Source organism: Clostridium aquiflavi, assembly GCF_031344075.1.
GTDB classification, from domain to species: domain Bacteria; phylum Bacillota; class Clostridia; order Clostridiales; family Clostridiaceae; genus Clostridium; species Clostridium aquiflavi.
Map to the genome: position 1 here is coordinate 1 of NZ_JAVJAN010000019.1, position 57671 is coordinate 57671.

Annotated in this window: 46 protein-coding genes, 1 pseudogene and 1 CRISPR repeat array (1 of these 48 running past the window's edge); of the genes and pseudogenes, 11 read left to right on the plus strand and 36 right to left on the minus strand. The window is 26.7% G+C overall.

Annotated features, from left to right (window positions below):
- The first annotated feature begins 261 nt into the window (after nucleotides 1-261).
- Nucleotides 262-624, plus strand: coding sequence for a C-GCAxxG-C-C family (seleno)protein (locus tag RGC78_RS08260; protein ID WP_252232605.1), 363 nt, complete (start codon nucleotides 262-264; stop codon nucleotides 622-624).
- A 62-nt stretch (nucleotides 625-686) separates the two neighbouring features.
- Here RGC78_RS08260 and RGC78_RS08265 read toward each other — a convergent pair whose 3' ends face one another.
- Nucleotides 687-2099 carry an APC family permease gene (locus RGC78_RS08265; protein WP_252212223.1) on the minus strand — a complete coding sequence of 471 codons (1413 nt, stop codon included), beginning with the start codon at nucleotides 2097-2099 and terminating at the stop codon, nucleotides 687-689.
- A 468-nt stretch (nucleotides 2100-2567) separates the two neighbouring features.
- On the opposite strand from RGC78_RS08265, the gene RGC78_RS08270 reads away from it, so the two are divergent.
- Nucleotides 2568-4568 (plus strand): methyl-accepting chemotaxis protein, encoded by a 2001-nt coding sequence (locus RGC78_RS08270; RefSeq protein WP_309556431.1) that lies wholly within the window; start codon nucleotides 2568-2570, stop codon nucleotides 4566-4568.
- Between the two features lie 161 nt (nucleotides 4569-4729).
- On the opposite strand, the gene RGC78_RS08275 is transcribed toward RGC78_RS08270, so the two are convergent.
- Both RGC78_RS08275 and RGC78_RS08280 read right to left on the minus strand, forming a co-directional pair.
- Nucleotides 4730-5128 carry a hemerythrin domain-containing protein gene (locus RGC78_RS08275; RefSeq protein WP_309556432.1) on the minus strand — a complete coding sequence of 133 codons (399 nt, stop codon included), beginning with the start codon at nucleotides 5126-5128 and terminating at the stop codon, nucleotides 4730-4732.
- Nucleotides 5129-5247: 119 nt separating this feature from the next.
- Complete coding sequence (locus tag RGC78_RS08280; RefSeq protein WP_205454946.1) at nucleotides 5248-5565, minus strand: nucleotide pyrophosphohydrolase; 318 nt, start codon at nucleotides 5563-5565, stop codon at nucleotides 5248-5250.
- Nucleotides 5566-5895: 330 nt separating this feature from the next.
- Between RGC78_RS08280 and RGC78_RS08285 the strand changes: the two genes are divergently transcribed.
- Entirely contained in the window at nucleotides 5896-7731 is a 1836-nt protein-coding gene (locus RGC78_RS08285) for an NAD(P)-binding protein (RefSeq protein ID WP_309556433.1), read from the plus strand.
- Nucleotides 7725-9473: an NADH-dependent [FeFe] hydrogenase, group A6 gene (locus RGC78_RS08290; protein ID WP_309556434.1), complete on the plus strand. Its 1749-nt coding sequence runs from the start codon at nucleotides 7725-7727 to the stop codon at nucleotides 9471-9473. Before RGC78_RS08285 ends, RGC78_RS08290 begins: the two co-directional genes overlap by 7 nt.
- Before the next feature lie 74 nt (nucleotides 9474-9547).
- Here the strand turns inward: RGC78_RS08290 and RGC78_RS08295 are convergent, their stop codons facing one another.
- Both RGC78_RS08295 and RGC78_RS08300 read right to left on the minus strand, forming a co-directional pair.
- Nucleotides 9548-9709 carry a TipAS antibiotic-recognition domain-containing protein gene (locus RGC78_RS08295; protein ID WP_309556464.1) on the minus strand — a complete coding sequence of 54 codons (162 nt, stop codon included), beginning with the start codon at nucleotides 9707-9709 and terminating at the stop codon, nucleotides 9548-9550.
- A complete protein-coding gene (locus RGC78_RS08300) occupies nucleotides 9696-12176 on the minus strand; it encodes a CoA-disulfide reductase (RefSeq protein WP_309556435.1) in 2481 nt (826 codons plus the stop codon). Before RGC78_RS08300 ends, RGC78_RS08295 begins: the two co-directional genes overlap by 14 nt.
- Before the next feature lie 354 nt (nucleotides 12177-12530).
- Here RGC78_RS08300 and RGC78_RS08305 point away from each other — a divergent pair, with 354 nt between their 5' ends.
- The 5 genes from RGC78_RS08305 (at nucleotide 12531) to RGC78_RS08325 (ending at nucleotide 18183) form a co-directional block, all read left to right on the plus strand.
- Nucleotides 12531-13220, plus strand: coding sequence for a response regulator transcription factor (locus RGC78_RS08305; protein ID WP_309556436.1), 690 nt, complete (start codon nucleotides 12531-12533; stop codon nucleotides 13218-13220).
- Complete coding sequence (locus RGC78_RS08310) at nucleotides 13210-14238, plus strand: sensor histidine kinase (protein ID WP_252212215.1); 1029 nt, start codon at nucleotides 13210-13212, stop codon at nucleotides 14236-14238. The genes RGC78_RS08305 and RGC78_RS08310 overlap by 11 nt, the downstream gene beginning before the upstream one ends.
- A 216-nt stretch (nucleotides 14239-14454) precedes the next feature.
- Nucleotides 14455-14916 carry a flagellar basal body-associated FliL family protein gene (locus tag RGC78_RS08315; RefSeq protein WP_252212214.1) on the plus strand — a complete coding sequence of 154 codons (462 nt, stop codon included), beginning with the start codon at nucleotides 14455-14457 and terminating at the stop codon, nucleotides 14914-14916.
- Nucleotides 14917-14945: 29 nt separating this feature from the next.
- Complete coding sequence (locus RGC78_RS08320; RefSeq protein ID WP_252212213.1) at nucleotides 14946-15611, plus strand: ABC transporter ATP-binding protein; 666 nt, start codon at nucleotides 14946-14948, stop codon at nucleotides 15609-15611.
- Between the two features lie 85 nt (nucleotides 15612-15696).
- Nucleotides 15697-18183 carry an ABC transporter permease gene (locus tag RGC78_RS08325; protein ID WP_309556437.1) on the plus strand — a complete coding sequence of 829 codons (2487 nt, stop codon included), beginning with the start codon at nucleotides 15697-15699 and terminating at the stop codon, nucleotides 18181-18183.
- A 45-nt stretch (nucleotides 18184-18228) separates the two neighbouring features.
- Here RGC78_RS08325 and RGC78_RS08330 read toward each other — a convergent pair whose 3' ends face one another.
- The 6 genes and pseudogenes from RGC78_RS08330 to RGC78_RS08355 form a co-directional block, all read right to left on the minus strand.
- On the minus strand, nucleotides 18229-19872 hold the full coding sequence (locus RGC78_RS08330) for a sensor histidine kinase (RefSeq protein ID WP_252212211.1): 1644 nt from the start codon (nucleotides 19870-19872) through the stop codon (nucleotides 18229-18231).
- A 212-nt stretch (nucleotides 19873-20084) separates the two neighbouring features.
- Nucleotides 20085-20200: pseudogene (locus tag RGC78_RS16190) on the minus strand (magnesium transporter); the annotation flags it as partial.
- A gap of 181 nt (nucleotides 20201-20381) precedes the next feature.
- The gene (locus tag RGC78_RS08340; RefSeq protein WP_252226545.1) at nucleotides 20382-22295 is read right to left on the minus strand and encodes an endonuclease MutS2; all 1914 of its coding nucleotides are present in this window, start codon (nucleotides 22293-22295) and stop codon (nucleotides 20382-20384) included.
- 413 nt (nucleotides 22296-22708) lie between these two features.
- The gene (locus tag RGC78_RS08345) at nucleotides 22709-23362 is read right to left on the minus strand and encodes an HAD family hydrolase (protein ID WP_252226543.1); all 654 of its coding nucleotides are present in this window, start codon (nucleotides 23360-23362) and stop codon (nucleotides 22709-22711) included.
- 236 nt (nucleotides 23363-23598) lie between these two features.
- A complete protein-coding gene (gene hcp, locus RGC78_RS08350) occupies nucleotides 23599-25257 on the minus strand; it encodes a hydroxylamine reductase (RefSeq protein WP_309556438.1) in 1659 nt (552 codons plus the stop codon).
- A 219-nt stretch (nucleotides 25258-25476) separates the two neighbouring features.
- A complete protein-coding gene (locus RGC78_RS08355) occupies nucleotides 25477-26211 on the minus strand; it encodes a tetratricopeptide repeat protein (protein WP_252212207.1) in 735 nt (244 codons plus the stop codon).
- 137 nt (nucleotides 26212-26348) lie between these two features.
- Here RGC78_RS08355 and RGC78_RS08360 point away from each other — a divergent pair, with 137 nt between their 5' ends.
- A complete protein-coding gene (locus RGC78_RS08360; protein ID WP_252212206.1) occupies nucleotides 26349-26849 on the plus strand; it encodes a spore coat protein in 501 nt (166 codons plus the stop codon).
- Between the two features lie 104 nt (nucleotides 26850-26953).
- Here RGC78_RS08360 and RGC78_RS08365 read toward each other — a convergent pair whose 3' ends face one another.
- The 4 genes from RGC78_RS08365 to RGC78_RS08380 form a co-directional block, all read right to left on the minus strand.
- On the minus strand, nucleotides 26954-27412 hold the full coding sequence (locus RGC78_RS08365) for a hypothetical protein (protein WP_252212205.1): 459 nt from the start codon (nucleotides 27410-27412) through the stop codon (nucleotides 26954-26956).
- A 105-nt stretch (nucleotides 27413-27517) separates the two neighbouring features.
- Nucleotides 27518-28708 (minus strand): deaminase domain-containing protein, encoded by a 1191-nt coding sequence (locus RGC78_RS08370; RefSeq protein WP_309556440.1) that lies wholly within the window; start codon nucleotides 28706-28708, stop codon nucleotides 27518-27520.
- A gap of 322 nt (nucleotides 28709-29030) precedes the next feature.
- Nucleotides 29031-30239, minus strand: a complete 1209-nt coding sequence (locus tag RGC78_RS08375; protein WP_252212203.1) for a GNAT family N-acetyltransferase — start codon at nucleotides 30237-30239, stop codon at nucleotides 29031-29033.
- A 131-nt stretch (nucleotides 30240-30370) separates the two neighbouring features.
- Nucleotides 30371-31609 carry an MFS transporter gene (locus RGC78_RS08380; RefSeq protein WP_309556442.1) on the minus strand — a complete coding sequence of 413 codons (1239 nt, stop codon included), beginning with the start codon at nucleotides 31607-31609 and terminating at the stop codon, nucleotides 30371-30373.
- A 173-nt stretch (nucleotides 31610-31782) separates the two neighbouring features.
- On the opposite strand from RGC78_RS08380, the gene RGC78_RS08385 reads away from it, so the two are divergent.
- Nucleotides 31783-32682 carry a LysR family transcriptional regulator gene (locus RGC78_RS08385; RefSeq protein WP_252212201.1) on the plus strand — a complete coding sequence of 300 codons (900 nt, stop codon included), beginning with the start codon at nucleotides 31783-31785 and terminating at the stop codon, nucleotides 32680-32682.
- A gap of 184 nt (nucleotides 32683-32866) precedes the next feature.
- Here the strand turns inward: RGC78_RS08385 and RGC78_RS08390 are convergent, their stop codons facing one another.
- The 21 genes from RGC78_RS08390 to RGC78_RS08490 all read right to left on the minus strand — a co-directional run bounded on the left by RGC78_RS08390 (nucleotide 32867) and on the right by RGC78_RS08490 (nucleotide 54439).
- Nucleotides 32867-33235 carry a hypothetical protein gene (locus RGC78_RS08390; RefSeq protein ID WP_252212200.1) on the minus strand — a complete coding sequence of 123 codons (369 nt, stop codon included), beginning with the start codon at nucleotides 33233-33235 and terminating at the stop codon, nucleotides 32867-32869.
- 893 nt (nucleotides 33236-34128) lie between these two features.
- On the minus strand, nucleotides 34129-34839 hold the full coding sequence (locus RGC78_RS08395; RefSeq protein ID WP_252212199.1) for an MIP/aquaporin family protein: 711 nt from the start codon (nucleotides 34837-34839) through the stop codon (nucleotides 34129-34131).
- Nucleotides 34840-34972: 133 nt separating this feature from the next.
- Complete coding sequence (locus RGC78_RS08400) at nucleotides 34973-36130, minus strand: iron-containing alcohol dehydrogenase (RefSeq protein ID WP_252212198.1); 1158 nt, start codon at nucleotides 36128-36130, stop codon at nucleotides 34973-34975.
- An 88-nt stretch (nucleotides 36131-36218) separates the two neighbouring features.
- On the minus strand, nucleotides 36219-36644 hold the full coding sequence (locus RGC78_RS08405) for a GlcG/HbpS family heme-binding protein (protein WP_252212197.1): 426 nt from the start codon (nucleotides 36642-36644) through the stop codon (nucleotides 36219-36221).
- Nucleotides 36645-36661: 17 nt separating this feature from the next.
- Entirely contained in the window at nucleotides 36662-37174 is a 513-nt protein-coding gene (locus tag RGC78_RS08410) for a cob(I)yrinic acid a,c-diamide adenosyltransferase (RefSeq protein WP_252212196.1), read from the minus strand.
- A gap of 21 nt (nucleotides 37175-37195) precedes the next feature.
- The gene (locus tag RGC78_RS08415; protein WP_252212195.1) at nucleotides 37196-37555 is read right to left on the minus strand and encodes a glycerol dehydratase reactivase beta/small subunit family protein; all 360 of its coding nucleotides are present in this window, start codon (nucleotides 37553-37555) and stop codon (nucleotides 37196-37198) included.
- The gene (locus tag RGC78_RS08420; protein ID WP_309556444.1) at nucleotides 37555-39393 is read right to left on the minus strand and encodes a diol dehydratase reactivase subunit alpha; all 1839 of its coding nucleotides are present in this window, start codon (nucleotides 39391-39393) and stop codon (nucleotides 37555-37557) included. Before RGC78_RS08420 ends, RGC78_RS08415 begins: the two co-directional genes overlap by 1 nt.
- A gap of 27 nt (nucleotides 39394-39420) precedes the next feature.
- Entirely contained in the window at nucleotides 39421-39843 is a 423-nt protein-coding gene (locus RGC78_RS08425) for a diol dehydratase small subunit (protein ID WP_252212193.1), read from the minus strand.
- A gap of 21 nt (nucleotides 39844-39864) precedes the next feature.
- Nucleotides 39865-40440, minus strand: a complete 576-nt coding sequence (locus tag RGC78_RS08430) for a propanediol/glycerol family dehydratase medium subunit (RefSeq protein WP_252212192.1) — start codon at nucleotides 40438-40440, stop codon at nucleotides 39865-39867.
- Nucleotides 40441-40457: 17 nt separating this feature from the next.
- On the minus strand, nucleotides 40458-42122 hold the full coding sequence (locus RGC78_RS08435) for a propanediol/glycerol family dehydratase large subunit (protein ID WP_252212191.1): 1665 nt from the start codon (nucleotides 42120-42122) through the stop codon (nucleotides 40458-40460).
- Between the two features lie 296 nt (nucleotides 42123-42418).
- Entirely contained in the window at nucleotides 42419-43168 is a 750-nt protein-coding gene (locus tag RGC78_RS08440; protein WP_252212190.1) for a response regulator transcription factor, read from the minus strand.
- Nucleotides 43169-43182: 14 nt separating this feature from the next.
- Nucleotides 43183-44421 (minus strand): sensor histidine kinase, encoded by a 1239-nt coding sequence (locus RGC78_RS08445; protein ID WP_252212423.1) that lies wholly within the window; start codon nucleotides 44419-44421, stop codon nucleotides 43183-43185.
- Between the two features lie 336 nt (nucleotides 44422-44757).
- Nucleotides 44758-45048: a CRISPR-associated endonuclease Cas2 gene (gene cas2, locus RGC78_RS08450; RefSeq protein ID WP_252212189.1), complete on the minus strand. Its 291-nt coding sequence runs from the start codon at nucleotides 45046-45048 to the stop codon at nucleotides 44758-44760.
- Nucleotides 45049-45131: 83 nt separating this feature from the next.
- A complete protein-coding gene (cas1b, locus tag RGC78_RS08455) occupies nucleotides 45132-46130 on the minus strand; it encodes a type I-B CRISPR-associated endonuclease Cas1b (RefSeq protein ID WP_309556447.1) in 999 nt (332 codons plus the stop codon).
- A 56-nt stretch (nucleotides 46131-46186) separates the two neighbouring features.
- Nucleotides 46187-46681: a CRISPR-associated protein Cas4 gene (locus tag RGC78_RS08460; RefSeq protein WP_309556449.1), complete on the minus strand. Its 495-nt coding sequence runs from the start codon at nucleotides 46679-46681 to the stop codon at nucleotides 46187-46189.
- A gap of 19 nt (nucleotides 46682-46700) precedes the next feature.
- Nucleotides 46701-49388 (minus strand): CRISPR-associated helicase Cas3', encoded by a 2688-nt coding sequence (gene cas3 / locus RGC78_RS08465; protein ID WP_309556451.1) that lies wholly within the window; start codon nucleotides 49386-49388, stop codon nucleotides 46701-46703.
- A 102-nt stretch (nucleotides 49389-49490) separates the two neighbouring features.
- Nucleotides 49491-50279, minus strand: coding sequence for a type I-B CRISPR-associated protein Cas5b (gene cas5b, locus RGC78_RS08470; RefSeq protein WP_309556453.1), 789 nt, complete (start codon nucleotides 50277-50279; stop codon nucleotides 49491-49493).
- A 3-nt stretch (nucleotides 50280-50282) separates the two neighbouring features.
- Nucleotides 50283-51224 (minus strand): type I CRISPR-associated protein Cas7, encoded by a 942-nt coding sequence (locus RGC78_RS08475; protein ID WP_309556455.1) that lies wholly within the window; start codon nucleotides 51222-51224, stop codon nucleotides 50283-50285.
- Entirely contained in the window at nucleotides 51225-52973 is a 1749-nt protein-coding gene (locus tag RGC78_RS08480; RefSeq protein ID WP_309556456.1) for a type I-B CRISPR-associated protein Cas8b/Csh1, read from the minus strand. It lies immediately after the preceding gene.
- A 15-nt stretch (nucleotides 52974-52988) separates the two neighbouring features.
- Entirely contained in the window at nucleotides 52989-53681 is a 693-nt protein-coding gene (cas6, locus tag RGC78_RS08485) for a CRISPR-associated endoribonuclease Cas6 (RefSeq protein ID WP_309556458.1), read from the minus strand.
- Between the two features lie 539 nt (nucleotides 53682-54220).
- Complete coding sequence (locus RGC78_RS08490) at nucleotides 54221-54439, minus strand: hypothetical protein (RefSeq protein WP_309556459.1); 219 nt, start codon at nucleotides 54437-54439, stop codon at nucleotides 54221-54223.
- Nucleotides 54440-54910: 471 nt separating this feature from the next.
- A CRISPR array of direct repeats spans nucleotides 54911-57671; the repeat unit is 30 nt; unit sequence ATTTAAATACATCTCATGTTAATGTTAATC (it continues 4010 nt past the right edge of the window).

Here is a 57671-nt window from a genome sequence, read left to right on the forward strand (position 1 = left end):
ACAAAATCGCTAAGGCGACTTTGGAGCCGTCGATTTTTTTAGCCATGCGCCCTTTCCAAACGCAGTGCAGGAATAATGGTGCGACATATGATTATTTTTTATTCTTTAGGGGGACTCATAATACCTTTAAAATACATTATTTTAAAAGTTATCCACAATTTTTTTAATAATATAAATTCCTAAAGAATAAAAAAACATTTTTCACTATAGAAAAATATGATAATATCAATATAGTAAAATATTTTTAGGGGGACAAAGTAAATGACGTGTGCATCAAAATATCTTAGCCAAGGTTATAATTGTGCTGAATCATTAATTAAATTTTATAATGATGAATATAATGAAAGTATTCCACTTGGATTAGGTAGTGGTATGGGGGCTGGCGCTGGAATTGGAAGTCTTTGCGGCGCTATAAATGCTGGAATTGTAATTATAGGCTTCTTAAAAGGAAGACATAATAATAACGAAATCAATATGGCTAGAGATTACTCTAGGGAGTTTGTAACAAAAATCAAAGAAAAATATTCTACAGAAATGTGTAGAGAATTGAAAGCAAATAAAATTAGTTGTGGTGAAATAGTGGATTTTTCTTATAATACATTAATTAATGTATTACAAAATTAATATTTTATCATAAAAAATGTACTATACACTAATAACTTAGTGTATAGTACATTTTTATATTTTTATAATTCTTGCCTATTATTTTTTTTAGCAATATAAGGCATTATAATACCTAATCCAATTAATATGAATGGTGTTATAATATTAAGTATTAATTTAAATATATCTGTAGAGTACATACCACTAATACATGCAAAAGCAGTAAATACAAAGCACCATGCTCCTAAAATAATACCTATAGTATTATTCTTAACAAAGTAGTACTCTCTATTAAACTTTTCTCCAGCTTTCTTTAAAGCAATATAAGCAATAAATACCCATAAATAACGAAGTGGCATACACACTGCATTTAGCTTTACTAGCCATTTAACTAGATCGTCAACATTTTTAATTCCAATAGCTGGAACTATTATTAATATAGATACTATTATTAATATAAGTTTGTGACCATTTGTATAAGCCCCATTTTTATTTTTTATGAACATTTTTTCTGGAATGAAATTCTTATCTGCACTATCAAGTAACATACGTAAAGGTGCATCAATTGATATAATTAATACTGCAAATTGTCCAATAAGATTTGTAATAGCATATATAATTACGAAGAAATTTCCTAGATGATAATATTCACCTAACTTTTGGAATGCATAATATGCACCATTTGTCATTAAATCATTAGGTACATTATTTGAATCAAACATCATACCAAGTGAAACTGTTCCTAAAATTGCACATACAGCTACCATAATTGCAAGAGCAATCATACCTTTAGAAAATCCTTTTTCTGGATCTTTCATTTCATTAACATAAGGTGAAATTTTCTCGCATCCACCAACTGCAAATACTAAGATAGCTAAATTAGTAAAAAATTTAGTATCAAAAGTAGGCATAAATGTTTTAAAAGACCAATCAATCGTATTTAGCTTTGCATCTGTAATTGCTGGTGCTGCTACCATTAACACTATAAATAAAATTGACATTACAAACATTGATGTACCAGCAAGTGCAGATAATTTTTTTAATGGATTTAATCCTTTAGATGCAATATACATTCCAACTAAAAAAACTACTAAACAAGCTAATTGTAATACTTTGGGATTCATTGCACTAATTCTATTATCTTGAAAAATAGCCCAACTTGAGGCAATTATAAATCCTGATGGCTTTTGTGAAATATAAGGCATGTGTACTACCCAGTATGTCCATCCTGCATAATATGCAAGCTTAGGTCCTATAGTTTCGTTAATCCATGAACTAACTCCGCCACCATAATCTTTAAACGCTGAACCTAATTCCCCTACCATTAAAGCATATGGTATGAAATAAATAGCAAAAATTATAATCCATGATACAATCGCTTTAAGACCATCATATTCTGAAAATCCATTAATAACATTTCCAAATCCCCATACAGCTGAGAATGCCATAAATGCTAATGTATACCACATAATCTGTTTATCTTTCTTTTCTGACATAACTTTCCCCTTACTTTTATTAATTATTTTAATATTTATATTAAAATAATAACTTAACTTTATATGTTTGTATACGTATTCGACAAAAGTAGATTTTATTTTTTTATTTCTTTTATAAAATAATATTTATATATTTTTTATATAATATTATTTTATATGAATACACTTTTAGTCTTCTTTATTTATCATTTTTAAAAATATAATGTCATTTAATAATTAAATTTGTTATATTCACCGAATATTTTTTGTAGTTTGTATGTTTTTTCTAAAGATTAATTGAAAAATAACGATAATTATAATATATTTATCTACTGTTAAGTAATATAGTCTTTAACATTATATATTAGTATAATCTCTTAATTATAAAGTAGCTTTTTCACTAATGAACGTAGTTTTTTACTAACATACAAAGAGAATCTCAATATTTCTTAGCAAATATGAAAAAATATTAGGAGGGTTAATTAAATTATGGAAACAAAATTTAAATTTACAAGTATTCGTTTTAAGCTTATTATTAGCTTTATATTGATTTGTTTAATACCTATTTTATTCCTAGGAATTTCATCTTATTCTAAATCCAAGTCAATTTTAGAAAAGAATTTCGAAGTTAATAGTGCTCAAACGCTTCAACAAGTTGATGAATCTCTTAATACTCAACTTAAAGTTTTTATAAATCCAATTGAAATGATGTCTAATAATATTAACTTTAAGGAAAGTGATTTATCCGATGAAAGAATTTCTTTTGCACAAGAAACACTTGGTAATGTAGTGCAAAGTGACAATAATATTTTTAGTGCTTACTACGGTACTGAGAATGGTAAATTCACCATTTATCCTGAAGGAGATATGGGCGAAAATTTTGATCCTAAAGAAAGATCATGGTATAAGAAAGCATTAGAAAACAAAGGTCAAGTTGTTATATCAGAACCTTTTAATGATGCACGAACTGGAAAACTAGTTGTTTCTGTTTCTAAAACAGTTGAAAGAGATTCTAATATTATTGGTGTTGTGTCTATGAATATTTCTCTTGAAAATATTTCTAAATCTTTATCAGAAATTACTATAGGAAACGCAGGATATGTATATGTTTGTGATTCTAATGGTATAATGTTATTTCATCCAAATAGTGAACTTATAGGTTCAACTGATGTTGTTCAATTAGAAATTTGGAATATGATTAATTCTAACAATAAGGGTTTTTCAAAATATTTATATAAAGGTACTAATAAATTTGCAAGTTTCACTTCTAATCATCTTACTGGATGGAAACTTATAGCCACTATGGATGATTCAGAAATAAGTGATGATGTCAGTGCAATAAGAAATTTAATCTTTATTGTTTCATTTATTGCATTTATTTTATCAATTATTGTTGCTTATATTTTAAGTAAATCTATATCAGATAATGCTAATAAATTAAATATTGCATTTAGTAAAGCATCAGATGGTGATTTAACTGCTAAGGTTAATATAAAAAGTAAAGATGAATTTGGAAGCCTTGGAGACAATTTTAATTCTATGTTAACAAATATATCAGAACTTATGCTAGAAGTAGAAAATTCATCTAAAGTTATACTTGAAACTTCTTCAAGTCTTGCAATAATGGCACAAGAAACAACATTATCAGTAGAACAAGTTTCTCATGCTATAGATGAAATAGCTCAAGGTGCTACACAAACCGCTCAAAATTCTCAAGATGGATCAGTAGAAATTCTTGATTTATCTGATGGAATAAATAAAATAACAGATGCTAATAATCATATTGTAAATATTTCTGAAGGATCTGAAAATTTAAGTTCACAAGGTTTAGATATGGTGAAAATTTTAGTTGAAAAATCTACTAAAACTAAAGATTCAACTTTACAAGTTAGTGAAATTGTTAATGATATGAATTTAAGTACTGAAAAAATTAATGCTATGTCTGATTCTATAGCTGAAATTACAGAACAAACTAATCTATTAGCTTTAAATGCTTCTATAGAAGCTGCAAGAGCTGGTGAAGCGGGGAAAGGATTTGCTGTTGTTGCAGAAGAAATAAGAAAACTTGCAGATCAATCAAAAAATTCAACAGAAGAAATAAAAAAAATAATAGATGTAATAAAAAGTAAATCTTTGACTGCTGTGTCAGCCATGAAAGAAACAGAAATTACAGTAAATGATCAAGAAAAAGTAGTAAATGATACTCATAAAATATTTATTGACATAATAGAGAATATAAAAATTCTTGCTGAAAAAATCAATGATGTTAAAGATGATACTTCAATTATTGATTCTAAAAAGGATAAAGTTGTTCTTCAAATAGAAAACATATCTTCTATTTCAGAAGAAACCGCTTCTGCCACAGAAGAAGTTTCTGCTTCTGCTGAAGAAATAACTGCAACAATGCAAGAGATGGAAAATTACGTAGATAATTTAAGAAAACTTTCTGAAAAACTTGAAGATGGTGTAAATAAATTTAAAATAAAATAAATATATTTAAAATAAACGATGTAGTTAAATTGTATATTTACTACATCGTTTATTTTTGTAATTTTCATAAATATTAAACTGATTCAAATCAAAAAAATATAATAAATTTTGTGTTTTAATTTTAACTTTAAACTAATGGACTTCATTACCACTTCTTTTTATTATATCAATTTATAAAGCTCATTTTCTTCCTTGTTCATTCTTCTTGTTATTTTTAAAAGAATACTATTTGTTTCTGAAATAATATGATTTTTGTTTTCTTTAAGTTTAATCTTAGTGTTAAACTTGTCTTTATAACTTATAAATTGTATCAATATCCCACCCATTTCATCTACATATCTTTGAGCTATATGTTTTACATTATCATCCTTTAATAAATTGGGGTATAAAAATTTATCTTCTGTGTTTAAATGAATTTGTAATTTACCAGAAAGTTTGTTTATATTACTTGCTAATTCATCAAAATAATCACTTATATCATCTTTAATTATAATTTCCTCAATTTTTTTGATTATATCGTATATTTCTATATGTTGTCTTTTAAAGTTTTTTAAATCCATGTCAATCCATCCTTTTTACATTATTAAGTATAATTTCTATATTTTAATTATACTTATTAAGTTAAAAAGTGTATGTAACAAATGTTACATACACTTTTTTATTCTAGAGATTAATTTAATTATAATTCCGTATACTTTTTGCTACTTCCTTTACACTTTTCTACTGGATATTTCTTTTCATTCTTATCCATCTTATTATTTATTATTTCTGTTAAATCAACCTTTAAACAATCACTCATATGTATGCAATAAATCATTACGTCTGCTAACTCCTCAAGGACATGTTCTTTATCATAGTTTTCTTCATCCCATAAAAAATTTTCTAGTAATTCCCCAGATTCTATTGAAATAGCTTTTGAAAGATTAGCTGGTGTATGAAACTTATCCCAGTCCCTATCACTTCTAAATTTTTTTATTCTGTTTAATGTACTTTTCATAAAAAATCACTCTTTTCTTATTAGTTGTTTTTATTCTATTTATATAATTTTAATATTATATTTTTTCAGTCTTTATCATCATTAATTGCTAAATTTTTAACAATTATATTTGATTTTGATATTTAATTTTTCAGTATATTCTATATTACTTTTTATTATAACTTATAATAAGAAATTATTTAGAGTTTTTACAATAAAACTACAAATTCACTCTAAAATACATAATAAAATTTTAAATTTAAGAATAATTTTACTTAATCTAAATATACTTATGAAAAGATTTAAATTAAACATTTGTTAAGTATGTTAAAACATACAGAAAGGAGAAAAATGAGTAGACTAGAGATTACAACGCCTAATGGAGCTCAAACTATTGTAGAAGGACTTTATAAAGACTTAGAACGTAGAATCATTGCAAGTCCTCCTGGTTTGTGCCCTGTAGATATGGCATCTTCTTTTTTAAAATTATGTCAAGCACAAACTTGTGGAAAATGCGTACCTTGTAGAATTGGACTTGCTCAATTAGAAAATTTGATTGATGATGTTTTAAATCGTAAAGCAACTTTAGAAACTATTGATTTAATTGAAAAAACAGCAAAGGTAGTTATTGATTCTGCTGATTGTGCTATAGGATATGAAGCAGCTAATATGGTTTTAAAAGGAGTAATAGGTTTTAAATCAGACTATATTGAACACATAGTCAACAATAGATGTATATGTAACTTAAATCAGCCTGTTCCATGCGTTGCCCTATGCCCTGCTGGTGTAGACATTCCTGGATATATTGCTTTAATTTCGCAGAAGAGATATTCTGATGCTGTTAGATTAATAAGAAAAGATAATCCTTTTCCAACAGCATGCGCCTTTATATGTGAACACCCTTGCGAAGCTAGGTGCAGACGTAATATGCTTGATGACTCTATAAATATTAGAGGTCTTAAGCGTTTTGCTGTTGATAATGCTGGTAAAGTTCCAATACCCAAATGTGCTTCTCCTACTGGTAAAAAAATAGCAGTAATTGGTGGTGGACCAGGTGGTTTAAGTGCAGCTTATTTTTTATCATTAATGGGACACAAGGTTGTGATTTATGAAAAACGTGAAAAATTAGGAGGTATGCTTAGATATGGAATTCCTAATTATAGACTTCCTATAGAACACTTAGAAAATGATATTTCAGATATATTATCAACAGGCATTGAAGTAAAAAACAATATATCTATTGGTACTGATATATCTTTACTTGATATTGAAAATTCACATGATGCTGTTTATATTGCAATTGGAGCACATATTGATAAAAAAATAGGTATTGATGGAGAAGAAAGTGCAGGTGTTATTTCAGCAGTAGAAATGTTACGCGCAATAGGTGAAGATAATCCACCAGATTTTTCAGGTAAAACAGTTGTAGTAATTGGTGGTGGTAATGTAGCAATGGATGCTGCTAGATCTGCTATAAGACTTGGTGCAAAAAAAGTATGTAATGTATATAGGCGTAGAAAAGTAGATATGACTGCTCTACCTGATGAAATTGAAGGTGCAATTGCAGAAGGTTGTGAAATTATAACGCTCAAAGCACCTCTTAGAATTGAAAGTGATAAAAATGGTAATGTAACAGCCCTTTTTGTTAAGCCTCAAATAATTGGTAAAATTGACGATTCTAAACGTCCACGTCCTACATCATCATGCCAAGAAGATCAAAGAATTCCTTGTGATATATTAATTGTAGCAATTGGACAAGGCATAGAGTCTAATCATTTTGCTGAATCTGGAGTTCCTGTTAAAAGAGGTGTTATTGAAGCTATGAGTTCTAGTGGTGTTGAAAATAGTCCTGGAATTTTTGCAGGTGGTGATTGTGTAACTGGTCCTGCTACTGTGATTAGAGCAATAGCTGCTGGCAAAGTAGCTGCTGCTAATATAGATACTTATCTTGGTTATAACCACATTATAAGTTCTGATGTTGAAATTCCAAGTGCAAGACTAGATGATAGACCTCTTTGTGGACGAGTTAATACTTCTGAAAGAGATGCTGATATACGTAAAAATGATTTTGAACTTATTGAATATGGAATGACATGTGAAGAAGCTCATCAAGAATCTTATAGATGTCTAAGATGTGATCACTTTGGATATGGAGTATTTAAAGGAGGTAGAATTAACAAATGGTAAAACTTAAAATTGATAATATAGATATTGAAGTAAAAAAAGGAACTACCATCTTAGATGCAGCTAAATCTTTTAAAATTCAAATTCCGAGTTTATGTTATTTAAAAGATATTAATGAAATAGGCGCTTGTCGTGTTTGTATTGTTGAAGTAAAAGGAAAAGATAAATTATTACCTGCTTGCAATAATGTAGTTGAAGAAGGTATGGAAATTTTCACAAATAGTCCTAGAGTTAGAGAAACTAGAAGAACTAATATAAAACTTATACTTTCACAGCATGATTGTCATTGTGCAACTTGTGTAAGAAGTGGTAACTGCAATCTACAAAATATAGCTAATGATTTAGGAGTTATTACAATTCAATATAAAAGAATGATCGAGCCTTATTTATGGGATGAGCAATTCCCATTAATACGTGATGCAAGAAAATGTATTAAATGTATGAGATGTATTCAGGTTTGCACTAAAATACAAAATCTTAATATATGGGATGTTTCAAATACAGGTACTAGAACAACTGTTGACGTTTCACTCAATAGAAAAATTCAAGATTCAGATTGTTCATTATGTGGACAATGCATAACTCACTGCCCTACTGGAGCTTTAAGAGAAAGGGATAATACCCAGAAAGCATTTGATATTCTTTCAAATAAAGATAAAATTACAATACTTCAAATCGCTCCTGCTGTTAGAGCGTCTTGGGGTGAATCTCTTGGACTTACAAAAGAAGAAGCAACAGTAAAAAGACTTGTTTCTGCACTTAGAAAAATTGGCTTTGATTATATCTTTGATACTAACTTTGCTGCTGATTTAACTATAATGGAAGAAGGTAGTGAATTTTTAGAAAGATTAAAAAATAATACAAATTTGCCTATGTTTACATCATGTTGTCCAGCTTGGGTTCGATTCTTAAAATCTCAATATCCTGATATGACTAAAATGCTTTCTACTGCAAAATCTCCTCAACAAATGTTTGGAGCTATTGCAAAAAGCTATTATGCAAAACTTTTAAATGTAGATCCATCAAAGATATATTGTATCTCTATAATGCCTTGTATTGCTAAAAAACATGAAGCTGAAATTCCTATTATGAATGATGCTGGATACGGTCAAGATATAGACTTGTGTCTTACTACTCGTGAAGTAGAGAGAATGATAAGATCAGAACATATTATAGCTAAAGATTTAAACGAATCTGACTTTGATACACCTTTAGGAATAGGTTCTGGTGCTGGTATTATTTTTGGTTCTACTGGTGGTGTTATGGAGGCTGCTCTTAGAACTGCTTACTTTTTAACATGTGGTAAAAATCCTGATCCAAATGCCTTTAAAGAAATTCGAGGTATGAATGGAATTAAGGAAGCCACTTTTGAAATTAATAATACTAAATTAAAAGTAGCTGTGATAAGTGGTTTGGGTAATGCTAGAAATTTAATTAAAAATTTAAGAAAAGGAAATGTTTATTATGACTTTATAGAAGTAATGGCCTGTCCTGGTGGTTGCTCTGGTGGTGGCGGACAACCAATTAAAGATGGTATAGAACTTGCAGAAACTAGATCAAAGAAGCTTTATGAGCTTGATGAATTATCTGACATCAGATTTTCTCATGAAAATCCATCAATTTTAAATGTATATAAAGAATTTTTAGAAAAACCTTTATCTAATGTCTCTCATAAGCTTTTGCATACTAATCACAACTTATGGGAAATGCCTCTTTCTCCTGGACTTGATATAAATGATAATTAATTTAAATATATAAAAATAACAGTATAGAAATTTAAAATTTCTATACTGTTATTTTACATTATCTATTTTGTTTTTTAACTATAAAATTCAATAATTTCATCTTTTAAAAGCTCAGCTGTACCACAGCCAACATTTTCAGTATAAAATTTGTTAAATCGTTCATCGTATACATACATTTCTCCTAGTCCTATATGCGTTTCTTTGAAATAATTTTCATATAAATTATATAAATAAATTTAATCCTGAATCTTCAGTAGCACCTAGATAAGATGCAACTCCTCCTATTTCAACGCCATCAATGAATTCTTCTTTTTTTATTCCCATAAGATCCATGCTCATAGCACATGCAACAACCTTAACCCCCATATTTATTGCGTTAGTTATCAAACTTTCTAAATCGTCAACATTATGCTTTTTCATTATTTGTTTTATCATTGCAGGTCCCATTCCCATCATGTTCATTTTAGATAATGGTAATTTTTCTGGATGTCCTGGCAACATAATATCAAACATCTTCTCCATAGTATCCTTATTTACTTTTGGCTTATTTTTACTTTTTAATATATTAAGACCCCAGAAAGTAAAGAACATAGTAACTTCCTTTCCCATAGAAGCTGCTCCAGTAGCTATTATAAATGATGCTATAGCTTTATCAAAATCTCCACTAAATACTACTAAAGTTGCTCCATTTTTATCTACAGCCGCATTTGAAGATAGTACTTCCTCTTTCTTTGTTCCTTTTTGTATATAAGCTACAAAAGCATTTTTACTTTTATTAAATTCTGATTTAAGTAAAGCATTATTAGTTTTTTCACACCATGCTTTTATATCCTTACTAAATCCAACATCACTTGCTTTTGCCTCTAAAATTTGACCTTCTTCCATTTTATTAATTTCTTCAAATACTCTTCTTATCGGTCCTGGACATTGAAGTCCACAAGCATCTAACGTAACTTTTGCATTTATTTCTGTTATATCTAAATCTTCTAAACTCATAGCTGCTACCTCTTCTTTTATTTCATTAAGTTTTTCATGTTGATTCTTTAAGTTTTCTTCTGCCCTTTTTACATACATATATGTCTTTAATCCACCATCTATATTAGTACAGTTTATTCCGTGTTGTTTTAATATTCTACAAGCTACATAACCACGTAACCCAACTTGACATGTAACATATATATGTTTATCTTTTGGCATCTCATTTAATCTATTTCTCAAATCACCAAGAGGAATGTTAATTGAATTATCAAACTTTCCAGTAACTAATTCAAACTCTTCTCTTACATCTAAAATTATAGAATTACTTTTATCTATATTATCTATTTCATCCCATTGAATTGTATCAACTATTCCTTCTATAATATTTGCTGCATAGTATCCTAACATATTAACTGGATCTTTTGCTGAATTGTATGGTGGTGCATAACACACCTCAATGTCTTGTAAATCAAAAACACTAAAATTCCCTTTAATTGCTGTAGCTAATATATCAATACGTTTTTCAACTCCACTCATTCCTACAGCTTGAGCTCCAAATATTTTCCCATCCTTAGGATCAAACAACATTTTAATTGCTATTGGAAAAGACCCTGGATAATATCCTGCATTAGAACCTGGATGTATATGAATTGCTTTATAATCAATCCCTAGTCTTTTAAGCGTTTTTTCATTATTACCAGTTGCAGCTACTGTATAGTCAAATACTTTGGCAACTGATGAACCAAGGCTTCCTTTATACTCCTCATTTTTTCCAATTATATTATTAGCAACTAATCTACCTTGACGATTTGCAGGCCAAGCTAGAGGAATCATTGTAGGCTTCTTATTTACAAAATCCATAACTTCAATTGCATCTCCTAGTGCAAAAATGTTTAAATCAGAAGTTTTCATATGCTTATCTACTACAATAGCTCCTCTTTCATTTAACTCAATGCCTGCTTCTTTAGCTATTCTAGTTTCTGGTTTAACACCAATTGATAAAATTATCATATCAGTATTAATTTTTCTTCCACTTTTTAAAACGATTTTCTTTCCTTCGTCTTCAAAAGACTCTACACCGTCTTTTAAAATTAATTCTACATTCTTATCAATTAAATGATCATGTACTATACTTGCCATTTCTATATCAATTGGAGCCATTACTTGATCACTAGCTTCTACTAAAGTTACATCAATGCCTCTTTCCTTTAGATTTTCAGCCATTTCAAGTCCTATAAATCCTCCACCTATTACAACTGCTTTTTTAGGATTTTTATTATCAACAAATTCTTTTATTTTATCCGTATCTGGTATATTTCTAAGTGTAAATAAATTATCACATTTATCAATTCCTGATATTTTAGGTTTTAAAGGACTTGCTCCTGGAGATAATACTAAAATATCATAGTCTTCTTCATAAACTTCATTACTCTTGTAATCTTTTATACTAACTTTTTTATTTTCCTTGTCTATTTTTATAACTTCACTTAAATTTCTTATATCTAAATTGAATTTTTTACTCATTTCTTCTACAGTTTGAACTATAAGTTTTTCTCTATCATTAATGGTCCCTCCTATATAATATGGAAGTCCGCAATTAGCAAATGATATATATTCACCTTTTTCAAACATAATTATATCTAAATTTTCATCTAGCCTTCTAAGTCTAGCCGCAGTAGATGCTCCACCTGCAACTCCACCAACAATGATAACTTTTTTAGACATTTTATCTCTCCTTACTTTATTATTTTTAACATAAACATTTCTATGAAATAGTATTCTCTAATATTGCTTTCTGTATTTATTTAAATGCTACAAGTCTTTATTTCTTATATTTTAATAAAGTTATACCATAATAAGCTTATTAGAATCTGTGACTTTATCACACAAATATAAAATTAGTTTTAATATTGTTTAGTATATTTCCTTTATTTAAAACAGCTACTATAAATTCTTCTTAACAACATAACTTTTCTTCTATTAAAATTAGACTTTAACATTTCAATTTGATATTATACAAATATATAGAAATGTATTCTAATAAAGGTAAATAATAAATATGTTACATAAGGAGAAAAGATGAAAAAAATACTAATAGTAGAAGATGACATTATCTTAAATTCTGGATTATGCTATAATCTCCAATTAGATGGCTATGTTGTTACACCAAAATATAACATAAATTCAACATTAAAAATTCTAAATATAGAAAATTTTGATTTAATCATTCTGGATGTAAATTTACCTGATGGTAATGGTTTTGATTTATGTAAAAGCATAAAACAAATTCAAGATACTCCTATAATTTTTTTAACTGCTTGTGATTTAGAAGATGATATACTTTCTGGATTTAAACTTGGCGCTGATGATTACATAACAAAACCCTTTAGTATAAATATATTTAGACAAAAAATAGCTGCAATACTTCGTAGATGTAATAAAAATTTATTTTCTTGTATTTATAAAGATTCTAATCTTACAATGGATTTCAATAAAATGACAGCAACTGTTAATAATAAAGCTATTTCATTTACTCCAACAGAATTTAAAATGCTAAAGATCTTAATTTCCAATAAAGGACAAGTTCTTACTAGACAAGTTCTTCTTGAAAAGCTCTGGGATTGTGATAGAAACTTTGTAGATGAACATACTTTAACTGTTAATATAAATCGTCTAAGAAATAAAATTGAAACTAAAAATGTTAAATACATAAAAACCATCTATGGTATGGGGTATATGTGGGTAGGTGGAAAATACAATGAAAATTAATTTATCATTCAATAAAATTTATAACTTAACTATATCACTGTTAATTTTGCTTTTTATAAGTTTTACAGCTTTTATTTTTATCAAAATAGAAAATTTCAACGTGAAAATTTTAACTCTTTTATTTGCTTTATCTTATATTTTTCTTGGATTAATTTTTATTATTTTAATAAGAGAAAGAATTATCTATACATTTAAAACTATAGATAATTGCATCGATGATATGATCTCTGGAAAGGATAATATTGCTTTTAATCTTGAAGATGAAACTTTGGTATCTAAATTTCAAAATAAATTAAAAAAATTATATAACTTAATGCTTGAGAGTAGAAATAAAAGTGAAATAGAAAAAATAGAAATTCAAAGTTTAATTTCTGATATTTCTCATCAAGTTAAAACTCCTATTGCAAATTTAAAATTATATAATTCTACCTTAATTGAAAGAGAACTTTCTAAAGAAAAAGTTAATGAATTTTTATTATTAATAAACAATCAATTAAATAAATTAGACTTTTTAATGCAGTCAATAATAAAAATGTCTAGACTTGAAACTGGTTTAATATCTTTAAATATAAAGTCTTCTCTTCTCTGTAATACGATTGCATCTTCTTTAGGCAATATAATATTTACAGCAGAAAAGAAAAATTTAAATATTAATGTATCTTGTGATTCTTCATTAATTGTAAAACATGATGCCAAATGGACAAGTGAAGCTATTTTTAATATTTTAGATAATGCAGTAAAATATACTCACTGTGAAGGTAATATTTCTATAAGTGTTACTCCTTTAGAGATCTTTACTAAAATAGATATAAGCGATGATGGCATTGGTATAAATTCTAAAAATATATGTAAAATTTTTAATCGTTTTTATCGAGAAGAAGATGTTTATGACATTTCTGGTATTGGCATCGGTCTTTATCTTTCTCGTGAAATCATTTCAAAAGAAGGTGGCTATATTAAAGTAAGTTCAAGTAAAGGTAACGGATCTACTTTTTCAATATTCTTATTAAATCAATAGCTATTTTTTGATTTAGTCAATTTTTTATCAGAATATTGATATATGCATAAATAAAACTGGATAGAGATGTGATTTAAAAGTAGTATTTATATTTTAATATAAATCATAAGCAAATTATCTCAAATTTGTAACATTATATTTTTAAACTGTGAGATTTTTGTTACATTTAGTTTCTAAAATATATATTGAAAATACATTTTAGAAAGAGGTAATTATATGAGTAATGAAAATTCGTCTAAATCTAATAAAAAATCAAAAACTAAAGTAATTTCTTTAATTTTAATAATGTTCTTAGTTATAATCTTGACTAGTATATGGTATCTTCATAGTAATAATATGATAATTTTTAAAGAAAGTAAAATACATGAAGTATATGTTGATTTAGGAGAATTTACTGTTGGTTTAAACGATACTTCTAAAAATAGATATTTTAAAGGTAAACTTTCTGTAGGTTATAATAAAAAAGATAGTATTGCTAAAAATCAATTAACAAAAGAGAATAAACTTCCTATTGTAAAAGATATAGTAAATAATTATTTTAGAAATAGAGATTATGATTATTTAAATGATTTAAATAATGAAAAGAAAATTAAACAAGAATTACTTGATGTAATAAATAAAAATCTTCAGGACTTTAAAATTATAGACATAAGATTTTCTCAATATTTATTGCAATAAATATACTAAACTTAATAAGGGGTTTTAATATGTCATTATTAGAAACTATTAATTTAAGTAAACAATATGAACAAGGTCTAAATATTGTTAAAGCTTTAAACAATATAAATTTAAAAATAGAGAAAGGAAACTTTATTGCTATAGTAGGTACATCCGGCAGTGGAAAATCTACTTTACTTCATATGTTAAGTGGTCTTGATAGACCTACTTCTGGGCAAGTTTTTGTTAATAATAAAGATATTTCTAAGTTTACTGAGGATGCTCTTACTATTTTTCGCCGTCGCAATATTGGTTTTATATTTCAAAATTATAATTTAATTCCTATGTTGAGCGTTTGTGAAAATATATTACTTCCTCTTCAACTTGATGGGAATAATATCGATACTGATTTTTTCAACAAAATTGTTACTATATTAAAGTTAAAAGAAAAACTTTCTTGTCTTCCTAACCAGCTATCAGGTGGACAACAACAAAAGGTTGCCATTGCACGAGCATTAATTACTAAACCAACAATTATACTTGCTGATGAACCTACAGGAAATCTTGATAGTAAAACAAGTCAAGAAGTTTTAGGATTACTAAAAATTTCAAGTGAACTTTTTCATCAAACAATTGTTATGATTACACATAATGAAGAAATAGCTCAGCTTGCTAATTCTATAATTCGTCTTGAAGATGGAAAAATAATAAATTAGAGCTATAATCTAAATATTAAAACATAGACTAAATAAAAAAGGAGGGGTAATTATATTTGAAAATGACAATAAAAAAGTTATTTTTATGCTTTGTAAAAAAAGCTTTAAAGCTAATAAAATCAGAAATGTACTTGCAATTTTCTCTATAATATTAACTACTGTGTTATTTACAAGCTTATTTACTCTAGCTTTTAGTATATGCAAATCTGCTGAAATTTCAACAATGCTTGAACAAGGTAATTCATCAAATTTCACTTTACAATATATAACAAAATATGATTTTAACAAAATGAAAGAGCATCCTTTAGTAAAAGATATAGGTATTTCTATACCTATATCTAAAATTACAAATAAAGAATTTATTAATTCAAATATTCAAATGTTATATTGTAATGAAATTTATGCCAAGTGCAATTTTTCCTATCCTAAAATTGGAACTATGCCCATAAAATCAAATGAAATAATGACTAGTACAAAAGTTTTAGATATGTTTAATATTCCTCATAATATAGGTGCATATTTATCTTTAAATGGTAAAGATTTTGTATTAACAGGATTTTATGATAATTCTTATGTTGAAAGTAATAATAAAATTTATGTTTCAGAAGAGTTCTTAAAAAATAATTTCATACATTACAATGAATTAAATTCTGATAAAATAATTGTTGCTGATATAATATTAAAAAATAATTTTAATGTTAACAAAAAAATTAATAGAATATTAAAGGATTGTAATATAGAATCTGATATAAATCTACGTATTAATTGGTCATATGATTTTATTTGTAGTCCCGAAATAATTTTTTCTTTATCTCTTGTAATTTTATTTATAACTTTTACAGGATATTTAATTATTTATAATATTTTTCATATATCAATAGTTAAAGATATTCAATTTTGGGGTCTTTTAAAAACTCTAGGGACAACATCAAAACAAATAAAGAAAATTCTTTTTATACAAGCTCTTTTTCTTTCAATTATAGGTATACCCATAGGCATATTTTTAGGTTATATGATTAGTATTATTCTTTTACCTATAATTAATAAAACTTTAATGAATAATTTACTTGCTTATCAAAATATTCATTTTTCCTTGCACCCAAATATATTTATTTTAACAACAATTTTTTCTCTTATTACAGTTTTTATCGCTTGCATTAAACCTAGTAAAGTAGCTGCATACATAACACCTATTGAAGCTATAAAGTATTCTCATGTTAGTAAAAATAATATTTTCCTAAAAAGAAACATAAATACAAACGGTAAAATATATAAAATGGCTTTTTTAAATTTATTTAGAGATATAAAAAAATCTATAATTATAGTAATTTCATTATCCCTTAGTTTAATATTGTTTAATGCTGTATTCAACATTGTAAATAATTATAATATAAATATATATTTACAAGAAAATTCATTATGTGATTTTCAAGTTAGTAATAAGAACTTTTTTAGCTATTTGACTTTTCAATATGATAATGAGGATATACTTCCAAATAGCCTTATAAGTTTAATAAATGGCAATGATTATATTAAAGAGAGAGGCTATTTATATTTTGATGGTGTTCCTCATACCGTAAGTATCGACGCATTAAATAATATTAATAATACACTAAATTTAACTTATCCTAAAAGTAAATATTACTTAAATGAAAAATTTGATGAATTTAAAAAAATTGGAAAATGTAATATTAAATTATATGGAATGAATGATTTTCTTTTACAAAAATTACTAATAATTCAAGGAGATCTTAATTTAGAAAAATTTAAAGAAGGTAATTATATTCTTATTTGTCCTACTACATCTAATTATAATAACACAATAAGTTACTATAAAATAGGAGACAAAATTACTATAAAATATGATGATTTTAAAACTAAAACTTATGAGGTTATAGGATTTTGCACTATACCTGATCAATTACATTCAAATTCTAATGGATTTCATGGAGATAAAAATTCAGATTTTAATATTGAATGTATTTTACCAGATAATGAATTCAAAAATCAATTTGATAATCCTTTGTTAGCAAGTTATTACTTTAATGTAGATAATAATAAAATAAATGAAATGCAAAATTTTCTTGAAAATTATACTATGAATATTGATTCCAACATAAAATATAAATCTACTGCCACATATATTTCTGAACTAAAATCAATACAACGCTCCTACAGTATAGTTGGATATGTTTTAGTACTTATTATTGGTTTAATTGGAATACTCAATTTTATAAATTCTTTTATTACAGAAATAATTTCTTATGAAAAAGAATTTGCAATCCTTGAAAGTATAGGAATGACCAAAAAACAAATATTAAAACTTTTAACATATGAAGGATTATATTATGCAATTTTAACTATAATATTTGAAATCACTATAGGTATATATTTTTCTTCTACTATAATTAAATCATTAACTAATAATATAACTTATATTAATTATTGTTTTAAACTTACCCCTATTTTCATAGCATCTTCAATTTTAATTGTTATTTCAATTATACTTCCAAGAATTATATACAAAAATACCTATAAAAAAAGTCTTATTGATAGAATAGAAAATTTTTAATAACAGAAAACCTTGTAATTCTAAAACTACAAGGTTTTATATTTTTTATTTAATATCTGAAAGTTCAATAAGTATTTTACTATCAATTTCATCTTTTTTATGCAAATTGAATTCAATATCATCTAACTCTTCCTCTATCTTTACATTAGGTAAATTGATTATAAATTCACAACCTTTTTCTTCATTATCTTTTAGATTGATCTCTCCGTTATGAGAATTTACTATATATTTAACTAAAGATAAGCCTATTCCACTTCCCTCTACATTTCTTCTAAAAGACTTATCAACTTGTACAAATCTTTCAAAAACGCTTTTTCTAAAATCTTTTGGAATTCCTATTCCATCATCTTTTATAGTTATGCTTAAATACTCATCATTATTTTGACTTTCAATATTCACAAATATATTTCCATTATCACTTGTAAATTTAATAGCATTAGAAAGAAGATTTAAAATTGCTCTTTCCATATTTTCTGGATCACACTTTATTTCAAGGAACTCACAATCTGTATCGAAAATTATATTCCTTTTTCTAGCTTTCTCATATTCTGCTATTGATAGAGTTATATTTTCAACCAAACTAATAATTTCACAATTAACAAAATTCATTTTAAAACATCCAGCATCAAACTTAGTAACATCAATAATGTTATTAATAAGTCTTAACATCCTAGAACAATTTTGTGAAATTGTGTTTTCATATTTATTGTAGTATTTTAAAAATTCTTCTTCATTATAATTGTACATTCTTAAAAGTTGAAAAGATGAAATGATTATATTAAGTGGTGTTCTAAGTTCATGAGATATGTTTGCAAAAAATTGACTCCTCATTTCCTCTTCTTCCTTCAATTTATACATTTCATTTTTTTGATTAACCACTTCATAACTTAACTCCTTGTTTTCTTTAGACTTAGTTATTATTTCTATAAATACACTGATTATTATTATGAAAAAACCTAATGCCAATAGACAGCGATTTAATACATACATCATCTTTTCGTCTTTATATAAACTTTTAACTAGTAAAATTCTGCTCAAAAACATAACACTTAAACTAGCAAAAGTTATAAAATAATTAAATTCTTTTTCTTTAAAGTATTTTATACATACTTCTAATATTAATAAGTACGTCGCTAAATTTATTATACACTTAATAATCATAAGAATATTTATATTAATTGCATGTGAATAGTACTGCATTATATTTAACTCCATTAATATAAATAATACATTAGAAATCAAAACAAATATTACTGTAGCAAATCTATTTTTACAAATACCTTTGGTTACTTTGTTTTGATTGAATATAGTTAAATATAATAATAGCGTTCTAAATATTGATGCAAAACCTACAAATGATGAGTTAGAATGCATAAGAACACTTATATTTATATGTTTTGTTAAAAAATCAACTATTAAAAATTCAGAATATATAGATAGATAGATTAGTGAAAACATAAAAAAATAATTTTCTTCGTATAAATAATAATATAAAAAACAACAAAACACTGATATAAATCCTATTATATAATTTATACCTTTTATATCTTTAACAAGAGTTAATTCAGCTAAATCTACATTATTAACCATAAAAATATTCAATTTAAATATAATATAAAAGCTAATTACATTTGTTATTATAAGCAATATTAACTTTTTGTTAATCCCCTTTATCCCTTCCGTCAGCACTTTAAAAGTCCCCCCTGTTAAATAAGTTAAGTATTTTCTTTCTGTTTATATAAAACACATACTCATATATAAATTTATTAACAACATTGAGATATTAATTCAGTACATATATATTGAAATAAATTCCATATTTATATATGTTTATATAAAATATCCTATTAATTCCTGTCCGTATTATAGCATTAATTTAAATTAATTAAAATAGTATTTGTATCTTTAATACTTATATCACCTAACACTAATCCTTAATTATTAAAGTAAATGATTGTGATCCTGCATTGCCACCAGTATCCATAAGCATAGGGATAAATGCTGTAATTATTCCAACTATTCTATCTTCTTTGTCAACTACAGTCATATCAGCTTTTAAATCCAAAAATTCAATTGTCATTATTGCACCTTCTGATATTATTTTAGCTATATCTACTGAATTCATATCTTTAAAATAACTACCTATAAAACCACCTTAAATTAAGTTCATTTTATAGATAGATACTTATACTATTTAGTTATACATTTACTGTGTTAATTTCTTTTCTAAACTTTTTTATTGCTTTCTTTGAGCCTCTTTTTAAATCTTTGTCTAATTTTCTTTCTTTAAAACTTACAAATAATTGATTCAAATCATAATCTTTTGGATACAATTCTTCTGCTGTAAATTCCAACTTTAATCTTTTAAAATTCACTTCTACAAATTCATTATTTAAAAATACAACTACATTATTAAATCTATTTTTTGTTTTATAGACTACTGCACTAACCTTTTTATCTAATAATAAAACTTTATCACCTATTTTATAGTCATACTCATTAATTATATCTTCATATTCTAAGTTTTCATTTTCAGTTTTATTCTTTAATAATTTTCTTGAATCTATAATCTCATAATTATATTCTTTACTCTTAAAATATCTCTTACTTCTATCAAGTATAACATCATCAATGCCCATTTTTTTTGCAATATATAAGGCGTTACTTTCCCCACTTTTTCCTATATTAAGCCTATACATAGGTTCTAAAGTATCTTTTTTAAATTCCATTGCAGCATTTTCAAAATGTGGATGATTATAAGAAAAATTTTTAATTTCACCATAATGAGTGGATGCAACTGTTATACATCCTTTTTTATAAAACTCCTCTAATATCGCAATAGCTAATGCTGCTCCTTCATTAGGTTCTGTACCACTTCCTATTTCATCAAATAAAAGCAATGTATTTTTAGTGCTTTCTCTTAAAATTCTTGATAAATTACCAACATGTGATGAAAATGTACTTAATGAATTTTCAACGCTTTGATCATCACCAATATCAACAAATATATTATCAAACACAGCCATTTCAGAGTTTTCATTTGCACTTATATGAAATCCACTTTGGATTGCCATTGTAAGAATTCCCACTGTTTTTAATACTACTGTTTTTCCTCCAGCATTAGGACCAGTAATTATTAAACTTCTATATTCCTCTCCTATTTTTAAATTTAAAGGTATTGAATTTTTAATCAATGGATATCTTCCATCTACTATATTAATAAAGCCGTGATTATTTAATTTAGGTTTAACGCCTTTAATATCCTTACTATATTTTGCTTTAGCTAATATCATGTCATATTCAGATATAACTTCAACATTAACTTTTAATTCTCTAATTCTTGAAAAAATCATTTCTGTTAAAGTTGATAGTATCTTATATTCTTCAATGCTTTCTTCACCCCTTAAAGAAGCTAGTTCAACTGTATATTTAGATATTATGTTTGGCTCCATAAATACAGTGTTTCCTTTTGAAGATACTTCCACAATACTGCCACTAACTTGATTTTTATATGAAACTTTTATTGGAACAGTATATCTTCCATTTCTTTGACTTACAAAAGCTTCTTGCAAATATTCTCGATTAGATGGACTTTTTATAAATTTTTCAAGTTTTTCATTTATCTTTCCTTCACATAAATCAATGTGCTTTCTTATTTTTTTCAATTCTTTTGTTGCATTAGAATCAATTATCGTACCTTTAATTGATATTGAAATTTCCTCTTCTATATATTGAAGTTCAGTTATATTTTCTCCATAGCTGCTTAATGTAGGCGCATATCCTTCTTTGTCTTTAATAAATAATTTTACTTTTCTACATCCTCTTAAAAAATCACCAATAGTTATTAATTCTGAGGGTTCAAGCACTGCCCCTTTTTCCATTTTATTCAATAATGGATTTATATCAAATATTCCTTCAAGAGGCATATGATAAGATGCATCTATAAGTCTTCTTCCTTCTGAAGTTTCATTTAACATTCTATTTACTTGCTTTAAATTCTTACTTGGCATAAGTTTATCTATTAAATTTTTACCTAAATTGCTTATACAATATGATTTTACAATTTCTTTTAAATTTTCATAATTTAATTTTTCTATTGTTATATTATTCATTCTTTTCGTCCTTCTTTTTTTAAATTCAAGTCACGAAAATCTATATAGATTTCAAGATTTAAATTATATTATTTTAGTAATATTATTGTTTTTAAGCCTATAAATATAATTACAAAATAAATAAAGCCATGGATATCTCCACGGCTAAAAAATCAACATTAATAAAAGATATAGTTATTTATATCTTTTAAAGTAAAGTTATTTCATGACTCGTAGTGTATCTATAATAATTAATTTTTCCATCAACAAATAAAGGTTCTATAACCCATTTTTTGATGAATATTAAATTAGTTATAATTAAATACTTACTACACTCACAAAAATACCTTCCTTTTTCTGAAATCTATATATTTTTATATTATTTTAAAACTTATAGTTTGTCAATAATAAATTTTAAAATAATAATCTTTATTCTACTCAAAGTATTTACATAAATTAAATATATCTATTTTTCTTATAGTATCTACCATCACATCAGCTTTTGATAAATCTTGATTACCTGAATTTACATTATCAAAACCTATACATTTCATTCCAGCTCTTTTAGCAGCTTGTACACCATTATGAGAATCTTCAACTACTATACAATTTTTTGGACTTATACCTAACTTTTTGCTTACTTCTATGTAAACATCAGGATATGGTTTACTTCTTTCAACTTCTTCTCCACTTACTATACAATCAAAAGCACCATGTAAATTAAACTTATCTATAACAGCTTCTATTAAACTTCTAGGAGAAGATGATCCTATAGCTGTCTTTATATTATTTTTTCTTAAAGCATTTAATAATTCTCTAATTCCATTTATAGGTTCTAGTGACTCTTCTTTTACTTTGTTAATAATAAGTTTAGATTTATACTCCATAAGCTCACTAACAGATTTCTTTATTCCATATCTTTCTTTTAATTTTGTAAAAATATATTCATTTGTAGCACCTGCATATAATGCTAATTCTCTCTTAGATATATTTATACCCAAGGTATTCATAATTTCGCCATGCACCTGACGATGTATTGGTTCACTATCTATTATTACACCATCCATATCAAATATAAATGCCTTCATAACTTCACACACCCTTTTCTATTTCTTTTATTAATTATAACATAATTAGAATTTTTTACCTATTAATATTTGAAAGTTACTTTTTTAACAACACTTAAATAAGTGTTACTTATAATCTTATTGCTACGACTTATTATATTCTAAGCTTACATATAAAAATAAGGATTATTTTCACAAAACAATCCTTATTTTTTATTGTTATATATCTCTAAAAACTCATACTATACTTTAATAATTTAAATTCCTTGTTGCATACAAGTCCTTAAATCATCATCAGGTTCACTTATTAATTGTAGATTAAATGTATCAACTAAATATTGTAGTACATTAGGGCTAAAGAATGCGGGTAAAGTTGGTCCAACAAATATTCCTTTTATGCCTAATGAAAGTAATGCTAAAAGGTCAGCAACTGCTTTTTGTTCATACCAAGATAAAATTATTGAAAGTGGTAATCCATTTACATCTGTATCAAAAGCATCTGCAAGTGCTGTTGCAATTCTAACTGCTGAATATGCATCGTTACATTGACCAACATCTAACAATCTTGGAAGTCCTGCAACTTCTCCAAAATCCAGCTTATTAAATCTATATTTTCCACATGCAAGAGTAAGAATTATACAATCTTTTGGAACTTTCTCTGCAAATTCAGTATAATAATTTCTTCCTGGTCTTGCCCCATCACATCCTCCAATTAAGAAGAAGTGTCTAACTTTTCCATCCTTAACTGCATTTACTATTGTTTCTGCATTACTTAAAGTTGCATGATGCCCAAAACCCACTAATATTTCATGTGGTTCTTCTGACTCTTTAAATCCACCAAGTTCTAATGCCTTTTCTATTATCTCTGTAAAATCTTTGTAGCCATCCTTCTCTGCCTTTATATACTTTACTCCATCCCAGCCAACTACACTTGTAGTAAATATTCTATCCTTATATGTTTCCCTAGGTCTCATAAGACAATTTGTAGTCATAAGAATACATCCTGGAATACCATCGAATTCCTTTTGTTGATCCTGCCAAGCTCCACCATAATTACCAACAAGATGTTTATATTTCTTAAGTCCTGGATATCCATGGCTAGGTATCATTTCCCCATGAGTATATATGTTAATTCCTTTTCCTTCTGTTTGCTTAAGTAGCATTTCTAAATCTCTTAAATCATGACCAGAAACAATTATAAATGGTCCTTTCTTAATATGTACATTAACCTTGTGTGGCGTTGGATTTTTATAAGTTTCAGTATTAGCTTCATCTAATTTTTTCATAACTGCTACACTCATATCTCCAGTTCTCATTGTCATTCTAATTAGTTCTTCAACACTTAAATTACCATTTGTTGTACACTCTAGTCCTCTAAAATAAAAGTTATCAACTTGATCATCATTATAACCTAAAAATCTAGCTTGATGACCATAAGCACTTATACCTTTTAATCCATAAATAATTGTTTGCCTAAGTGATCTTACATCTGCATCTATATTTTGATCAAACATAATTCCAGCTTTTTTAGAGTCTTTAAGCATTTCTTCCTTAGTTTTAGTTAAATCATAAGTTGCTTCTTCTGGATATTCCTTATCATTCCCTACTTTATTTCTCAATTCTTCTTTGATTTTTTGAGAATCTCTAAGCATTTCAACATGAACTTCTGCATCAAAATTAACATTAGTAAGTGTCGTAAATAATGAATTTTCTACGAATCTAACAATATTCTTATCTATGTTTTCTCCCTTTTCTATAAGTTCCATTGCATAAACACTTATACCTTTACATTGGTATATAAGTAAATCTTGAAGATTAGCTACTTCAGGTGTCTTTCCACATACACCTAATTTAGTACAACCTTTTCCCCCTGCTGTTTGTTCGCATTGATAACAAAACATTGGATTTTCTTCCATAACATATCACTCCTATTAAAATTAGTCTATCTTAATTGTTTCACTTAATAATAATTAATATGTACTTATTTCTATTTTTATAAAAAAAATCTTTAACAATACTCTAAATGAACATTGTCAAAGATTTTATTATATTTGAAAATCTCAATATTTAAATTAAAACAAAACATATAAGTAGAAAATTATATACTTCTAACTTTAAAAACTTTCATAATTAAATTAAAATTCTATAATCTCAGATACAATTCCTTGTTCCTTCATTTCCTCAATTGCACCTTTATATTCTTCTATTTGTGGTGCAATCTTAACTGCTTCTTCATAACAATATAATGCTTTCTTCTCATCATCAAAATGATGATAACAAGCTGCTAATTTATTAAGTAATAAATGATTGTTCTTGTTTATTTTTAGTGACATTTTGTAGTACTTAATAGCTAACTTATAGTTAAGACTAAACTTGTCATTTTCTTTAAACTCTAAAACATTTTCTCTATTCATATAGATATTTCCGATACACTCATATACAGTACACATTAAACTACTATAATTATGCTTTTCTTCTTCTGTAAATTCTTGTTCACCTTTTCTAAAATAATCTAATGCATTATCAATATCACCTAACTCTGCATAGCAAAACCCTATGTGAATAAGACTCAACGACTCCTTGCTAAGTTCATAATATTCATCAAATAATTTAATTGCCTCATTAAAATTTCTTGAAGCTCTGTAAATAAGTCCTTTTATAAACATTGCATAATAATTCTTAGAATCAAATTCTAATGCTTTACTCGCAAAATATAATGACTTTTGAAGTTTTCCTTTTTTTAAATCACTCATAGCAATGTTGTTTAGAACTAATGAAAGTTCCTCTTCTGTTTTTATAATTCCGCCTGTTATATTTATCTTGTTTTCCTTTAAAAAATTATCTATTTTATCTTTTAAGTTTTCTTTCATTTCATCTACACCTACTTTGGTATTTAATTTTTAATTACATTTTAACATAAAAGTGAAATTTTTAGTGAATATATTATAAATAAAAGAAAATGAATATTATTTTACTTTTTAGTAAAACTATACTTGGAGGTGTTCTTATGGTAAATCTAAGTATGAAAGAAAGAATGTTGTTGCAAGATGAAAAAAGTCATGAAGAATTATGTGTTGAAAAATACAATAGATATTCTGATAAAGCTTGCGATGTAGAATTAAAAAATTTATTTTCAACATTAGCTCAAAAGGAACAACAACATTTAGATACTATTAATCAAATGTTAAGTGGAAGTGTTCCAAGTGTAAATCAAGGTCAACAATCTAATCAAAATCAAACTGCTAACCAAAATCAAACTTCTATGCAAAACATGAATATGAATAATGCTACTAATTCTCAATTAACTCAAAATGATATTAGTAATGATAAAATGTTATGTCAAGATTCATTATCTACTGAAAAATATGTATCTTCTACCTATAATACAACTATATTTGAATTTAAAGATAAAAATATGAGGCAAGTGTTAAATCATATTCAAAAAGAAGAACAAGAACATGGTGAACAACTATACAATTATATGAGTCAACATGGAATGTACAACTAATTAAACTAAGGCATAAATAAAATCACAAAAATGGATTCAAGTAATCTGAATCCATTTTTATTTAAAACCTAATTAATATTCTAAAATAATTTCTTTATTCTAATCTAGATCTCTACTTCAATTATGCTGTTTTGTTCATGTTCAATTTCTTTTAAAGCTTCAATACATATAATATAATACTTATGTTCATATTTTTCTTTATTAAGCATTACTTTTGTATGTATGTTTGAAAAAGACTTTACTACTATAATAATAAATGCAAGCAATATAGCTAATGTCATAATTGGTCTGTTAGAATATTGTGTGGAAATTCCTCCTAAAAAAGCAACTACAGCTATCATAAATATATTTAAGTAATATTTTTCTGAATATGCCCTACAAGATATAAATCTCTCATTTAAATATGCCTTTTCTAAATCTATGTCCAAATTTTTATTTTTTAAATAATCATTCTTTACTCTTTCATACATTTGTCTAATATCTTTATCACTGTCTTTGTATTTAACATAGTCTAAATGTATATTACCAAATGGTCTATTTCCAATTGCATGTTTTCCTCTCATCTCTCCATCTCCTATATATAACACTTTTACTATATTATGTATTATTTTTATAAAAAAATAAAGAGGTAAATATAGAAAATTAATTTCTATAAATACATCTAATTTCTACTCTCCATATTTTTTGCTGTATTTGACTTCAACTTTTATATTAGGATACTTTTTACAAAACTGGCTAATTACATAATAGCAGCTTGGACACGGCTCTAATTTAGTATATAAAATAAGAGTACCCTCATCTTTCAAGGCTTTCTTCTCTATTTGTCTATGTATTTCTTCAAATATCTTTTTTTCACTATCATTAACTCTGTTATATCCTATTCCTAAATTACCAAGCTTATTAACTTTACTACTTTTAAAAGTTGCATTTTCTAATAAAGTTACCTTGCAATAGTTCTTTATATCATTACTTCCGCTTATTGCTTTAAACTCTTTATTATCATATGTTGCTACAGCTATATTTATAGAATCCTGCAAAGCCTTACTTTGATTTATTTTAAAAGTTGATTTTTCTTTTTCATCAACTTCCATATATTTATGTATGTTCTTTATTAAACGTTGCATTCTTGGTATATTACTACTTAAATAATCATGATATTCTACAGAACCTTTCTTCGCTACAATGTGCTCATAATTTATTTTTTTAGGTATTTCTATAGATATTGTTTTAGTCTTAGACTCAACATTATACTTTTCTTTCACATTTTCATTTTTAATAAGAACCATTTTTTTTAATAATTCAATATCTTTTGCATAAAGATATTCCTTATTTATTTCTTTTTCTAAATTCTCTAATCTGATCTTACCTTCTATACTTATGATTCCAGATATATCATCTTTTATTTCTTCTATAGCCTTTATTATATCTTCAACATTATCTTGAAGACTAAATTCTCGTTCATATTCAATTCTATCTATGTTTAATTTCTTTATTGCACTTATTTTTTCACACAACCTATTATGCTCATTTTTAAATAATATCATCTTTTTTATATAATCAATTAAATCGCTAGTATCATAAACTTTATAAGTAATTTCAGGATTATTAATATATGTATGTAAAATCTCTATTACACTATTATCTACTTGAAAATTTTTAACAAGATCCTCTTTAAATTTTTCTTCATCAAACTCATTTATTTCATATCCTTCTTTTTTCAATGCATCTTTAAATTCATCTAAATTATTTATCTTAATCCGATTTTTCTTTATCTTCTTTGATAAAGTATTTATTTGAATCTCTTCTGCAATACTTCGAGTATTGCCTCTTAAAGAATTAAAAACTTTCTTTTCCTGCACAATAACTCCTCCCAATTAACGTTTTTTAGTACATATTTCTTATCTTATGAATAAGATTTCAGAGAATATACCAAATTATATTATACATTTTATTTTATAGTATGCAATTACAACTGATGTACTTAACCATATCATGTTCGATTTTATGTTTTCACCATACTGTATACTTAGTTATTTATTACATAAAAACACTCTCCTTTCAAAGTTATAGATTTTTAATCTTCCACTTTAAGGAGAGCATATGATTTTTTAATAATATGATCTTGGTATATATTATTAAGTTATTATTTATAAATTGAAATCAATTAATTTAACTTAAATTTTAAAAATAATCTGAAAAATATGGTGACTGCTGTTCTATTGCATCTTCCAACATATCTACAGTCTTAGAACTACACACAATACGTCCAATTCTATGCAGATAATCTGGGCGTTTATATCCTAATAACATAGTTGTCATAGTTTGAATATCTATTCTATCTGTAGTTTTTTCTACTGAATGAACCACCTTACCTTTTCCATCATTTGAAATTTTCAATGTAAATGTTCCTTGATTCCAAGCAAGCAATGGATCACTAAGTGTAAATGTCCATTCACGCTCTATAGTATCAGCCTTAAAAGGATATTCTTCAATAAAATGTTCAAAATCAACAATTCTAGCCATAAAATATGGTGAAATAATTTCTTTTATATCAGCATCCTCCAATAAAAATGCTAATGGCTCATCTGTAAATGTATTTCCTACGACCTTTGAAATCATAGAAAAATGAGCACTTACAAAGTTCCATAATCCTATTCTTGCATCTTCATTAACAAATATCATATCTTTAATATGAAAAACATCATCAGCTATCCAATATATTACATATCCATCTGGTTTATCATCTTCATTGTAATATACTGCAGCCATTATATCATCTGTATCCCACAACCAATATTCATTCCAAGCCAGACTATCTCTCAATAGCGCACCGTGTGTCAAATAAGCAAATCTATTATAGGCTTCTTTCACTTGGTCACTATCTATATGAACACGTCTCACATCTCCAGCTACTTGCCGATTTTTTGGCAACTGATAATCATTAATTTCATATGTGATTTTATCAGATATTATTTCCCATCCCTTCCTGCGATAATAAGGAATAGAATATGGGTATAAATAAGATATAAATTGTTTACGTTCTTTCATATTGTATAATGATTGATACAATAGTTTATGCATTAGCCCTTGATTTGAGTACTCCGGATAAGTTCCAACACCAGTAAGACCACCCATATCATATGTGCAATTAAAAATACGAACTTTCATAGGATAAACAGCCACCTGTGAAATTAGATTATCTCCATCAAACCACCCTAATACATCTGCCTGTTTCAATGTTGGTGATTTAGCACGAATAATTTCTTTATCTTGCCAACCAATTTGATTCAGTTCGTGTTCAGTGACTTGAAAAACATATCTTAATAACTGGTTATATTGCTCAAGATGTTCTATTCCAATACTTTTTAACTTTAATTGTTTTTTATTCATATAATATTACTCCTTTAACCAAATTCCGTTTATCTTACTATTGATTATAACATATCTATGAATATCAAATTATTAAAAATCCCAAAAGCACATTATTTAACTCATATTCTTTATATTATTTGAAAGTTTTATTATTTTTGTAAATTTAAACTCTTATTTGATAATTTTTTAGTGTTTGATTGCACATCTTTTTGTATTTCATCCTTTTCTATATCTTCATTAGATACAGGTAATTTTCTTGCCAAAATCACTGCAAAAATAGGCATTACTATTAAAGTACATAGTGCTGTGTGTATACCATAGTTATCCGAAACCCATCCAAGTATCGGTGATACAACACCACCCATGGTAACTCCTAATCCCATTGTTACCCCTGAAGCTAGTCCAACATGATTAGGCAAATACTTTTGTCCAAGTGCTATCATTGGGCTATATGGCATATATAAGAAAAATCCTAATGGAATCAATATTATAGTAACTATTATTGGATTTTTTACACTTAGAAAAGCTATTAATAGTGGTAATAAACAAGAATAACCCATTATTATCACCTTTTTATTTCCAGCCTTATCAGCAAGTTTTCCTGAAAATAATGTTCCAACTGCTCCAACAACAATTAATGTAGATAATGCTATACTTCCATGTACTTCTGATTGATTTAATACATGTACAAAATAAAGTGCTAAAAATGTATTAAGTCCGAAAAATACTGTGGATCTGCAAAGAAGTGTAAGTGTTAATCTTCCAAAAGCACCCCACTGATCAACTTTTACTACTTCTTCATTTCTTATACAATTGCCTTCCTTAACTAATTCATTTTCATTTTTAGAAAAATATCTTGATTCGTATAAAAGTATTAGTCCCATTATTATTGCAGGAATACACAATATTATAGTTCCCTTTAAGCCCCAGATTGATAAAATTACTGTTGTTATTATTGGCCCTACTGCAAAACCAATATTTCCACCTGCTGCAAATTGACTCACTGCAGTTGTTTTATTTTCACCTGAAAATTTATTTGTAAGCCTAGCACCTTCTGGATGATATAATGCTATTCCTACTCCACTTAAAGCTACTAAAGCAAATATCATATTATAACTACTTGTAACTCCTGATACTCCAATTCCTATACCACCTAGCAGTACACCTGTTCCAAGTGCCCAAGGAAGCGAAATTTTATCTGCATAAATTCCAAATAGAGGTTGTATTATTGATGAGCTTGCATTGGCTGCAAAAATTAAGAATGCTGCTGCTGCATAACTTAAGTTTTTCTCTGATATAAGAAATGGTAACATTGCTGGTAATGCTCCTTGATAAATGTCTGTTACTAAATGTCCAGCTGCAAATAGTCTTATAAATTTTTTGTTCATATTAAACCTTCTTTTCATGTAAGTTTATATTTTTAAGTAATTTTGTATTATTTATCTTTACTTGTAAAAATATAATTTATTCCTTATTATTATATCAAGAGAAAATCTATATTTAAAATACATATTAGGAATAGATCTATACTTAAAAAATATGAATAGATAGGTGAATGATGATGGATATAAGACAGCTTAGATATTTTTTAACCATAGCTGAAGAAGGTCATATAACAGCAGCAGCTAAAAAACTAAATATTTCCCAACCACCTTTAAGCAAACAACTTAAATTACTAGAAGAAGAACTTGGAGTAACATTGTTCAATAGAACGAGTAGAAGTTTAGAATTAACAGACGCTGGTATTTTGCTTCAAAATAAATCTTCGCAACTCCTTGAGTTGTATAAATCAACGGTTAATGAAATAAAGAATTTTAATGATGGAATAGAAGGAACACTAGGTATCGGAACAGTTTGTTCTTCAGGAATTAATATTTTGCCACAAAAAATAAAGGAATTTTGTAAACAACATCCTAAAATAGATTATGAAATATATGAGGGCAATAGTTTTAAAATAATGGAACTATTAAATAATGGACTAATTGATGTTGGATTTGTGAGAGAACCATTTAATCTATCACTATATAATTCATTTGTAATTAAAGATAATCTTGAAAATAACTTAAATGACTATTTTGTTACAATTGCAAAATCTAAATTCTATGATTCCATAGAAAGTAACACTATTCTCATTAAAGAATTAAAAGATAAGCCATTAATAATTAATCGAAGATACGATGATGTTATAAAAAGTGCTTGTAATAAAGCAGGCTTTGAACCACAGATAATATGTAAAAATGATGATATTATTACATCTTTAAGTTGGGCCGAAGCTGGAATTGGAATTTCTATTTTACCTCTTACTGCTTCTAATATCTTACCAAATGTTAATCTAAAAATAAAAAAGATAATAGAACCATCAATTGAGTCATATTTAAGATTAATTTGGACTAAAAATAAACCTCTATCAAATATTTCACGTAATTTTATAGAAATGTTTGATAAAAATATTTTTAATTAATCTAGATTAACTCCTTTTTTTAGATACTATAAATAATGGTATTATAAATAGACTCACTTATAGTAAGATTGATTGCCGTCTTTGAAATATGATGAAGGACTTTTTTTATTTATTTTTTAACTTGTCTATAATTTTACTATTATTTTGTTATGTTATCTATATTTCTTAAATATTGTAATATTTCTTATACAATGTTATTTAAAAAAATACCAATAGCAGTAACTATTATACTTACAATCATTAATATTGCTACGTTTGAAATCGCAAGTACGATAGGATGATTTCTCATAAACATTTGATATTTATTTATTTTAATTTCTTCTTCATATACATCAAATATTTTATTTCTACCATTGATAATGCTCATTCCTATTTTATAACATAAACCAATATTTAAAAACTGAATAATAAGTAAGAATTTTGTAAATACAGCTATTGTTGTAAATATAATTGCTAATATTATTATCCCTTCAAAAACTTTCTTAGGTGTAACAAAAGACATTCCTGTCAAAACTAGAAAAAGTACTACTTGAAATTGAATCCATACTGGCATTTCCTTTCTCACTTTCTATATTTTCTTAAATTCTACAAATAATTATTTAAATAATCTGCTAAAGCTCTATTAACTATTTCACTTATAAAAATATTATCATGATTTAAAATAAGAATTTTATTTATATTAGATACACCTCTTTTATTATTTTAATGAAATTTCTTATACTTCTATTTCATAATAACCTTTTAAATATCCTTCTTGGATCGGCATATCATATTCATCTATAAATAACATAACTCTATTATCATAATGCTTATGCATACATTTCATCAAAAAATTAACTCCATGACAAGTATCTGTAAATGAAGCACTTTTACTCAATATATCATAATATTTTTTCTTATCTACAAAGTAATTATCATTTTCTATTAATTCTTTAAAATCTGATAATCCTACACTTATATTTTTTTCAATGTATGCACCTTCCTTCTTCTATTATTTTCTATTTAAATGCCATCATCTCAAAGTTAATCAATCCATTATTGAGGAACCCCTTCAACATATTTTATTTAAATACATCCCATGTTAAAGTTAATCATTGAAAATAAGCTATTATTGAAATTTAAAAAATCTTCTAATACAGTAATAGTAACACATTACAAAAATTTTACCAAGTGATTTGAAAATGTTAGCTACATCATTTATCATCTTATAAATTTCTTCAATTTGATTATTCTTTTGTGTATTTTATTTCCTGTGAATATTTAATTATAAAAGAATAAGAGCCTACATTACATAGACTCTCATTCGTATCTCATATTAATTTTTAAGCTCTGTACTAAATATGTATTCGTATATTCAATAAGTTAAGTTCAATTACTCAGTTCACTTTACTTATGTATACATGAACACTTTGCTAAGATAGATCTTATTTTAAAAATACACTAATCTTAGAATATACTTACGTAAATTAAAGCTCCTGCTATTGCTCCTAATATTGGTGCTACTACTGGTATCCATGCATAGCCCCAATCTGAAGTACCTTTATTTGGTACTGGCAATAAAAAGTGAGCAAGTCTTGGTGCTAAATCTCTAGCTGGGTTTATAGCATATCCTGTTGGACCACCTAAACATAATCCCATTGCTAATATTATTACACCTATAGCTACTGGCTGAGTTCCACTTACAAATGGTTGAGCTGTTGCTCCCATTATTGCAAAAATTAATATGAATGTTCCTACAAACTCAGTTATAAAGTTGAATACAGGTTTTCTTATTTCTGGAGCTGTACAAAACACTCCTAATTTTGTAGCTTGATCTTCAGTTTCTTGAAAATGATTATAGTAAGAAACAAGAACTAAAGCTGCTCCTATAAATGCTCCTATAAGTTGTGCTGCTATATACATTGGAACATCAGCCCATGCAAATTTTCCAACAGTAGCTAATGCTATTGTAACTGCAGGGTTAAAATGCGCTCCACTAATATTTCCAAACATATATACTGGAATTGCAACAGCTACAGCCCATCCGCTTGATATAACCATCCATCCTGAATTTTGACCCTTTGTTTTCTTAAGTATTACGTTAGCTACAACAGCATCTCCTAATAATACTAATATTAAAGTTCCAAACATTTCTGCAAAAAATGTTGCCATGTTCATTATATTAGTCCTCCTAAAATCTTATGTTTTTCTATTAATTTATCTTATGAATTTATATAATTTCATTTAAAGAACCCCTTTAAAAGTAAAGGGGTTCTCATAATAGTTATGTATTATCTACTTTTTAATTATCTTAAAATGCAGCTTTAAATATTGCAACTATATCTTTTTCGTTTCCTTTTCTTGGGTTACTGAATGCATTACCATCTTTTAATGCCATTTCAGCCATGTATTCGAAATCTTCTTCTTTTATTCCCATTTCTTTTAAGCTTGTAGGAATTCCGATATCAGTTGAAAGTCTGAACATAGCATCTATAGCTTTTTCTGCTGCTTCCATAACTGATAATCCTTGTATGTTTTCTCCCATGAATTCTGCTATATCAGCAAATTTTTGTGGGTTTGAGATTAAGTTGTATTTTTCAACATGTGGAAGAAGCATAGCATTAGCTACTCCATGTGGCATGTCGTATAATCCACCTAGTTGGTGAGCCATAGCATGAACATATCCTAAGTTAGCATTGTTGAATGCCATACCAGCTAATAATGAACCGTATGCCATGTTTTCTCTTGCTACTAAGTTTTCACCTAAAGCAACTGCTTGTCTTAAGTTGTTTGATATTAATTTTATTGCTTGTATAGCAGCAGCATCAGTTACAGGGTTTGCATCTTTTGATACATAAGCTTCGATAGCATGAGTTAATGCATCCATTCCTGTAGCAGCTGTTAAACCTGCAGGTTTTTTAACCATTAATTCTGGATCGTTGAATGAAGCTAATGGTAAGTTTCTCCAGCTAACTATAACATATTTAACTTTAGTTTTAGTGTTAGTTATAACACAGTGTCTTGTAACTTCACTTGCTGTTCCAGCTGTAGTGTTAACTGCAACTATTGGTGGAAGAGCTTTAGTTAAAGTTTCTATTCCAGCATATTCATAAAGATCTCCTTCATGAGTAGCAACTATACCAATACCTTTACCACAGTCATGAGCACTTCCGCCTCCAACTGTAACTATCATATCACATTTTTCTTCTTGGAATATTTTTAATCCATCAGCAACATTAGTGTCTTTTGGATTTGGTTCAACTGCATCATAATATGCAACTTCTATTCCAGCTTCTTGTAATGATTTAACAGTTAATTCTACTGCTCCACCTTCCATGCTTCTTAAAAATTTATCTGTTACTATTAGAGCTTTTTTTCCGCCTAATATTTGACATCTTTCTCCTACTAATTTTACACATCCAGCTCCCATAAAGTTAACACTTGGTACTAAATAATCGTACATTCTCATTGTAAATTCCTCCTATTAGTTAATCATATATTTAATCTTTTATATATTAATTTAAAATATATTTGCATTGTTAATACTATAGATATTTTTACTTGTTAAAAGCATCTACTGCAGCTTGAGCTATAGCCATATCTTCTTCTACAGTTCCACCACTTACTCCAACAGCTCCTACAACTTGACCATCAACTATTATTGGTAGTCCACCGCCAAATGGAACTATTCTGCAATTGTTTGTAAGTTGAAGTCCATAAAGACTTTGTCCTGGTTGTACACATTCAGCTATTCCATGGCTTCCTTGCTTTAAACATGCTGCTGTATAAGCTTTGTTTATTGCTATGTCAATGCTTGTTATGAAAGCATCTTCCATTCTGTGCATTAACATTAAGTTTGCTCCAGCATCTACTGCTGCAAAAATTACTGGTACATTCATGCTAGCTGCTTTTTCTTCTGCTGCTTTAGCCATTTCTTTTACTATTTCTAAACTTAATTGTTTTATTTCATTTAACTTTTTCATAAATTAATCCCCCTAAACTATTTTTCTTCATTATATCTAGCAAATGCATATAAAACGTCTGATAGTCTATTTATATACATTTTAACTGGCTCATTAACATGTTCCTCTTTACTAAGTGTAGCAATTATTCTTTCTGCTCTTCTAGTTACAGTTCTTGCTACATGTAAAGCTGCTGATATTTTATTTTTTCCTGGAGTTACAAATCCATTAAAAGGTCCTGCAAGCTCCATATATTTATCTATTAGAACTTCTAGTTTTTCTATATCTTCATCTGTTATTACTTCTTTTAAATATGTTAATCCCTTTTCATCACTAGCAAGTTCTGCACCTAATACAAATAATTTCTTTTGTATTTCTTGGAGTGCATTTTTTTCTTCTTTATCTTCACTCTCAGCATAAGCTAAGCCAATGAATGAAATAACTTCATCAACAGTTCCATATGCTTCAACTCTTAAACTATCTTTATCTACTCTACTGCCACCATATAAAGCGGTAGTTCCTTTATCACCTGTTTTAGTATAAATTTTCATAATACAACTACTCCTTATACTCTACTTAAAAGCAATTCCCTTAACTAATCTTCCTGCATTAGCTCCTAAAGCTCTTAAAACTTTATCACCATCATCTAGACTAACAGTAAACAAAGGTTCATATTTTTTAAGTTTATTTAAAGTTAATGTTACTTTTCCACTTTTATCGATACCTATACCTACTGCTAATTTTGAATCTTGTGAAGCTATATGACTAAGCTCTTCTGAACTTAAGGAATCTTCTTTACTTGATACCTTACAAGGTATTCCTTCTTCTTCTAATCCCCATAAAATTTCATTGAATATAGTTAAGTCTTCTAATGTTGAACAATGATAAAGACATATGGTTGGCATGTCATATTTAAAATGTCTCATCATCATTACTTAATTTCTCCATTTCCATCAAAAGCTAATACAAGTCCTGTAGCTACAGCATTTCTTGGACCTTCTGTTCCTCTGATATTTCCTCTTCCAGCTACTACTCCATATTGTGATAAAGCATTAGTTACTACTTGAGGAACTTCGAAATCTAATGAAGATCCACCTACTAATACAACAAATTCAATGTCTCTTATATTTCCTGTAGGTGATACTATTTTTAATGCTCTTAAGCAGTTAGTTACAAACACCTTTTCTTTAGCACATTTTCTTATGTTCCTAATTTTTTCCAAAGAATTTTGTCCATCTATTGGCACAAGCATTCCATCTTTTAAGATTACAACCTTAGCAAAAACTTCTGGTTCTAATGGTTTTTCGAAAAACTCTACTGTTCCATCTTCATGTCTTATATGGAATAAGCTTTCTACCTTTGCCAATGGATGTTTTTTAATATCTTCAGCTAAATTGAAATCTTCTAATCCAAGTTCTGACTTTATAAGCATAGTTACCATGTTACCTGCTCCAGCTAAATGAATTGAACAAATTTCACCTTGCTTATTTATTATTGATGCATCAGTAGATCCTGCTCCCATATCTAAGATTGCAAGTGGTGTACTACTCCCTGGAGTTGTTAATGCTCCTCTTATAGCCATATCAGCTTCTACTCCGCCAACTTCAACAGGAACATTTAATTGTCCTTGTAATTTATCTGCAATCATCTGCATTTGAAGTTTATCAGCTTTAACCATAGCAGCTATTCCTACTGCATTTTCCATTGAGAATTCTGCTGCAAGACCACCTTTTACCATTTGAGGTATAAAAGTATCAACTGCTAATAAGTCTTGAATTGTGATATCTGATATTTTTTGCTTTGTAAGATTTGCCATTACTTGTCTTACTCTTTCTAACATTCCACCAGCATTTGTACCAGCTTCGCCTTTAACATCTTGAATTGGAACACATAAGTTAACTGCATCCATTATTTTTTCTGCACCATGTTCTACATCTACAACTTCTTTTCTTTTTAATCCATTTATATGGATTTTACCTGCAGGTATACTTTTTTCTTGAACATCACCTTTAGGTGTTTTTATTACTACTGCAGATCTATTTCCTATTAAAGCTCTAGATATTGGTACTATCATTTTTGTTTCTTCTGATGTTAAATTAAACACTGTAGCAATACCGTATGGATTAGATAAAGTTTCAACAACATCACCTTGTGCAGCAACCTCTACTGCAGCTTTCATTCCTACTGGAACTTTTTCTAAAAACATTACTTCATCTACTATAGGTATTTTCTTTTCTAATCTATTATTAATTAGAACTCCATCATCTCTTTGAACTATTGCTGATGTTATGTTTATACCTCTTTGAGTTGCAGCATTAATTCTAGCTGCAGCCTCTAAGAAGTTAACTCTATTTAAAATTAACGGAATAAATTGATTTTCTTCAATTTTATCTACTTCTAAGTTGTCTAAATCTTCAATATATATAGTTTTTCCTATTCCAGTACCTACACCACCTGGAGTAGATGGATTATGTCCAATCATTGTAGATTCTGTTATTATAGTTTCAGTAATAGTTTCCATAGCAACATCACCTATAACAGGGGCTGCTTCATTGATTCTAACCAAGTTCAAATCTTTAAGTTCTAAATTTACTTTTTTTAAAGCTCCTTTTAAAGAGGAAAATACTCCATCTATGTTTTCTTCAGTGCCTTTTATTCCTGTTGTTGGAACTATGCCACTTGAAAGAAACTCTACGTTTCCATTTTCAACCTTTGATAACGCTACTTCCGTTGTAGCATTACCAATGTCTACACCTGCAATTATTTTCATTAAATTTCCTCCTTAATTCAAAGCCAATTATTCTTGTCTTAACTTTTGTCTTGCCTCATAAACTTCAATAGCTTCTCTTACAAAATCAGCATTAACTTTTGCGCCATAAACTGTTTCAAGTTCTTCAGCTATTGCAAAAAGCTCTTCTTTTGTTGAACGATTTGGTCTTAATGCATTATATATTTCAAGAATTCTATCATCTGGAACTTTTATAAGTTCTGCTGCTCTTCTAAAGTTTCTAGCTATAGCATCTCTCTTCATACCTTCAGCAATTTGAGCTTGCATTTCTAAAGTTTCTGGTGATATTCTAACGTCTTCTGCTTTAATATCTCCTTTTAATACGTTCTCTAGGGTTATATCTTGTAGATTTTTTCCTGTTGGTGTCTTTATGCTTTCAGGTCTTTTTGTAGCCAAAGGATAATCTTGTGGATTCATTTTTCTTTGTTCCATAAAAGTTATTCTCCCTTCAAATTAAAATTTAACTTCAATTTCTATTGGTTTTGCTCCAATTTCTACATGTTTAGTTTCTTTTATGTGAAATAGGGCAGCTATTGCCATGAACTTAGGTCTAACCATTTGATCGTTCTTTGTAGGAACTGGTGTTGGTGATTCTCCCTTAGCATATTTTGCTGCATTCTTTCCTATTAATCTATAAGTTTCTAGTGTTAATAGTGGTGCTTGTGGGAATAATTCTAAGTTATTTAAAGGAAGTAAATCTTTTTGATGGATAACTGTTGTTCCTTTTGATTGTATTCCTATACCTATTCCTGATCCACTTAGTTTTGCTGCATCATTTGATATAAATGAAACGTCAGATGTTCTTATTACTCTAACAACACGAGCCTTTAGTCCTTCTTCTTCTATTCCAGCTATAATTTCTGTTAATATATCATTGTGTGATACATTAACTAATGTCTTGCTTTGAAACTTAAGGAAAGCTGGTGCTAATCCTATAACAACTTCATCTACCTTAGTTCCAACTTTTGCTTCTCCTACTTCAGTAAGCTGAAGCTTTGGTATAACATATTGATTTGTTGTATTTTCCATATTGCTCACCTCTACCCTTACTCTATATCTTCTGGTTTTATTACGTTAGGGATGTTCTTTATTTCTTCCCATCTCTCTGGACTAATTCTATAACCAGTTCCTGGTCCCATATAGTCATTTTTATCATTAACTGCACTTATAACATCAAAATCATTATCTAATATAGCTGATGTTTGTAAGTAGTCTCCAGTTACTCTTTGCTTAAGCATGTTTAATATGTTACCTGCAACATCATCAAATCCACCAGTGCTTAATGCTTTAACTATATCTAATCCACTTACTCTCTTCTTAAGCATTTCTTCTGCTGCCTTTAAGTCTTCAACTATGTTTCTTTCAGGCATATCTTTACTTCCATGAGCATAAGTTGCTGCTTCAACTTCTTCATCAGTTATAGCAGGGAATCCTAATTCTCTAAATACTGCTTGTATTGCTTTTGCTGCTTTATTTCTAATTGCAATTGTTTCTTCTTCTGATACTGGTCTTAATCCACCATCTACCATTAAGTCTCTTTGAAGAACGTTGTAATCATCAAAGTCTTCAGCATCAAAGTTTGAACCTGCAAACATGTTATCATAGTTTGGAACTGCACTATATCCTGAGAATATGAAGTCTGTTCCTGGTAGCATTTGCATTAATGTTCTTGCTGTTCTTCTTATATCTGAATGTGAGAAAGTTTGGTCATTTGCTGACGCAACTTCTATATCAAGCATTGCTGCTATTAAGTTTTCAGCAAGTACTGCTCTTATTCCTGATGGAACTGCTCCTGTCATACCTATACAACTAACTGCACCATTTTGAAGTCCTTGAACTCCAGCACCCTTAGTTATGTATATACATCTTGACTCTAGGTAAAGCATTGATTTTCCTTCTGAATATCCCATTAATGCTTCTGAACCTGTACCTGATGTATATCTCATTTTAAGACCTCTTGAAGCATAAGCTGATGCTAAGAATGCCTTTGACCATGGAGTATCATCTCCATCTGTAAATACTGCTTCAGTTCCATATACTGAAACTGTTTCTGCATAACTTGTAAGTCCTCTCATACCAAGGTCAAGTTCTGTAGCTTCTTCAACTGAACATTGAGTTAAAACTCCTCCACGACCTACTTGTGAACCTATTAATATAGCTAATGCATTAAATGGAGCATATCTAACTATACCAACTGTAGTTTCTTGTTCTGAAAAACCTCTTATTCCTGCTTCTGCTGCATCTGCTGCAATTTGAACTGGGTTATCTTTTAAGTTTGTAACGTGACATTGATTTGAAGGTGTTTTTCTTGCTCTCATTTTTTGAAGAGCCATCATCATTTCAACAACATTCATGTGTGACACAACTTCTACCACCTTAGCTGGTGTTATAGATGTTGTTATGTCAACTATCTCATCTCTACTAACATTTATATCTACAAGTTTTCTTGCTATTTCTACTGAATCTAAACTCATAGCTTTTTCTGCATTTTCTAAATTGATTGCATAGTCAGCTATAAATCTATCTATCATATCAAAGTCTTCTCTTTTTTTGTTATCTAGCTCTACTACTGTTCCATTTTCAATTTTTATTGAAGATTTTGGATCGTTAGCGCTATTCATTGCTACTAACCCTTCTTCTGGCCATTCTCCAATAAGACCATCTTGATTTACAGGACGCTTAGCTAAAACCTGGAATCTTTTTGATTTCACTTGCATTTCCTCCCCTGAACATAACATTTTATATTTTGACTTTAAGTTATGTTTGCTTTGTTATTTTTTTATCATGATTTGATTGTACTAAATTTTCTGACAAAACTCATTGCATTTTTTTGCTTTTTTCTTGCATTTTATTGTTAACTTTTTAGTTTTAAAATGTCATTTTTTTGCTCACTTTCTTTTTTGAAACTTTTAACTATAAAAAAATAGTCCTAAACCTTAAAGTTATAGGACTATTTTTTTATGAATATAGTAAAAACTTAATAATATTCATTATATTTTTTAACAATCTATTTTGTTTTAATAATTTCTCTATATTTTTTAGGAGTAATTCCTTCATATTTTTTAAAAACTCTAATAAAATATCCACAATCTTCAAATCCCAAATCTAATGATATATTTAAAATTGGCGTATTTGTATTTTCGAGCATTTCCTTTGCTTTTCCAACTTTCTTTTCATTAACGTAAACCGTGAAATTTACTCCCATTTCTCTTTTGAAGAGTTTACTAAAATAACAAGTACTTAAATTACATAAATTAGCCATTTTTTCTAAAGTTATATTTTCATTTAAACTTTTTTCTATATATTCTATAGATGGATTAATAATAGATTCACTTTCCGAAAAAATTATTGTATCTTTATTTATTTCTTCTTCGCAATCTTCGTTAATTTTTAAATTAACGAATAGCTCTTTCATTATTGCTGAAATTTCATCAGGTTTAAATGGCTTCAATATATAATCATTGACCCCTAAAACCAATGCTTTACGCATAAGTTCAAAATCATCATAAGCAGTAACCATTATTATAATTTTATTAGGGTATTCTTCTTTTATTATTTGAGAAGCCTTTATTCCATCTATTCCAGGCATCTTTACATCCATTATTATTACATCTGGATTAAATTTTTTATTAAACTCAATAGCTTCCCTTCCATTACTAGCTTCTGCTATAACATTTGCGTATTCTGTATTACCAATAACCATTTTTAACGCTTGTCTTTCTAGTGCTTCATCATCTACTATCATTATTTTAAGCATTATAAAACTCCTAATCATACTTCTTTTGGTATAGTAATCTTTATTACTGTACCATTTCTTATCTTACTATCTATATGTATCTCATAATCTTCACCATAGCAATAGCCCATTCTCTTATTTGCATTATTTATACCTATTTTATCTATGTTATTATCAAATTTAAAACTTAATTGTTCTCTTATTTCATTAAGTTTTTGTCTTGATATACCCGTTCCATTGTCTTCTATGTATATATTCAAATGAGCATTATTTTCTTCTGTATAAATTTTTATACAACCTCCACTTTCCTTAGTTTCTAATCCATGAACCACTGAATTTTCAACAAATACCTGAACAACCATAAATGGTATTTTAATATTTTTAAACTCTGATTTTATATTAATATCATAATTTAGCCTATCTACAAATCTAACTTTTTGAAGATTTAAATATGCTGTTATATAGTCTAACTCTTCTTCCAGAGTAACTATCTTGTTAGCTTTTTTTAATGTATATCTTAGCATTTTAGATAAATCATAAATAACTTCTTGAGTTTTTGGAGCCTCTTCTATTATTGCAAGTGATGAAATACTATTTAAAACATTAAATAAAAAATGAGGATTTATTTGAGATTGCAATGCTTTTAATTGACAAGACTTAAATTCTTTTTCAAGCTCTACTTTAGCTTTTTTTGCTTCTATAAATTTCATATTTTTTTCATTTAGCTCTTTTTGTGCCATTTTTAGCACAGCCTCTTCAACAATATAATTACTTATATGAAACATCATTTGAGCAACTGATTGTATTTTACTAAAACTAACTCTTGGCAATTCTTTGTAAAGGTTTAAAACTTCTTCCCTATCAGTTTTACTTAAGTCATTAAAATCATTTTTTATTGCCACTATTTCCTCTAAATCTATATCTTCATCATCTATCAGAACTTGCCCTGCCATAACCGAACCCAAATGTTGACCATTTATTATTATAGGTGTAGCAAAATCAACTAATCCTTTATGACATTTATATATGTATGGTTTTTCAATTCTAAGGGCCTCTAGTCCCCCTCTTGAATCACATCTCTCACATAATTCAAAATAAGATTTGCTAGATCTCATAAATTTACAAAAGTCACTACATTTACTATGTTTTGTAGCTGGCTTACCTTTGTAATCCACAGTAATTATTGACATTTCTGTAGCTTCAGCTATATCATCTTGTATTTTTTGAAATACTTCTATGTCTAAAATATCATTTAAGTTCAATAATTCCTTCAGTTGTCTCCCTTCCTTTCTACATTTTTGGTGTTTTAATAGCTAGTTTCTTATTTAATTGTTATTTTTTGTTTAATATCATTATATTGTTGTAAAAAAGATTTTTCAATACAATTTTTATCCCTGAGTGATTAAATTTTTTTAAAACTCTACTAAAAACAAAAAAAATATTACTGCAAAACAAAATTTCCAGTAATATTTTAATAACAAATTTATAAAATTCTTATTTTCTTTTTATAGATTTTATACCATTTCCTAGCAAAGCCAGTTTCACGGGATGCGAGTCTTTTTGAATAATCACCTGGTAAAAATATAGTATTTTTTAATGCTTTTTCTATCTTATATTATTAAATCTTCGCCTGTTGCATTTGAAGTTTCCCCTAGTATTTCTTCTCCAAAAACATTGTCATTCATTAATTTTATTATACAAATAAAATCTTCACTTTTATCTATTACTGAGTTTATATCTTTTTTGAACCTTATTAATTTAGATGGAGACATTTCTCCTCTAAATACAGATTTTTGAAAATGTGATAGGTATTTTTTACATACTTTAAATACTTTATTTACACGTTTTTCATTTACATCATAAAAAACAAAAGCATAATTATAATTACTAATTTTACTCATTAAAAATCCTCCATATAAAATAAATACATTTTGAGTTCTCTTATTACTGTTAAAAAGCCTAATTCATAACTACTCTATAAAAATCAAAATCCTTCTTTCAATCTAAATGGTATAAACTCTTTTTCTTCCATTATATATTTTATAAGTTTATAACAATCAAGCTTCATCGCAGTTCTATAACTGACTCTTCTTTTTAATTTAGGATGATTAAAGACAGTTTCTAGCCTATCTTCAAATGCCGCAATAAATATCTTTTTACCTTCTTCATTTAATAAACAGTAATTTACTTTCTTATCAAAATGCTTACTTACTTGCAATTTTTTATTATTAACTAAATCAAATATTGTCTTATATACTATTACGGGCTTAAAAACTTCGCTTATATCTAAACTCAAGGAAAACCTCCCCTCTGAGGGTTCATGCAAGTAACTTATTCTTTGATCTAAATGTGTTCTATAAATTGCCGAAATTGTTTTTGTATATAAAAGCGAATTTCCAAAAGAAATAAGTGCATTTATTGGATTATCAGGTGGTCTTTTTACTCTCTTATTAATAATAAAGTCCTCTGGTAAAAAATTTTTAAATTCACTATAAAATCTTTGCCATACTTCCCCTTCAGCAGCCATAAGCTCTTTTATATTTTGTGAATTTTCTACTCTATTAAAAAACTCATCTTTAATCCAATCTATAGTATTCTTTACTTCTTTTTTATTATGTTTATAGTAATGATATAAAACTTCACTTATATTAAGTCCTATACCTTTTACTATGGCTTTTGCAATAATTAATCTAGATGTATTATATTTTTCAACTTGTTTTACTAGTAATCTTCCACTATTATATTGATCTTTAGGATAAAATGTTCCACTATAACCTTCAAAGTAATTAAAGAAATGAACCACCACATTATTCTTTGATAAGAAATCTAACAATTTTGTGTTTATACTTACCTCATTTAGACAGTAAATTTCTTTAGTATTTTCAATTGGGATATATACATTTTTTCCATTTCTTCTAAAACATAATGAGTTATCTTTTCTAGTCAATTCTCCCATCGATGATATATATCTTGTACTTCCCATATAAATCCTCCGTCTACCCTAATTTATATTTTTAATATTTTAAGTAATAAAATTTATTAAATATAGCAATATTCATAATATGCACATTTCTTGCAGGCTGGTTTGTTTAATACTTTAGGTATTTCATTTTCTGAAATTAATTTTTCAATTTCCATTACATATTTATCAAGTTGCTTTTCTAACTCTTCATTTAAATCAATATAGGCAATTTTTTTATCAGCTTTGTTTTTTTCTACACATTCCAATTTGCCTTTTCTTAATATTCCCTTGCTTTTCAACACTTTTAAATAATATAATAACTGCCACTTACCAGCTTCCATATCTGCATCTGATTTTTTAACTTCTGTTAAATATTCAGATGTAAGTTTATCTAATTTGATATTATCAATTGTTATTTCTGTATTATTAGAATTTGCTGCCTTTTCTTCATGAATTGCCTTTCCTATCTTAACAATCTCACTGTTATCTTCTAAATTAAGTCTATTTCCGTGTAGATAACACTGCCTTTTACAGTGGAAATAATAATTAATCAAAGTACCATTTACTCTCAAACTATAATATCTCCTTTCATTAAATATCTAAAAATAATCCTACTTCATTTGCAAATTTCTCTTTATTAAGCTTTTCACCTTGAAAATATTGTTCTCCATTTTCTATATAATAAAGTTCTCCAATTTTATCAGTATAAGACAAATCAACATTCTTTTTAATCTCATAAATAAAGTAATTCATTTTACTTTTTACTACAGATAACTTAAATTGCTTTTCTGAATAATCCATAGAATTGTTATTTAAAAGACTTTTATATTCTTTCCAAACTTCTCTTCCATCAATTTCTATGATTTTATTATTTTCATTCTTTTTTATAGTTCTACCTAAATAAACAGACATGTTCCAATTATTCTCTTCTATAAGTTTCATTCTTCTTTCAACATCTATAAAATTAAGCTTCCCAACTACTTCTTTAAAGAAATTTTTTAAATTACTTTCATTAAAAGATTCATTGTACTTAACCTTTATCATATTAAGTACGGGTTCATAATACTTATTAAAATTCTTATTCACTAAAACTTTTCTCATTTCATCATTTAATAAACTTAAATCAGTATTAACTCTAACATCATTTTTATATATTAAATCCGTCTTATCTAAATTAAAAAAGTATACTTCTCCTTTTCTTTTGCATGATCTATTGATTCTCCCCATAAATTGTTCATCACTATCTAACTTAGAAATGTCCTTATATCCTATATCCATATCAATATCTACTCCTGCTTCAATAACTTGGGTAGAAATTAATATTATTCCTCTTTTTTTATCTTCTTCACTACTTATTAGATCTAAAATCCTTTTTCGCTCTATAGCATTATCATCACCTGTCATAAGCTCTATAATTAGATTTAATTCGTCATTTTCTATATCTTCCTTAATATTATTATAGAAATCATATGCACTTTGCTTTTTTATAAACTCAATAAGTATCTTCTTTTTCCTTTTACTATTTTCTTTTACATGTTTATAAAGTACATCTAATGTATCATCTAAATCCATAAGTTCATAGCTTACTTTTACTCTATCTTTAAATAGTGAATTAGAAAAATACTTTTCTCTGTTCTTAATTAAATTTGCACTATCCAAATCATCTTTACCTAGCTTTATTTCTTCTGAATTAATATCTTTAACACTATCTTCAACATTAATTAAAGCATTAAGATTTGGTAAAGTTGCTGACATTATTATTAATTTTATATTCAAAACTTTAGCAAAATTATTTAAGAATGATATTATTTCACTCCAAATAATATTCTTATAACTTTGAATTTCATCTAGAACTATTATAGAATTAGCTAATTGATGAAATCCAAATGCACTTTCTTTTGAAAAACCAAACATTGTATTAAATAAACTTACATGAGTAGTTAAAATCATTGGATAATTTAAAAATTGTCTATTTAATAATGCTTTAGCATAATACTTATAATCTGTTTCCTCCTCTGCTAATCCTTTATCTTTTTTATCCATCTTTATAGGAAATATAGAATTTATAATAGCTATCTTATTTAGTATTTCTTTATCTTTCCCAAAAATTTTATTTAAAGTTTCTAAGTTTTGTTCCACCAATGTATTAAAAGGATATACATAAAATATCTTTTTAAGCTCCGTATTATCTTCTATTAGTTTAAAACTTAAATTCATAGATACATTGCTTTTACCACTACCTGTTGGTGCTTCTAAGAAGAATATGTTCTCATCCTTATTTTTAGATAATTCTCTTTCTGCATCTAAAAACATCTCATTTCTTAATATATTAATATCTTTTTCATTTTTCAAATCTTTATTTTCATTTGTATAATCATTAGATTCATATTTTCTTATACTCTTATATACTTCTGTATCTTTATATACATGGTAAAATTCATCTATTTCTTCTAATTCACCAAAAGTCTTTATCTTAGTGCCACTCATAAATTCACTAGTAGAATAAAAGTCACAAGCTACAAGCAACGAATATAATAATTTGCTATATGTATATAAAACAATTGTATTCTCTTCACTTGTTCTTTTAATATATTTCTTTGTATTGTCACATTGCTTTTTTATTTTATTCTCTGATAAAACAAATTCTTTTGTATAAATTTTTCTATAATTATTTTCAAATATATTAATTACTTTGACTCCATCTCCACCATCATAAAACATATCTAAAAAACCTAAAAAATCATCTAAATTTCCATGATGCTTAGATATAATGTACGCATTTAAAAACAATATTGTTCTCACTTGCTTTTTTTCTGCTAATTCTAAACTTAATACTTTATTAAGATAATAATCTATATATAATACAGCTGATATTATTGAATGCCTTGTACCAATTTGACTAAAACTTTCTACATCTTCTTTTAAAGGATTATCCATATTTTTAATTTGAAAGTATGGATTTATTTTACCAATATCATGAAATGCAATTGTATTTATTAAAAGCTCTCTAAAAACTTTTCTGCCATCATCACTTAAGTCTTTAAAATATATATTTTCAAAATTTAAAAATATCTTGTCTAATTCTTTTGATTTAAATATTTTATTAAAATACTCTTTACACAGATTGGTATGTTCTTTTAGTGTTTCTTTTCTTATGAACTCTTTTTCATCTTGGTTAACTTCATTATTATTTTTGACTTCCTTTAAATGAGCATAGAAATCATATTTACTACTTATTAAATTTTCTGTATTAATTACATTAATTTCATCAAAATACAAATTAAATCCTCCTAAATTTAAAGGAGGGTTCCCCCTCCTGAAGTTCACATCCTAATAGATTTGTCCTATTAATATTAATAAATTTCTACTAGTCTTATTTAATTAATAAAATACAATATTATTATTTTTAATCTTATATACACTACATTTGCTATCACTGCATACTTTCATATTTGTATATAAAAAGCTTTTTAACTCATACATATTAGTATCTTCATTTAGGACAATAGGTAATTTTTCTTCATACTTAAAAGTTTCTTCATAAATATCATCTTCATACTCATCTTCTTCATCCAAAACTACTTTAAAAGATTCTTTAGTAAAAAGACAATTAATTTTATTAACATTACTTCCATCTAATATAGACTCTGTATCCAGCAATTCTACATTAGATATGTCAGCATAATGATCATTTTTACCTAGGTATGGTGAATATACAGCTTTATGATTAATTAAATTATCTGCAATTTTTTGACTTTCTTCATTTTCAATTAAAACATATATATCCCAAGAAGGATTTTCAAGCCATTGTTCCTTAACTATTAAATTGCCTCCTTGTTCTTTTGATGCATATCCAACAGAATTATTAAAGCACTGCACTTTCTTAGGTATAAATCCCTTTTCATTACTAGGTGCTATAGATACCTTTAGATCTTTTAGTTTTTCATAAAACTCTGGAAATTTAATTTTAACTTCATCTTTTTTCTTTTTTTCGCTTAATTCTTCCTTAAGCTTCATTTGATTATATCCACCATATCCAAGCACGGAGCCAAATAACCCTAATAAAGCTACTTTATGAATATTTCCATAAGTAAAATAAAGATAAGTATTTACATCTGGTTTCTTAAAAAATGCTGTTTTTCCGCTCAATTTAAACTTTAAAACCTTCATATTTTACACCTCTTCTTGTGTAAATATATTATAAACTTTAGCTCCTTTTATTTCAGATTCAAGGATAGTTGTATATGGATTATAATAAATTTCAATATTCTTAACTTTATCAGAAACAGAATTAATTAAATCTGAACACTCTAGCTTTATAATGTTTTTACCTTTATCTTTATTAAAGATCACAAACTCTGATAAATTAGGAAGATATAAATCTTCTTCAGTTTCTATAAGTAAAGCAAATTCATTTTCACATCCTACCTTTGAATTAGTTGCAAATGATGTTGCACTTACTAAAGAAGCTTTCTTAAATTTATCATAATCTTCTTCAGTGTAACCATCAGTTACACCAAGTTCTACAAATTCCTTATATGCAAGTGGATTTATTGTAAATGGATAAAAATAGTGTGCTTCATTACTTACAATCTTAGTTCCAAGAGTTGAATTTTTAGCTTCATCAGAATCACTACTATCTTTTGAACCATCTCTAAAAGGCGAAAGTATTTGTTGTTCTTCTGGATTTGTATCTTCATATTTATTAAATCCTTGACCGATTTGAACAGCTCCAGTTATAGATATGTTATTACCTTCTTCTGCAAAAGTTGCTCCAAAATTCTTAACATCAATTGCACTAAATAAATTCACCAAAACATCTTTGGTATTTTTGCATTTCTTTAAGTCTTCAACATTAAAAATTTGCTCATATCTTTCTTTTAAGGCTCTTGGGACTAATTGAACTTCACCTTTTTTTTCTGAAAATCTCATAGATTTAATATATAAAACTTTTTCTCCATTATTATCCCACATTTTTTTCATTGGATATTTTAAAGCTTTATCGCTTCCAAATGTATCCCCGTTTGAAGTTGTCTTTGGGTATCCAGTAAAATCTGCATTCCAATTTGCCATAACAGATGAAATTCCAATTACTCCATAAACTCTCTTATTCATTTACACTTCCTCCTTATTGTCACTTTCGTAAATTAAACTACTATTTAAATATCCTGCAATAATCATATCTTGATTCACAGTACTTTCAGGTTTATATCCTAAAATCATTGCATATAAATTCTTAAATCTTCTTCCATTCATATCAATATCATAATTATATTTCTTATAGAAATTTCTAAGTTTCTCTTTTATAACTTCATTATTTTTACCATTAATAAATGGATTAGCTAAAGAATGTGGTTTCTTCTTACCTTTGTTCTTAGATAATAAATAATTTACTAATTGTCCTACTGCAAAATAATATTCATCATCATTTTCAATTTTATCTGTTGTAGGCGCATTTATTTTTTTTCTTAAAGTTTCCTTCAAGTCAAATATTATATTAGCCATATCATCATTTCCTTCCTTAAAATATTCAATAAGTGACCATCTCAAATTAAACTGATGGGATGCCTTAATAATATATCCGTTTACAATAGACCCCTTTACTAAACTTAAAGAAACTCTATTTAAAATTTTAAAAACTCCATTATCTATTCCTTTATATATCCAATTAAATAAAGATTCTCTAGCTAGTAATAAGTTACTCTTTAATGATCCATCATTTATTTTCAAGTCTCCTGGTTCTGTAAAATAATTTGTAATTAAAAACTTTGAAAAAAATACCTCATTTAATATATCTTGAAACTCCTTTACTGTAGTACACAAACCATATTTTTGAGTAGATACATTTTTTGAAGCTAAATCTAAATCTAAAATATTCCTAAATTTTAATTTTTTAGTTAAATTGTATTTATATCCAGTTATAATATCATAATCATGTATTTCTACTTCTTTTCCTTTTTTAATTCTTAAAAATGAGCCTTTAAATTCTCTTTCTGGTAATTCACCATTTTTATATGATTTAATTTCATTTTCAATATTATCAAAGTAAATATTTGTTTTGCCTACTGCTACAAGATTCATTAAGTAATCAAAAAACTTTCTTTGAAGTAATACTTCTTTCTTATCTATTAAATAAGGTACACCTACTTTTCTGCTTTTATTTTCCAAATAAGGTTTCTTAGAATTAAGTCCCATATTATCATTTGGTAAACCATAAATATTATTATTAAAATTCACATTAAAATCATTACTATTATAAATATTAGGAATTAAATACCTCATTCCTTCTCTTTTATAATTTTCAGTAGGATAGTTAAAGAATACTTTTAAATAATCCTTACCACTAATATCAATTGTTAAATTAAATATATTTTCCTTAATCCATGCTTTTATATTTTTTAATGTATCTACATTAACTAAACCAATTTCTTCTTCAACAGATTCATATATATTAGTTGCTTTCTTAGACTTAGAATATTTAACTCTAGGGTTAGATAAAATAGCATAATAGCTATCTATTATTTCATCTGTTAATTTTCCATTAGTTAAACTCTCTTTCTTTACAAAAAAAGAAAAATAATTATTGCTATGAATTACTTTTTTTCCATCTATAGGTTTATTCATATCAATAAGTTTACTATTGTAATCCCACGCACAAACATTATCAAAGTATTTATTACTTCTATCTATTTCTTTAGTTTTCTTATTTTGCTTTATGTTAACTACTTCCTTAATTCCAAACGAGTCATCTTTAGGTTCTACTATGACATAAGTTCCGTCTGCTGGCACATATGTATCTAGTATTATTTTATCGCCTTTCTTTTCTAACTCATGTTGAAATACTTCTAAACATTCTTTTAACAAATTATATTCACCTCCTTAAAGCCATCTATAATTTATAAATCCAAAACCCCTTCCATTATTCTCAAGTATGCCTGTCCCAATACTCATATATGCTAAATTTTGAGCCATTTCATTTTCAGCTATATTTAAAGAAATTTTATCCCCTAAAAGTTTTATTTCTTTATAAGATGTGGCAATTGGTTTTTTATTTTTAAATTCTATTGTAGTATACAAATCAAAATCTTCATTTATTTTGGTATCTAATATAGAATTATATTTTTTAATAAGATTTTCTTTTAATCTACGTTCAAAATCTTCTAGAGTCATTTTACTCTTCCAGTAACCATTATTACTTTTCATAATAGCTGGAGTTATAGAATAAATCTTATCAATATGCTTTTTAGGAATTATTCTTATTTCAGAAGTTAATGCTTTTATATAATTATCAAATTCATTTACCAATACATTATTAAAAAATTTTGCTAAATTTTTATCTATTGTCCTAATAGTTAATGTATATACATTATTCTTTTTATAAACTTTATCTTTTTCTATTGGATATAACGAATCAAAACAATAATATTTAAATTTATTACTTTTATGAAACTTTAAAAGTTCTTCATTCTTGGATAATCCTTTATCAATAAATGCACTTAAATTTGATTGCAAATTTTCTAAAATTATATCTTCTAAAAGAAAAACTTTTAATTTTATTTGAAATACATTCATAATCATACCTCCTTGTAACAATTTTACTATTAATTGATTTATTTGTAAATAATTGTAGTGATATCACATCATATGTTACTATTAATTCTACATATTTTTATTATAAGCAAATTTAAATACATCTTATGTTATAATTCTATACTATTTTACTTTTATAACTATATTTTTACTTTTAATATTCTTTAAATTAATTATTTTTTCGCCAGATTGTTTATTTTTATTTCTTTTCATTATGTTTTACCCTCACTTCAAATTTTTATTATTAGTAATGACATTATAAAACCTTGCACTTATATAATGAACATTTTATTCTAATAATATACATAATTTTATAAATATTTATTTTAATATTAAAAATAGCAGTAATAAACTTTAATTTAGCTTATTACTACTATCAAATATATCTCTAAATCTATTCATATTAAAGATGTTAAAATTCAACTCAGTTCTTCTTATATAAATAATAAAACAATGTCAAAAAAGAGTTGTATTAATTAAGTTAAAAACCAATTAATACAACTCTACTTTCTTATAGAATACTAATGACTTTCTGCTTTCCTAAGAACATTTACTTCTTCTTCTGTTAATCTAGTTTTTATAGCTATTGTTTTATTGTCTAAAATATCTAGTAAATTTTTTGCTATTTGTAAAGATTTATTTTTTACTTTATCATAGATTACTAATTCTTCTGCTAATCTTATTTTTGCTTCATAAATATCTTCATCTTTTTGTTTTGTTTCTAATAAGCTTTTTGCCATTTTAAATATTAATCTTAATGGATTATCTTCACTTGTATTTTCTAAGTTTATCTTTTAATCTAACCTTTATTATCTTATCTGATATTATTTTTTTCTGCACTATCTTTATCAAAAATATCCTTTTGAATTTCTTGTAATTCTTGATCTAGACTTTCAGTTCCAAGTTCTCATACAATATTATCAAATATCTCTGGAAAAAGTAATTCTACTATTTCAATTTCAAAGGCTTCTAATAGATTAATAAATACATTTAAATGTGGGCATTAAAATCATGCTTTTTAATCAAGTTATTTCATGCCCTTCTTACTTATCACTACTATTATATTTTCTTAATATATTTATATTATATCTTATATATTGTAGTTTATAAACTTAATCTAAAGAAGTTTTTTCTTACTCCTATTTTTATGTAATAATATAGCAATTATTTTAAAATTATCCTCCAAAGGTTACTCATACAATTAAAACTTTATTTAAATACATCTCATGTTAATCGAATTTTTGCATAACTTCCTAAATCTTCATACATCTATTTAAATACATCTCATGTTAATGTTAATCACTCTTGTCTTGCCACCTCTATAACATCTTCTCTTTATTTAAATACATCTCATGTTAATGTTAATCTATTAAAATGCTTAAAGGTTCAGTTTTTTCTGATTAATTTAAATACATCTCATGTTAATGTTAATCCCTATTGCATCATCAATTTTATCAAAATTATCATATTTAAATACATCTCATGTTAATGTTAATCAATATCCATCATTTGTTTTTATTAAATTTAAAGAAATTTAAATACATCTCATGTTAATGTTAATCTGACATTAATATTTTCAATGATAATTTTGATAAAATATTTAAATACATCTCATGTTAATGTTAATCAACAAAAAGAAATGATTGTTTCGCAATAGCAAAATAATTTAAATACATCTCATGTTAATGTTAATCTAGATAAGAACGAATATGAGGTATATTTTGCAATAACATTTAAATACATCTCATGTTAATGTTAATCTAAAAAAAATTAAGGTTGGCAATCGTTGTTTTGTTTTATTTAAATACATCTCATGTTAATGTTAATCAAAATTTTGAAACTATTATTAATGAATGTGTTGAAACATTTAAATACATCTCATGTTAATGTTAATCTCAACTCAATATCCAAATGATAATAATGTTTTTATATTTAAATACATCTCATGTTAATGTTAATCAATGCCTATTGAGGAAATACAACGTATGCTTGGTCAATTTAAATACATCTCATGTTAATGTTAATCTAAAAGCCGTGGAGATGCTAAACCACTTTCAATCGCATTTAAATACATCTCATGTTAATGTTAATCATTAATATCATATCTATAAGCCTTTAATGTTCTATCATTTAAATACATCTCATGTTAATGTTAATCACTCCATTTGAAACTGGCGAGATAGTCGATGCAACGGATTTAAATACATCTCATGTTAATGTTAATCATGCCAATAGTAGTAGGAATAGCAAATAAAATAAAATTTAAATACATCTCATGTTAATGTTAATCTCAAGTATGGGAAGGCAATATTGGAAGTGTGAAAATATTTAAATACATCTCATGTTAATGTTAATCTAATTTTTATAGATTTGCTGTTACATCTTTTAACATTTAAATACATCTCATGTTAATGTTAATCTCTTTCTACATCACAGTTTTTAGTATCTGCCCACAAATTTAAATACATCTCATGTTAATGTTAATCTTATGATTTTAAAACTGATATATCAATGTGTAGTAGATTTAAATACATCTCATGTTAATGTTAATCCAACCAATTATGGCACCATGTAGGTGTGCTGAAGCATTTAAATACATCTCATGTTAATGTTAATCATTTTATATAAAAGGAGATAAAATGTTAAAAGAAAAATTTAAATACATCTCATGTTAATGTTAATCCAGATCAAATTAATATATGTTATAATAAAATCAAGTATTTAAATACATCTCATGTTAATGTTAATCTCATAATCCAAATTATTAAGCCATTCTCTAAAATATTTAAATACATCTCATGTTAATGTTAATCAGTTCATACAGATTCGCAAAATTTAGAATCTTATGAATTTAAATACATCTCATGTTAATGTTAATCTTTGAAGGTAAAGTAATAAGAAGTAAAAGTATAGATTTAAATACATCTCATGTTAATGTTAATCTGGTCTTGTTATTGTCGCTGGTATTGCTTGCGGTTAATTTAAATACATCTCATGTTAATGTTAATCAAGGCGAAAATACTGCCCTGTGACGTTCTAGTATATATTTAAATACATCTCATGTTAATGTTAATCAAAAGGTACAAGTTATATAGTAAATATTTATCAAGGATTTAAATACATCTCATGTTAATGTTAATCAGATAGTAAAGGAGCTTGATTAATTGTGTTTCACGATTTAAATACATCTCATGTTAATGTTAATCCCAACTTGATGCATTCAATAAACTTATGGATGGTACATTTAAATACATCTCATGTTAATGTTAATCTTAAATTATAAAGTTTATAATTTAAATAAAGAAGAATTTAAATACATCTCATGTTAATGTTAATCAAAGAGAAATGTAAAAATAAGAAATACATAAAAGCATTTAAATACATCTCATGTTAATGTTAATCTTTATCTATGCCAGTCTTGGTTCTGTTTATTCTATTTATTTAAATACATCTCATGTTAATGTTAATCTGTTAGATAATTAGTTAAAAAAATGACACGTAAAAAAATTTAAATACATCTCATGTTAATGTTAATCATGAAGGTTAATCCATTATATTTTTTATGAATACCTATTTAAATACATCTCATGTTAATGTTAATCTTGTAACCAATGTGTAATAGCATATGGGAGTGATTTATTTAAATACATCTCATGTTAATGTTAATCAATTACACGTAGTCAACAAAAATATAAAAAATATGTATTTAAATACATCTCATGTTAATGTTAATCTATTTGAATTTGGAGGTTTAATTTTATGGGAAGAGCATTTAAATACATCTCATGTTAATGTTAATCTACACTCACCACATTTTAAAAGACCAGAAAAAATAATTTAAATACATCTCATGTTAATGTTAATCAGATGTGCTACAGACAGAGGTTTTAGAATTATTACAATTTAAATACATCTCATGTTAATGTTAATCTTCTCTAACATTTCTAAAATGTCGTTTTCTAAACGATTTAA

Coding starts and splice junctions, on each gene's coding strand:
- RGC78_RS08290 (WP_309556434.1), top strand. CDS start 7,725: ATGGTAAAACTTAAAATTGATAATATAGATATTGAAGTAAAAAAAGGA.
- RGC78_RS08320 (WP_252212213.1), top strand. CDS start 14,946: ATGTCATTATTAGAAACTATTAATTTAAGTAAACAATATGAACAAGGT.
- RGC78_RS08400 (WP_252212198.1), bottom strand. CDS start 36,130: ATGAGAATGTACGATTATTTAGTACCAAGTGTTAACTTTATGGGAGCT.
- RGC78_RS08475 (WP_309556455.1), bottom strand. CDS start 51,224: ATGAATAAGAGAGTTTATGGAGTAATTGGAATTTCATCTGTTATGGCA.
- RGC78_RS08310 (WP_252212215.1), top strand. CDS start 13,210: ATGAAAATTAATTTATCATTCAATAAAATTTATAACTTAACTATATCA.
- RGC78_RS08380 (WP_309556442.1), bottom strand. CDS start 31,609: ATGAACAAAAAATTTATAAGACTATTTGCAGCTGGACATTTAGTAACA.
- hcp (WP_309556438.1), bottom strand. CDS start 25,257: ATGGAAGAAAATCCAATGTTTTGTTATCAATGCGAACAAACAGCAGGG.
- RGC78_RS08305 (WP_309556436.1), top strand. CDS start 12,531: ATGAAAAAAATACTAATAGTAGAAGATGACATTATCTTAAATTCTGGA.
- RGC78_RS08275 (WP_309556432.1), bottom strand. CDS start 5,128: ATGGATTTAAAAAACTTTAAAAGACAACATATAGAAATATACGATATA.
- cas6 (WP_309556458.1), bottom strand. CDS start 53,681: ATGAATGTATTTCAAATAAAATTAAAAGTTTTTCTTTTAGAAGATATA.
- RGC78_RS08340 (WP_252226545.1), bottom strand. CDS start 22,295: ATGAATAATATAACAATAGAAAAATTAAATTATGAAAATTTAAAAGAA.
- RGC78_RS08385 (WP_252212201.1), top strand. CDS start 31,783: ATGGATATAAGACAGCTTAGATATTTTTTAACCATAGCTGAAGAAGGT.
- cas1b (WP_309556447.1), bottom strand. CDS start 46,130: ATGGGAAGTACAAGATATATATCATCGATGGGAGAATTGACTAGAAAA.
- RGC78_RS08405 (WP_252212197.1), bottom strand. CDS start 36,644: ATGAAAAAGTTAAATGAAATAAAACAATTAAGTTTAGAAATAGTAAAA.
- RGC78_RS08265 (WP_252212223.1), bottom strand. CDS start 2,099: ATGTCAGAAAAGAAAGATAAACAGATTATGTGGTATACATTAGCATTT.
- RGC78_RS08430 (WP_252212192.1), bottom strand. CDS start 40,440: ATGGAAAATACAACAAATCAATATGTTATACCAAAGCTTCAGCTTACT.
- RGC78_RS08390 (WP_252212200.1), bottom strand. CDS start 33,235: ATGCCAGTATGGATTCAATTTCAAGTAGTACTTTTTCTAGTTTTGACA.
- RGC78_RS08410 (WP_252212196.1), bottom strand. CDS start 37,174: ATGAAAATTTATACTAAAACAGGTGATAAAGGAACTACCGCTTTATAT.
- RGC78_RS08260 (WP_252232605.1), top strand. CDS start 262: ATGACGTGTGCATCAAAATATCTTAGCCAAGGTTATAATTGTGCTGAA.
- RGC78_RS08395 (WP_252212199.1), bottom strand. CDS start 34,839: ATGAACATGGCAACATTTTTTGCAGAAATGTTTGGAACTTTAATATTA.
- cas2 (WP_252212189.1), bottom strand. CDS start 45,048: ATGAGTAAAATTAGTAATTATAATTATGCTTTTGTTTTTTATGATGTA.
- RGC78_RS08415 (WP_252212195.1), bottom strand. CDS start 37,555: ATGATGATGAGACATTTTAAATATGACATGCCAACCATATGTCTTTAT.
- RGC78_RS08375 (WP_252212203.1), bottom strand. CDS start 30,239: ATGAATAAAAAACAATTAAAGTTAAAAAGTATTGGAATAGAACATCTT.
- RGC78_RS08300 (WP_309556435.1), bottom strand. CDS start 12,176: ATGTCTAAAAAAGTTATCATTGTTGGTGGAGTTGCAGGTGGAGCATCT.
- RGC78_RS08420 (WP_309556444.1), bottom strand. CDS start 39,393: ATGAAAATAATTGCAGGTGTAGACATTGGTAATGCTACAACGGAAGTA.
- RGC78_RS08270 (WP_309556431.1), top strand. CDS start 2,568: ATGGAAACAAAATTTAAATTTACAAGTATTCGTTTTAAGCTTATTATT.
- RGC78_RS08440 (WP_252212190.1), bottom strand. CDS start 43,168: ATGCTTAAAATAATGATAGTAGATGATGAAGCACTAGAAAGACAAGCG.
- RGC78_RS08345 (WP_252226543.1), bottom strand. CDS start 23,362: ATGAAGGCATTTATATTTGATATGGATGGTGTAATAATAGATAGTGAA.
- RGC78_RS08355 (WP_252212207.1), bottom strand. CDS start 26,211: ATGAAAGAAAACTTAAAAGATAAAATAGATAATTTTTTAAAGGAAAAC.
- RGC78_RS08360 (WP_252212206.1), top strand. CDS start 26,349: ATGGTAAATCTAAGTATGAAAGAAAGAATGTTGTTGCAAGATGAAAAA.
- RGC78_RS08325 (WP_309556437.1), top strand. CDS start 15,697: ATGCTTTGTAAAAAAAGCTTTAAAGCTAATAAAATCAGAAATGTACTT.
- RGC78_RS08280 (WP_205454946.1), bottom strand. CDS start 5,565: ATGAAAAGTACATTAAACAGAATAAAAAAATTTAGAAGTGATAGGGAC.
- RGC78_RS08490 (WP_309556459.1), bottom strand. CDS start 54,439: ATGGCAAAAAGCTTATTAGAAACAAAACAAAAAGATGAAGATATTTAT.
- RGC78_RS08285 (WP_309556433.1), top strand. CDS start 5,896: ATGAGTAGACTAGAGATTACAACGCCTAATGGAGCTCAAACTATTGTA.
- RGC78_RS08315 (WP_252212214.1), top strand. CDS start 14,455: ATGAGTAATGAAAATTCGTCTAAATCTAATAAAAAATCAAAAACTAAA.
- RGC78_RS08425 (WP_252212193.1), bottom strand. CDS start 39,843: ATGGAACAAAGAAAAATGAATCCACAAGATTATCCTTTGGCTACAAAA.
- cas5b (WP_309556453.1), bottom strand. CDS start 50,279: ATGAAGGTTTTAAAGTTTAAATTGAGCGGAAAAACAGCATTTTTTAAG.
- RGC78_RS08365 (WP_252212205.1), bottom strand. CDS start 27,412: ATGAGAGGAAAACATGCAATTGGAAATAGACCATTTGGTAATATACAT.